The following is a 57,671-nucleotide window of genomic DNA, read 5'->3' as shown; positions in this document are numbered from 1 at the left end:
AACTTCGACGTCTGGCCGCTGCTGCTTAACAATTCGATAGAATTCTTCGCCATCGAGACGACAGAACCATGGATAATTCGATCGGATACCGTGCTCGCAAATATTTCCGTCTTAGATAAAATAGCAGCAAACTCGGCACGAGTAGCCGTCTGCTTAGGTTTAAAAGTATTATTAGGGAAACCCGAAATGACATTACGGTTTACTGCAGCATTAATGTAGCCTGCTGCCCAGTCCGATGCATCTGACGCATCCGAAAAACCGATGTTGCTATCCTTAAACTCTATCGCCTCAGATTCCTTGCCTGCCGCACGAATAATTAGACGTGTTATCCACTCACGACTTGCTTGCTCTTTTCCCCAGATGACGGTGTTTGTTCTCTCTTCCTCACTTGGGATTATTAGGCCGATATCAATGGCTTGCTGTATCCATACAGTTGCCCATGAATCCACAGTGAAGGGCAGGCTCGCGCCATTTGCCTTTGGTTGCTCATATCCCATGAACCTAAGCACCATAACTACCGCTTCCTGATTCGTGACTGGACGGTTCGGGTTGAAGTTGCCTGAACCATCTCCTTCAATTACCCCTAGTGCGGACGCTTTGGTAATATACTGGTACGCCCATGAAGAAGAATTAACATCGCTGTAAGCCGCTGCGCTTGCCCGGGGTAGAATACCACTAAAGGCAGGGCTCAATGGTGCAATTAACTGACTCATTAGAATAAATGCCATTGAGCTCTTGTAGGCTAATTGATTCCCATTCTTCTTGCCACTTGCCTTCGCTCTCTTTAGTCTTGCCATTAACAATATCCCCCTCAAGTATATAAAGTTACGTATTGCTTTAAATAATCGCGATTTGCCATGACGCTCGGATGCTTCGGTACATAACCCCTAGCTAATTCATTGTGATAGTTAGCTTCTTCGTGTTGACCTAAGCGATCATAACAAACACATAATTGCAGATGTGGCAGCCACGTCCATGCCGAATTGTCTATTCTAGCGTTAGGCTCAGTCGGCTTAGGAACTTCTGTGGCTAGCTTGTACCAAAAAACAGCATTCTCGAACCGTTGTTCAACTAGCTCATAAGACCCTAATTGGCAACAAGCTTCTGCTCGGGGAGGTGACAATGCAAAGGCTTGAAGTGCTTTAAGCTTAGCTTCTTGAAAGCGGCTTAATTGCGCCAATGCATCCGCGGCACGCCGACTCGCTAGCAGCTTGTCCTCCATCCAGCCATCCGGCATTGTAATGAAGGTATCATATTGGTCTATTGCTCGCTGCCATTGGCCGTGATCATACAACTCATTAGCATAATAAAATAAATCCCGCGGAGTGAAGCTCGCCTGCGCTTCTATCATCCCCTCATAGATAAGCAGATTACGCGAAGACTGCGTATGCTTTCTATCATGCGTTATGCCTAACTCGGCATAGAGTACTTTGCCTTCGACCTCCAGGTACTCATGAACGATTCCAATCCAACGGAAACCACAACTTCGTCTAACCAGACGATTCCGTCTTAAACTCGAAGTTACGCTTCCGTCCTTATCTCGGTCGAGATAATAATGAATCGATACGGCATCGATATCCCATGGTAATCCGGATACAATGGACCCTAGAGCCTCTGCATCCTCTGATTGCAGATAATCATCCGCATCCAACCACAGCAGATACTCTTGAGTGGCGAGACTGAAGGCATAATTTCTTGCTTTGGAGAAATCGTTCACCCATTCGAAATCATACACCCGAGCTCCATAAGAAGCCGCGAGCTCTTTGGTTCCATCACTCGAACCCGTATCCACAATAATGATCTCATCGACTAGCTCCCGCACGCTGGATAAACAACGTCCTAAGGTTTGCTCTTCATTCTTCACGATCATGCATAAGCTGACCGTGACCTTTCGCGTACTGCAATGCAATGACGAAGTTAAATCGAATCCCCATTTACTTATGGCCATAGCACGATTCAAGATTAATCTGTTATTGTACCAATCGGGATCATTGGGATTGACTGAAGGAGGTTCCTTCCGGAAGACTACGCATCCTTCCGCTATGTAAATATCCAGATTCATAGATAATGCGCGATAACACAGATCATCGTCCTCATAGGATTCAACCTCAAACCTCTCATCGAAGGACCCCATCTGCTCAAAATAGCGACGCGGTATCATCATTAGCAAACTGACAAGCCTAGGAACCCGGGTCCAAGACATCGATTCCCAATGGCAAGCATTGACGCCGACTGATAGAGTTGCTCCATGTTCTGATAAACAATCGGAATCCTTTGGCCGCCGCTAACGTCATTCATCCTCGGACCCACGATCGCAGCATTCGGATGATGGTCCAGACAGCCCGACAACTGCTCAAGCCACCCCTCATTTACCATGATCTGATCGCGGATAAATACAAGACGATCACCCGAAGCGGACCGCGCGCCCAGATTAAATGAAGCTGCAACCCCTTTACTCCTGCTATGAATGACATGAACACCGTATTCATAAGCAAGGAAATTCGATACTTCGGCAGATTCATTATCCGAGACAACAATAAGTTCATAGGGCATAGACGTATATTGCTTAATTCGATCCAGACATTGTACGGTTACGTTAAAGTGCTGAGCCAGCATTATAATGCTAATATTCATTCGCTTTGTACCATCCATTATGATTTAGTTGTAGATCGCTTCCAAATACGATTAATTCCCTAAAGCCCCATATTTCCTCCAGCATTCGACAATTCACGCAAAACCTACCATTCTACCCGTGGTTCAATCAAGACAACTAAAGTTGCTATTTAAAACTCACCCGTACATCAAGAAAATTATCGATTATCTCATCTTTTTTCATACCACTACCTGCATCTTGAACATGTCATTCCAACAATATATATAAAAAAAGAGCATTTAAATAGTGTTCGTTGTCATCACTTTTGTCATATGACAATATGTTATTTAATGGATTTTTTATAATTAAATGTGCGATGAACAGGAGAATTTAGGATCATTAATCCAATCCTCTGAAAACAAAAAAGCTACCTCTAAGGGTAGCCTTTGTCATAAAATAACGTTATTTGGAGAACGTTGAGGTTCACTCCCTCAAATTCCACTTCATATTTGATCTAAACTATCCATTAGATAACCATGGCCTGCAAGATTCTCCGAACTTCTTTGAATTGATCTCCTACTCCACAGCCAAAGCATTAAATTCTTGCAGATCCTTGGCTAAATCTTCTTCCGTGTATTTCCCTTGGCCGAATCCAATCAGTGCCCGCAGCGGCATATATTTCATCATCGCCATGAACATTTCTGGATTATCGCCCATCGCATCGCCTAACCCAAAAACACTGCTGAATTTCTTCACTTTATCTGCCGTCCGTGGATTGTCTAGCAAATCACCGACGGTACTGTTGCGATGATATCGTAACGCAAGCGGAACTGTCGATTCCACTTCAATAGAAGCAGTCAGACGAATATCCCTTGAAGAGGAACCGATAGCAATGTCAAAAATGCCACTTTCCACATGCCAATCCCCAATGTTGACGTTGTAATAAGCAAAGGAACGTTTATCCAGTTCAAAAGCAACCTCTTGCTCTTCCCCAGGCTGAAGCGCTAGCTTCTGGAAGCCCTTAAGCTCCTTAAGTGGGCGAATTACGCTGCTCTCCACATCACTAACATAGAGCTGAACGATTTCTTTTCCAGCACGAGTACCTGTATTTTTGACGGTAGCGGTAACTTTTACGGACTCGTTATCTTTTATGCTGCTCTTGGAAATTGTTAAATTACTGTATTGAAATTCTGTGTAGCTTAGGCCAAAGCCGAAAGGAAACAGCGGTTCAAGCTCTTTTTTATCATAATAACGATAGCCTACAAACAAACCTTCTTTATACTCTACTGTATCCCCTTCACCCGGAAAATTAAGAAAGGATGGATTGTCACTCAGCTTCATCGGGAAGGTCTCTGCCAGTTTACCGCTTGGACTAACCTCTCCAAACAATAGATCTGCAACTGCACCGCCAAAAGCCTGCCCACCTAGATAACCTTCAAGAATCCCCTTCGTTTTATGGATCCAAGGCATTTCTATGGGTGAACCATTGCTGAGCACGACAACGATATTGGTTTGCACCTCAGCCACTGCATCGATCAGTGCTTTATGGCTCTCTGGAAGTGACAAGTGACTGCGATCATACCCCTCTGATTCATAGTTATCCGGAAGTCCAAGGAACAATACGGCTATATCCCCTTTTGCCGCTGTATCCCGCGCCTCTTGCAGCAAGGCTTCATTAATTCCGTCATGATTCAGTTCATAACCTTGTGCATACAGCAGTTCGGCAGAACCTGCGAGAGCCTTCATCTCTTCAAAAGCGTCATCTAATTTCGTCGGATTCACATGTGAGCTACCCCCGCCCTGATATCGTGGGTTTCTAGCAAACTCACCTATGACCGCAATCGTTCCTTGTTTAGCTATCGGTAAAATATGATCCTCATTTCTAAGGAGCACCATGCTCTCCCGTGCCACTTCACGAGCCAGTTGATGATGTTCTTCCGCATTAAATGATGCATTATCTTTACGGTTCTCCACCGCCTTAAAAACAAAGGCAAGTAACCGTTCCACTGCAAGATCTAACGTTTCTTCAGCCAGCTCGCCGCTTTGTACTGCTGCGACAATCTTAGCATCACCAATTCCTCCGGTTGAAGGCATTTCCAGCTCCAGCCCTGCTTGCAGCGCCTTCACCCGTTCATTGACCGCACCCCAGTCGGAAACGACGAATCCCTCGTAGCCCCATTCTTCTCTAAGAATCTTAGTCAGAAGAAATTCACTCTCGGAAGCATACTCACCGTTCACTCGATTGTAAGAGCACATCACGCTCCATGGCTGACTATTCTTAACTGCGCCTTCAAAGCTAGCCAGATAAATCTCCCGCAGCGACCGCTCATCAACAACGGCATCAACAGACATTCTCCGGTGCTCCTGATTATTAGCGGCAAAATGCTTGAGTGAGGTTCCTACTCCTTCACTTTGCACACCTTTGATATGATTCCCGCCCATCTCCGAAGAAAGGTATGGGTCTTCCGAGAAATATTCAAAGTTACGGCCGTTCAATGGAGAGCGCTTAATATTTGTTCCCGGTCCAAGCAGAACAGCAACGTTCTCTGCTTGACACTCTTTCCCGAGTGCTTTACCCACACGCCCGATTAAATCCCGATCCCAAGAAGAAGCCATCCCTGCTGCTGAGGGAAAACAAGTCGCAGGTACACTATTATGGAGTCCGAGATGATCGGCGCTCTCTTTTTGCTTGCGTAAACCATGGGGTCCGTCCGTTACCATTAAAGAGGGGATTCCGAGTCGTTCAATGCCCTTCGTATGCCAGAAATCAAGCCCTGAGCAGAGTCCTGCTTTCTCCTCAAGGGTCATTTTTGATATGAGTTCTTGAATGTTGGTTTTCATAAAAATACCTCCTCTGAATGTATCTATCCCCATTTTAATCGACTTCATATTAGATTTATGGCATTATTATTGTATTTTTGGTATTCTGGTTGGGCGAGGAGGCTGAAAATATTGAATCATTTAGATGATCATGAAGGAGCGCAATATATCTGTAAAGTGTTGTATGAATCGCTGCATATTCCTGTGTTTCTGCTAGACGCCAATCGGAGAATTGAGCTAGCGCTGCCTTCCTCAACGGAAGGCGCCCCATGGGTTTATGACATTAATGAATTCCTTTCGGAAATTGCAGATTCTACTAAAAGAGAGAACAATTCTATTCTGGATCACTCCAATGCCTCCATACCGATCATTCGCACTACTAGTTTCCTAGAGAATTACATCCTTCTCCATCTGCCCTCTGGCAGCAGTAACGGGGGAAGTATTGTGATCGGTCCTACACTGTATACTCAACTTTCAGAGAATAATATGACAAGTCTGATGCGTGACCATGAGGTTCCACTCAGACTGCACGAGCAATGGATGAAATACTACCGCAGTTTAGCTGTGCTTAATAGAATGAGACTCAACCATACTGCTATGCTGCTATACTCGCTCGTCACTGGAAAGACGCTATCCCTTAGCGAACTGTTATTGAACACTCGAACTTTTGAACATAAACAGCCTCTCTCAGACAGTTTAGACTTGGACGTTTCCTACCGACGTGAGAATACATGGCTGCACCACGAACCCATGCTGGAAAAAGCATTATTTCACCATATCAAAAATGGGAATAAGGCTGAGCTGCTTCGTGTCCAGGCAACCTTCTCTGAAGAGAATTACGGAGTACTCTCCAAGAAGAGCCATTTACGCAACAAAAAGAATCTGGCGATCTCCTGCATTACGCTTGCTACACGTGCCGCTATTGATGGAGGACTGTATTGGGAGATTTCTTATACCCTAAGTGACTTTCACATCCAGCATATCGAAGAACTAAAGGATATTCCTGCCGTAGATCATGCTATTCTTAATGCGCTTTGCGATTTCGCTGACCATGTCAAAGAGAGCCGAATGGCGAAATTCTCGCGCACCGTGGCCCTCTGTCAAAACTATATTTTCAACCACCTATATGAGGAACTCTCTTTAGATAAGCTAGCTGAAGTCGCAGGATTAAACAGGAGCTATCTCTCCCAATTATTTAAGAAGGAAACAGGATTCACGGTCAGTGATTTTATTCAATTCGAGCGGATTGTAGAAGCCAAACGATTAATCGAATTACCGGGCATTAGCTTATCGGATATCGCTACGAGGCTACATTTCAATGACCAGAGCTATTTTACCAAAGTGTTTAAGAAGTATACCGGAACCACCCCTAAACAATTCAGAAAAAACTGGGAAAGTACGCTATAGGCATAGGAGACACGACTAAAAATCTAAAAGGATAATTAAAGATCAGTGATGGCTGCCAGAACAGTATTATTGAAGTAATCCACATACATATTTTTAAATGGCTTCTGGTGATCTAGCTCTACGGATAAATGTACTGTAACTGTCTGATAAACCGGATCCACACAGAGAAATGGACCTGCCGCACCCCAGTGTGAATAAGCTTCTGGAGAGAACAAATCTCCACCGTCACGCTTCGTGCCGTTAATCGCCCATCCGTAACCCCAATAGGCTTCAGGAAAAACCTCGTCTCTATATTGTGAGGATACGCCTGGAATTTGATTACGGGTCATTTCTCTCACTGTTACCGGACTAAGGAATCGTATTCCGTTATAAATCCCACCGTTAAGAAACATCTGACCAAAGACAGCCAAATCCATCGCCGTTGAATAAGCGCCGCCCCCCGCAGAGACAGAATTCAGATTGTACTCACTGTCTACCCATTCCGCGCACGCTGCTTCTGGTGCACGTCTAACTACTTGGTCCCGTACTTCCATCGGCACACGATAATATGTATTTTCCATGCCAAGCGGTTTAAAGATATTTTCATTTACGAATACATCATAAGCTTGTCCACTCACTCGCCGGATGATTTCACCCAACAGCTCATAACCATATCCACAGTAAGACATGACTGTACCAGGCTCATTACTAAGCGGTGCATCATAACCGCCATATAAGTATTTATGTTGATCTGGGTCTTGATTAGGTTCGTGCGGAGGGTACTCCCCTTGCTCCTGTTTCACTTGCCCATTCTGCCAAATGACCTCACCCTCCAGACCAGAGGTATGTGTTAACAAGTGATGTACGCATACCTTAGTTTTGCCTTCACCTGTAAATTCGGGGATGTAATCGGAAACAGGTCTGTTTAGACCTACTTTCCCTTGTTCCATTAACATCATAATAGCGGTTGCCGTAAACAGCTTTGTTATGGAGCATAGTGGATATATAGCATCCACAGTTAATTCCGCTGCGCCTGGCTCTGGACCGAATTTACCGTTCGCTTGATGGACTAGTAGTCCCCCCTTTCTCGCAGCAAGTATCACTTGTGCCGGTGTGATGTTGTCTTCAACCATTTGTGCAGCTGCTGTACGTATTCGCTCCACGCCGTAAGCCGACATCCCCGCCTGTTCTAGCCCATTAAATGATAGTCCTTTCATAGGTAGCCCTCCTAAATAATTTTATTCAATACATATATAAACTATTATACAAATATATTAAATAATCCTGCTTACTTGCTATTTTCCTGTTTGCCGATTATTAATAAAAAAGCTGATCTCGGATTTTTCCCGAAAATCAGCTCCAACAACGTTCTTTTTCTTCACTAAGTGACCGCTACCTTAAATGCGTCGACGTTTAATACCGATCCATTGATGGTCAATGTGGCATTATAATAGCCTCGGTTCCCATTTGGCGTACATTTATAATCACCAGAACATCCGCACACGAAGAATTTAGTTTTCGTATAGCCAGGATAAATATTGGTAAGCTTCCGGTAAAACTTGTGCCCATGATGCGTAAAAATGGCAAGTATCTTATCTCTCACCTTCGCAGGAATAGCCCCAAAAAACTTAGCAGTTTCCGCCGCGCTCAATACATGGCTTGGATCAACCGTGATCCCGCTCACCTTTAAAGGCCAATGAAAATCAATAATATAAAAATGCTGATCATCTAAATTTTTCAATATATTAATACTGCCCGGAGTGAACTGCCCCATAGCACAATTAAGCCACACGTACTTCACCATACCCTGTGTCCCCGGAAAATTCATTTGCCCTTCCACTGCACCTAAATATTGCGTGAACAAGGACTGTGTACTAGCCTCCCAATTCCCTATAGATGCTTTATAAGGGATGCTCCCCAGCGTGGTTGTTACCGTATCTTTAAAATCCTTGTAGTAAGCATTTGCGTTATTTCCATGATTCGCTCCCGCCTGCGTGTTATCTCCTCCAAAAATAACAAATCTCTTATTCCCGCTGCTTACTGCTTTTGGCAAAAGATTCTTAAAAATGCTAGCGCTATTCCCATATCCCACATGGCTGTCTCCAATAACCGCGAAGTTAATGGTCTGGGCTGTTGCTTTAGGATTTAGATTAGATTTGGGTTTAGGTCTGGAGAAAAGCTTGCGCTTCTTGGCGGAGGCTAACTGCTTTTTCATCTTAATCACCTCTTTAAAATGGATAAAGAATACCTGGTAGTATGTATATTCGATCCAATATGCTTTCTCTTGGACAGACGAATCTTTTAAAAAGGGAAGATGTTATAATTAGTTCCACAGAAGTCAATAATACTGTTCAATCCATAGATTTATAGTTTGAAAATATATTCAACTAACGGAGGCCTTATTTTGAATAACGTTATCCCGGAATGGGCCGAATCTCATTTTCCTTTATATAGCGCTGGCAGCATTCAATCGATGTATGGAACCTCAAATCTACCAAGAGCTCAGATCCATGAGAATCTAACCGTGCTGCTGGCCGTTGCCGCTGGTAAAGGGAGCCTTGAGGTCAATAATCTAACTTATGAGCTTACAGAAGGAAGCGTAATTCTACTCCCCGCTAATACTCATGCCGCTTTAATTACAAATCTTCAGCAGCCGCTTCATGTGTATAAGCTCACCATCTGGATTCAGGAGCAGACACAGGCCATACCTGGCGGTGCAATGATCCGAAAAAGCGAGATTGCTTCGGGTTCAAATATGCTGTTGTTTCCCTATGAGCCTGCGATTGTATCGAGTATCAGGGAGTTGTATCTCCACCGACTGCCAGATCGAGAAACACGCCATATACAGAATCAAATGCTCTTTCATCAAATTATTCTGCAATTATTAGAACAGCAGGAAGCCAGATATACAGTCAATGAGCAACCTTCGATGGAACGGAGCATTTCTTACCTGGAGAATCACTTTAGCGAAAAAATAACACGTGAGTACTTGGCCGCCATTGCGGGTGTAAGCAGCTCGCATTATTCAACGCTGTTCAAGCAGGTGGCAGGCTTCAGCCAAAGCGAATATCTGTCACGGCTACGGGTTCATAGTGCCAAGGAGCTTTTGCTTAACGGTTCAGGCACACTTAGGGAAATTGCGCTGAAGGTAGGCTACAAGGATGAATTTTATCTCAGTCGTCGCTTTAAGCTGCAGACAGGCGCATCTCCATCCGGTTACAGCCGAAGCTCGTTCCAGCGAGTTGCCGTAATGCTTACCCCTTATGCCAGTCATCTACTGTTACTTGGCTTAGAACCTGCGGTTACCATCTCTGAAAGCAGTGAATATCTGAATCTTTCGGATCAGGAACCACCGCAGTCGATGAAATTTATCAATACAAACAGCTCTGCTGAACAGATCAGGTCGCTATTACTTGAGGCCAACGTCGAATTGATTATTGCGGCGAAAGAACATCTGGAGGAATACGGATTGAAGGCTGGGCAACTGCGTGCTGTAGCACCGATTATGGAGATCTCTTGGAACGAAATCGGATGGAAAGATCAGCTGCGATTAATCGGCCGAGCCATTCAGCGGAGTGAACGGGCGGAGCAGTGGCTGAACGATTTTGAACAAGAAGAGCTAGAAGCCCGTGAAATAGTACAGCACAGCACAGTCGCTAATGATATCATCACCATTCTGGTAATCAAGCCTGAGGAGCTACTCGTTTACGGAGCAAGGAATGTAGGTTATGTGATGTACCAATCCCTTGGACTTAGAGCACCGACCTTGATTGACAACGAGATAAAAAGATTGGGAGATCAGTTCCATTCGATTTCGATCGGGGTTTCAGATCTTGCAGATTATGCAGGAGACCGAATTTTAGTCATTGTTTTTCCCGATGCCAAAGGATCTACTGCGCATACTGAAGCAATCTTTCAATCCCCTTATTGGAACCAGCTTCCCGCAGTGCAGCAGAAGAAAGTCCATTTACTTGATCTGGATGATTGGGTGCCTTATAACCCGGCTTCGATTCGTTTACAACTGGGACGTGCTGTAGCTTTATTCGGAGGCAAATAATAGTCCAAGCCTTTTTTCCAACAAAAAGGCATGGCTAGGCACATAAGTGATCCCTCTAATGATTACAAATGCGAATGATTCTCATAATCACTCTGAGGTATAGCTGAAGATTGATTTACACTTCTGGAATTGTTCCAAGAAACACTGTCATACAAAAAAGGGGAGACTTATTTAATGAGAAAGATATTTATTCCGTTTGTACTTATTATGGGGCTTGCACTCAGTGCTTGTGGGGGAAATCAGGCAAAAAATGAGGCTAGTCCTACAAACAACCCATCTTCTGCTCCTGCTGCAGAGTCAGAAAGTGCAACTTTTACTTATCAATCCGAAGACGGGCCTGTTGAGGTTCCAACACATCCTCAGCGTTCGTTGTACTCACCCGTTTTTTAACAGGTAATGTTATGGCACTGGGTGTGCCTGTTGTAGGCGTAGATGAAATGTCCAAAACCAACCCACGCTTTGAAGAACAGCTGAAAGACGTAGAAGCGGTTAGCGATGAAAGTCTGGAGAAAATCATTGAACTGCAACCCGATCTGATCATCGGGCTCTCCGATATTAAGAATATCGATAAATTCAAGCAAATCGCACCAACCGTTACTTATACTTATAATAAAGTGGATTATTTAACCCAACAGCTGGAAGTCGGCAAATTGGTGAACAAAGAAAAAGAAGCTCAAGCTTGGGTCGATGACTTTAGCGCCCGCACTAAAAAAGCTGGTGAAGAAATCAGAGCGAAGATCGGCGATAATGCAACTGTGTCTGTTATTGAGACCTTCAATAAACAATTATATGTTTACGGATATAACTTTGGCCGCGGAACTGAACTCCTCTATGGGGACTTCAAGCTTGGCATGCCAGAAACAGTAAAAGAAAGCACCAAAACGGATGGATTCTTTGCTGTCTCGACAGAAGTACTGAAGGATTATCTGGGCGATTACGTGATTTTCAGCAAGAACGCGGATGAGGATAATTCCTTCCAGAATACAGAAATCTACAAGAGTATTCCTGCCGTCAAAAATAATCATGTTTTCGAGGCTGATGCAAAAGCATTCTACTTTAACGATCCACTCAGCCTAGAGTACCAGTTGGAATTCTTTGAACAACAATTTCTTGGAAAATAAAGATCATGACTACGAAGCAAACTTCCATTCCATTTTTATATAAGCTGCTTGGTAGCGTGCTGGTAATGGTGATATGCCTCGTGATTGCTATGCTATTCGGGGCTAAAGAAACCACTTTCAATGACCTATGGCTTGCCATCACCTCAAATTCAAAAGCAGACAATGTCCTTATTCTGCGTGAAATCCGGCTGCCTCGCGAACTGGCCGCCATGCTAATCGGTGCCGCCTTTGCCGTATCCGGTGCTATCATGCAGGGGGTTACACGCAATCCGTTAGCCGACCCAGGCCTGCTCGGTCTGACCTCCGGCGCGAATATGGCGCTGGCTCTTACGTTTGTATTTCTGCCGGGACTGAATTATTTTGGTACCATGATTGCTTGTTTCTTTGGCGCTGCCCTAGGAGCCGTGCTAGTGCTTGTTCTCGGTTCTGTGCGCCAAGGTGGCTTCTCTCCGATTCGAATCGTACTCGCCGGTGCAGCGGTATCTGCCTTCCTGTATGCTATCTCAAGTGGCATAAGCATTGCCTTCAAAATATCCAAGGATGTATCCATGTGGACAGCGGGTGGATTGATCGGTACAACCTGGGGCCAGCTTCAGGCTATCGCACCCGTTATTCTCATCGGCATTGTGGTGGCATTAATATTTTCAAACCAGTTAACCATTCTTAGCTTAAGTGACGAGGTAGCCATCGGATTAGGACAAAATCTCGCTATGGTTAAAGGGATTCTATTTACTCTTATTATTCTGCTAACCGGAGCATCGGTCGCTCTAATTGGCGACATGGCTTTTGTAGGGCTGATGATTCCGCATATTGTCCGTAAGATTGTCGGTACCGATTACCGGTATATTTTGCCGATTTCGATCTTTACGGGTGCATCTTTCATGCTTCTCGCGGATACAATTGGACGGACAATTCATGCACCTTATGAGACGCCAGTGGTCGCCGTCGTAGCTATGCTTGGGCTACCTTTCTTCTTGTTTGTTGTTCGGAAAGGAGGTAAAACACTCTCATGATTTCCTCTGCACCCGTACGAAAGCAACGGATTATCCTATATGTATGCACCGGATTGATTCTGCTAACAGCAATCGTCAGCATGGGAATCGGATACTCCTCCCTATCTTTTGACAGACTGCTTCCGGTTCTGTTCGGGCATGGAACCTTTAAAGAGGACTTTGTATTATTCTCTGTAAGATTGCCGAGGATTCTGATTACACTGCTGGCAGGCATGGCCTTGGCGTTATCCGGTTCCATTCTGCAAAGCGTTACACGAAACGATCTAGCCGACCCCGGTATTATTGGTATCAACTCTGGCGCGGGTGTGGCTGTCGCTGTTTTCTTTCTTTTTTTCCCGGTTAGCGCTGGATCGTTCATTTATGCGCTGCCGCTGGTTGCTTTTATAGGGGCATTACTTACGGCAGCGTTAATCTATCTATTTTCATATAGTCGGACTAAGGGGCTTGATCCTGTTCGGTTGGTGCTAGTTGGGGTAGGGTTCTCCCTAGCGTTGTCTGGTGTTATGATCGTGATCATTTCGTCCGCGGATCGTGCCAAGGTAGATTTTATTGCAAAATGGATTGCAGGGAATATATGGGGTACAGATTGGCCGTTCATCTGGGCTTTACTGCCTTGGTTGATCCTGCTAGTTCCCTTTACCCTGTACAAATCACAGCGACTCAACCTGCTCAGTCTTAGTGAAATATCCGCCATTGGTGTCGGCCTGAATCTGGAACGTGAACGTATCGTCCTGATTCTCACGGCTGTCGCAGCTTCCGCCTCAGCAGTATCCGTCACAGGCGGGATCGCCTTTATCGGGCTGATGGCTCCGCATATTGCAAAATCGCTAGTGGGCCCGCGCAATCAGATGTTTATTCCCGTCGCTGTATTGCTTGGCGGCTGGTTGCTTCTGATCGCAGACACTGTTGGCCGTAATCTCGTCGATCCTGACGGTATCCCGGCAGGGATCATGGTGTCGCTAATCGGCGTACCTTATTTCGCTTATTTATTGCTTAGGAAATAAGCAGTTCTCTTTACTTACAACTCCTATTTATATAAGTTGAACTTAAAAACATTCTAAAAAGGAAAAGTGAAGGAGGGGAAGTTTGGAACTGTAGGAGCGCTAGCGACCGCCTTTGCCACCGGATTTCCACCGCGAAGAGTGGTATCTAATCAAGAAATCTGGTGACAACAGCGGCCGAAAGTCCAAACATTCACCGCAGTCACGCACTTACCTTAATAGAATAAATTTTAATTTCAACTGATATACTCAAATCTTCATATCCTTACCCGTATAATCCACAAACATGAAATGACCTTCAGGTGTAGTCCGCTTCTCGATCAGGTTAAGGATCCCTTCGGCACTTTGATTTGGATTTGTCGGTGCCTCTGCCCCGCCCATATCTGTATGCATCCAGCCGGGATGCACGCTAAGCACTTGAATTCCGCGTTCTTTTACATAAACATGCAGCTGCTGTGAGAACATATTGAGCGCTGTTTTGGAAATGCCATATGGATAGTCGTTTGGATATGCATTAGTGATGCTGCCTGCTTCCGACGATACATTGATGATCGAGCATTCAGATTCCGTAAGTAGCGGCAGGAAATGCTTAACCACTCGCATTGGTCCATACAGATTAATATCCATTGTTGTAAGCATATCTTGGAAATCCAACGTTTCAATCGATGTATCCCGGGCACTGAGCACCGCCGCATTATTAATAATGGCACCCAGCGTCCGCCCTTGTTTTTGTAGACTAGCAGCCAGTGCTGCGATTCCCGCTTCATCCGTCACATCCAACGCTGCGACAGTTAGCTTATCTCCGTAGGTTTCAGCAAGCTGGGATAACGCTGTTTGATCCTGATCAGGACGGCGAACCCCAGCGATCACTCCATGACCACGCTTTAATGCCTCAGCCGTCAGTTCATACCCCAATCCGCGTCCGGCACCGGTAATTATAATATTCATAATGAGTCCTCTCCTTTATCCTTGTCGTTCTCTAGCAGCTCTACGATTACCTTTAACTCCTTGAACGTATCCATATAAGCATAACGCCCTCCGGTATACTCACCCTTTTGCTGGAGCGGGAAGCCTTTGCCTTCGAGCAGCATAATCTTCTCCTTCATCCCTTCAACCACAAAAGCAATATGATGAGGCCCTTCCCCATGCTCATTCAAGTAATCACGCCATGTGCTCGGCTCATGATCCGGCTCAATCAGTTCCAACTGCAAGGAACCCATATCAAAAAAAGCTAGCTTTGCCCGTGCTTGCGTCGCCACGCCATTATGACGGGTCTGCGCAATATCTTCTGTATCTGTAACGATAATTTCCGGCTTTTTCAGTCCAAAAAACTCCGCATATGCCGTACTTACCTTCTCAACATCATTCACCAAGATTCCAATCTGCGTAACAAAATTGCTAAGCAATCCTGACATCTGTTCAACCTCCTATTTGTCTGACAAGTCCACCATACCGATTCTTTGAAAGGGCTGTCAAGCCTGAGAAGAAATCATTCTGAAGCAGTGCGGATTTCTAGCCTGCTTGTTTCGGTTAATCACCAATCCGGTTATAGAATGAAAAGTTTACATTAACAAAAAGGGGTGAGGAACGATGGACCATAGAAAAAGATCACGCCTGATGCAGCAGTTTGTTTTTGTCGGGCCAACTTCCCTGTTTTTCTTTATTATTGTGCTGATTCCTTTCTTTCTGGGACTCTATTATTCATTTACCAGCTGGAACGGAATCTCGCGTCATGTGGAGTGGACCGGGCTCCGGAATTATCTACATATCTTCACTAAAGATCCTTCCTTTCTTAATTCTTTCTGGTTCACAGCGAAGTTCACTTTCTTTGGTTTAGTACTGACCAATCTGCTCGGCTTTGCACTCGCTTATGTACTGACCCGCAAGCTGTTTACGCGCAATGTTCTAAGAACGGTATTTTTTGTCCCTCATGTCATCGGCGGACTATTGCTCGGGTTCATTTGGCAGTTTATTTTTGTTAGAGGATTCTCTTCTATCGGACAAGCTACCGGTTGGTCCTTCTTCAATCTTCCATGGCTGGGCACCGGAGGGACGGCCTTCTGGGCGATTGTGATCGTATTTGTCTGGCAAAATGCAGGGTACCTGATGGTCATCTACATCTCCGCAATCAACAACGTTCCCAAAAGCCTGATTGAAGCCTCGAAGGTGGATGGCGCTGGACGATTTCAGGCTTTACGCCATGTCACCTTCCCGCTCGTTATGCCAGCTGTAACCGTCTGCCTATTCCTGTCGATCTCCTGGTCGTTTAAGCTGTTCGACCTTAACCTATCGCTGACCAAGGGCGGCCCCTTCAAAGCTACCGAATCTGTAGCGTTGAATATTTATAATGAGGCCTACACGATCAGCAGGTTCGGTATGGGCTCGGCCAAAGCAATGATTTTCTTCGTCATCGTAGCTGTGATCAGCCTGCTGCAGGTTAGAGCAACCAAGAAAAGAGAGGTGGAGCTGTAATGGAGACTACTGCCAAAAAATTCAATGTGCCTCTGCTTCTCGTCGAAGTGATTGTGATCCTGCTAGGTCTTCTATTCCTGGTGCCATTTTACTTTTTACTAGCGAACTCAGTAAAAAGCTATAGTGAGATTCTTTCAGATTCTGCTGCGCTGCCTACCGCGTTCCAGTGGAGCAACTACGCCGAAGCTTGGAAAGCTACCAATTTCCCTCGTGCCTTCCTGAACTCTTTTATCATCACGGTGGTTAGTAATATTCTGCTAGCGTTCCTCTGCTCTATGTGTGCCTATAAAATGGTCCGCAATAACAGCTTGTACAACCGCATGCTTTATATTGCATTAGTAGCCGCTATGGTTATCCCGTTTCAGTCGATCATGATTCCGCTGGTGCAGGTCGTCAGCGGAATCGGGGTTATGGATTCAACCGCTGGTTTGATCTTAGCCTATCTTGGATTTGGCGCCCCGATGACTGTGTTTCTGTTCCATGGCTTCGTCAAATCGGTACCTCTTGATATTGAAGAGGCTTCAAGGGTGGATGGCAGCAGTCCTTACGGCACTTTTTTCCGAATTGTACTTCCGCTCATGCAGCCGATTATTATCACCGTCATCATTCTAAATACCCTGTGGATCTGGAACGATTACCTGATGCCTTCACTTATTCTGCAGGACCCGGGGCTTCGCACCATTCCCATCGCCACTTATAGCTTTTTTGGACAATATACGAAGCAGTGGGATTTGGCACTTCCGGGACTCGTGCTCGGGATTACGCCCGTGGTCATCTTTTTCCTAGTCATGCAAAAATATATTATTGAAGGCATTGCCCAAGGCTCCGTAAAGGGCTAACGATACACGTTACTTTCAGCCAGAGAGGATGAATGAATATGAGAATACAACGTGGAATTCTCCTCGCATGCTCCCTGCTGCTGGCTACCCTGACAGCCGGCTGCGGACGCAGCAGCGACAATGCAAATGGAGTCAAAACCGTGCATATCTACCAGTTCAAGGTTGAAATATCCGAAGCGCTGGCTTCGCTTAAGACTGAATTCGAGAAGGAACACCCCGATATTAAACTGGAGATTCAGAGCGTGGGTGGCGGTACCGATTACGGTGCTTCCCTACGCGCCAAATTCTCTTCCGGAGATGAACCGGATATCTTCACCATCGGCGGCAACAATGAAAGAGATATGTGGCTCGAATATCTTGAGGATCTGAGCGGTGAAGCTTGGGCTAAGGATGTAAAGCCGCTTGCAGCAGAACAAATGACCATAGATGGAAAGCTCTATGGCATGCCGATGAATCTGGAAGGCTACGGCTTCATCTATAATAAGGATCTGTTTAAGAAGGCCGGCATCACAGAGAAGCCATTGACCCTAACCGCACTACGTGAAGCCTCCGAGAAGTTAAAGTCGGCAGGGATCACACCTTTTGCCAATGGGTACCAGGAATGGTTCGTGCTCGGCAATCATAATGTGAACGTAGCTTTCGCTCAGCAACCAGATCCCGAAGCGTTTATCGCCGGACTTACAGACGGCTCCAAGACCTTTGCCGGAGATCCTATTTTCTCCAAGTGGATCGATCTACTCGACCTTACTGTTGAATATGGCAACAAGAACCCGCTCTCGACCGACTATAATACCCAAGTCACTATGGTAGCGAGCGGCGAAGCCGCAATGATGCAGCAGGGCAACTGGACACAAGGACAGATCGACGGCATTGATTCCAATCTTAATCTGGGCATCCTGCCGATGCCCATTGATGACACACCCGAAGATAACGACAAGCTGTATGTAGGCGTGCCAAGCAATTGGGTGATCAATAAGAACTCCCCCGTCAAAGAGGAGGCCAAGGTCTTCCTGAATTGGCTCGTCACCTCCGAGACGGGGAAAAAATATATCACCAAGGAATTCCAGTTCATCCCTGCGCTCGACAACATTAAGGGAACCGAAGAAGATCTTGGAGCACTAGGTGCTGAGGTGCTGGCCTATACCGATAATGATCAAGCGCTGACCTGGAACTGGACCCGCCTGCCGAACGGGATGCCGCAGGAATTATCCAGCAGCATTCAAGGCTATCTCGGTGGCAAGCTGACCAAAGAAGGCATGCTGAAGGAATTCCAAGTCAACTGGGATAATCTCAGTGTGCAGTGATTTACCCGCTCTGTACACATCAAAAGCCGCGCAACGTTGCGCGGCTTTTTCTTTTGAGCGTATTCATTTGGCTAGTTAGCGCGCAGCATACTGATTTGTCTGGCTAGATATACCGGAGTATAAGGCATGTCATCTCGAAGCCAAGAAATAACCGTGCCAATTAGGGCGGCTGAACCGTACCAAACGGCAATGTCCTTCTGTATGGGCATCTTGGAATGATCAGCGGCGCCCTCCTTTTTCTCCTGATGTGCAGAAATGATTTCCGCCATCAAGTCAAACAGGCGATCTGTAAAAATCGGGCTTCGTTTCGATGTGAGTATTACTTTGTAGAATTTTGCATTTTCCGCAATATGCTTTAGCAGACTCTCTAATATCCTTAAATTCTCTTCCTCAACCGACTCGTTATGGTTGTCATCGTTGTTCACTACTTGTAGAATGTCCTCCACCATCTCATCCGCCATCTTTTCCAACATATCCGGGAGATCGCGATAATGCAGATAAAAAGTAACACGATTGATTTTAGCCCGCTCTGCAATACGGTTTACTGATATTTTCTCAATATCCATTTCCTCCAGCAATTCAATCACAGCATCTCTAAGCAATTGACGTGTACGAAGTACCCGGGGATCTGTACGTTGCGTTGTGTTATTCATCTTACTCTCTCCAATCTTTAACTAACTTATCGTAAACTACATTTTTTTAAAAATTGTTGTTTTTTTATGAGAAAACACTACAAATTTAAAATGAATGTAAACTATTTTACATTTTTTCGCAAATCGTTGCTTGATTACTTGAAAATTTCATTTATAATCTAATTCATGCATTGTAAACTATACAACACACTGTAAATTTAGTCCATGATCGACGATTTGAAAGGATGGAGTGGAGTGAGTACAAAGACAGAAGTAACAAGCAGTTCCGTAAAAAAGGGACCCATCTTATTCATCATGATATTGGGCGCCTTTCTTGCGACACTGAATCATACGGTAATGAGCGTAGCCGTTCCCGAATTTATGCATGATTTCAATATTTCGGCTGCAACCGCTCAGTGGCTAACAACAGGCTATATGCTGGTGAACGGGGTTCTAATCCCAATTACCGCTTATTTGATGCAACGGTTTACGACGCGAGAACTTTTTCAAGCTTCTATGTTTATATTTCTGGCCGGAACGATCGTCTCGGCAATCGCGACAAACTTCCCTATTCTGCTGACCGGGCGTATGATTCAGGCTGCCGGGGCCGGGATTATCATGCCACTGCTCACGAATGTCATCTTGACCCTGTTCCCTCCTGCAAAAAGAGGGGCTGCCATGGGAATGGTAGGGTTAGCTATTATTTTTGCACCTGCCATTGGACCTACTCTGAAACGCTGACCGTATCCAACGAGGCGAATCATACGGATGGTTCATACGGTTAACCATGCCGAAGGTGTATGGAAGACTATGACAAAGGCGGAAGCTTCCGCAGAATTAGCTGAGGCCAATAATTATCTTAAACAAATCACGAATAAAGTGCTGTCGTATCAGGTGCAGGTCCACCAATCCAATTCGCAATGTCGGATAATGTTGTCCCCATTTGTACACTCATTGCAGAAACATCTTTTCTTGGTATTAATCGCCTCCATTCTGTGAACGCTTACATATATACTCACATTATTTTACCTTCCGATTCTATCCACTACTATACTGATACTAAAGGCGTTACCCCATAATCATAGGAAAACACACGCAGGATCCAGGAATTCCTTATGTCTTCCCATGTAATAAGACTTCTTCATAGGTAATCCAATACTATTCATTAAAAAGATTTCACAATATAGACGATTACGAATGATCTTTTTTTAGATATGCGCATACTAAGCTCCATATTTTGAAACTTGCGCCAAGTTAAATCGTAAGTTTGAAGATAGGTCCTGAAGTCTACTGATTTGACGAACTGATATACCATACTTGTGTAGAACACGCAGTTATGTGCACTTATGCAGTAAATCGAAGCTTATGAGACCTAAACAAAGACACAGCACAGCGGAGAGGAGCTATCATTAGTGGAGTATTACCGCAAGAATGTAACAGACAGTTTACAGGAAGTGCAGAGTACAACTAACGGGCTTACGTCGGCAGAAGTCAGCAAACGACTGGAACGTGATGGTTACAATGAATTAAAAGGAAAGAAAAAAGATCCCCTCTGGAAGCTTTTTCTTGAAAATTTCAAGGACCCTATGGTGGTCGTACTGCTTATTGCGGCCATTGTCCAGATTGTTATGGGCCAAGTTATGGAGTCGCTTATCATTTTCCTCGTGTTGATTCTCAATGCAGTTATAAGTGTCATCCAAACACGTAAAGCGGAGAGTTCACTTGATGCCCTGCAGCAGATGTCGGCACCCGAGGCTAAAGTGTTACGGGATGGAGCCTTAAAAACCGTCCCTGCCAGAGAGCTTGTTCGCGGTGATATCGTATTACTGGAGGCTGGAGATTTTGTACCTGCCGACGGCCGTATCATAGAATCGGGAAGCTTGAAGATCAATGAAGGCATGCTGACCGGAGAATCCGAAGCTGTAGAGAAGCATACGGATACCATCGCGAAGGAATCTCCACTCGGGGACCGTCGTAATATGGCGTTTAGCGGTTCTTTGGTTGTATATGGCCGTGGAACGCTTGTAGTAACAGGAACTGCACTGACAACCGAAATCGGCAAAATCGCTGAACTCATTGAGAGCGCCGAAGCCAAGCAGACGCCACTACAGCGTAAGCTCGAAACCTTTAGCAAGCAGTTGGGTGTAGCGATTATCGTGCTGTCCGTTTTGATCTTTGCCATCCAAGCCGGACGTGTTTGGCTGTCGAATGATACAGTGGATACCACGGAAGCCATTCTGAATGCCCTAATGTTTGCAGTCGCTGTGGCAGTCGCCGCTATCCCTGAAGCTCTCTCCTCGATCGTAACGATTGTCTTATCCGTAGGTACGAATAAAATGGCTAAGCAACATGCGATTATTCGTAAGCTGCCTGCCGTCGAAGCACTTGGATCAACCAGTGTCATCTGTACGGACAAAACCGGCACCCTGACCCAGAATAAAATGACGGTTGTAGATTACTTTTTACCGGAAGGTGACCGTGATCAATTCAATCGAGAGCCCGAAGAATGGTCTGAGGAAGCCCGGCGCCTCCTACACATTGCCGTGCTCTGTAACGACTCTAACATTAATGAGGATGGTAAAGAACTGGGCGATCCAACTGAGGTGGCACTTATTGCCTTCAGTAACAGCATGAACAAAGATTACAAGGAAATACGCGACAATTTCCCTCGCGAAGCCGAACTTCCTTTTGACTCGGATCGCAAGCTGATGACGACCTTACACACTTTTAACGGACAAAAAGCAATGATCACCAAAGGCGGACCGGATGTACTCTTTAGTCTTTGTACGCATGTACTACTAAGTGGACAAGAAGTGCCGATGACTCCGGAAGTTCTTGATCGTTTCATTGAAGCCAATGAGGAATTCTCCAGCAGAGCACTACGTGTACTTGCCTATGCTTACAAAACTGTACCCAATACGGTCACTGAAGTCGGGCTGGAGGATGAACAAAACCTGGTACTCGTAGGTTTAACAGCTATGATTGATCCCCCTCGGGAAGCTGTCTATGGTGCGATCGAAGAATCTAAGAAGGCTGGAATTCGGACCATCATGATTACTGGTGATCATAAGACAACCGCACAAGCGATTGGACGCGATATCGGCCTGATGACCGAAAAAGAAATTGCCGTAACCGGTCAAGAGCTCGATGCCATGTCTGACGAAGAACTGGATAATAAGCTTGAGCAGATTGGTGTATACGCCCGAGTCTCCCCGGAGAACAAGATCAGAATTGTCCGTGCGTGGCAGCGAAAAGGCAAAATTACAGCCATGACCGGTGATGGCGTAAATGACGCACCTGCCTTGAAGCAAGCAGATATCGGTGTTGCTATGGGCAGTGGAACCGACGTTGCTAAAGATGCGGCTGCCATGATTTTGACCGATGATAATTTTGTATCGATTGTTAATGCTGTATCTGTGGGCAGAACGGTATTCGACAATATCAAAAAAGCGATCGCCTATTTATTTTCAGGTAACCTGGGTGCGATTATCGCCATTCTCTTTGCCCTAATTTTCGACTGGATTAATCCCTTCACGGCGATTCAGCTTCTATTTATCAACCTGGCGAATGATTCTCTCCCAGCCATTGCTCTTGGTATGGAGAAACCCGAACCTAATGTGATGAGCAGAAATCCAAGAGAACTCAAGGAAGGTATATTTGCCGGAGGAATGATGCAGGCTATTATTACCCGTGGTCTACTTATAGGTATAGCCGTAATTATATCCCTGTATATTGGACTCCAGCATTCCCCTGATATGGGCGTGGCCATGGCATTCACAACCCTGATCCTGTCTCGTACACTTCAGACCTTTGCTGCTCGCTCGAACAGTCAAACAGCTATTGAAGCTGGCTTTTTCAGCAACAAATACGTCATCGGAGCCGTTCTAGTCTGCTTTGCCTTTTATGGCATTGCGGTTCTGCCAGGAGTTAGAGAAATCTTCTCGATTCCGGCTTCGTTCGGAATGTCCGATTGGCTGGTTGCAAGCGGTCTGGCACTCTGTGCCGTTATCCTAATGGAATTGACGAAGGTTGTACGTAGAGCGTTTACGCCTAAATCAGCTTCTTGATCAACAATTGACTGAAAAGACAGAACAGCGATTCTCCAAGGATGGAGGATCGCTGTTCTTCTGTTGTTTATAACTTATCCTTTCACCGCACCAGCGACAACACCGTCGATGATGCTCTTCTGCATAATCAGGAAGAAGATAACCAAAGGCAGAGTGGCCAACACTAGCATTGGGAAAAAGGAGGTCCAATCCGTAGAAAACGGACCGACGTTTTTATATACCTCTTGCAGCAGTACCGCTTTGTTCGGATCTTGGAGGAACAGAAGCGGCGTCAGAAAGTCATTCCAGATTGCCAAGGCATCTAAAATTGCCACAGTGGAAACGATGGGTTTTAGTAATGGAAATATAATGCTCCAGAACGTACGGAAAGTTCCATATCCATCAATAGCCGCTGCTTCCTCCAGTTCTATCGGTACGGTATAAATAAAACCCCTGAACAAAAAGATGGATAATGGCAAGTTGATGCAGAAAACATCAATTAGAATGATGCCGGGAAAAGTATTCATGAGATTCATTCCCGAAATGATTTTATACAGAGGGATAATCGCAATTTGAAAAGGAATAATCAACCCGACCATAAATATCGAAAACATCCATTTAAAAATTTTCCGGTCACTTCTAGCGATTACATAAGCGGCCATAGAAGAGATTAAAATAATAATAATGACAGAACACACGGTAATTAACAGATTGTTTGATACTGCTCTCGGATAATCCATAGCGCTGTATGCCTTACTATAATTGCTAAAATTCAGTGACTTGGGAAGCCCAAGCGGGCTTGCTGTGGCTTCTGCCGGTGTCTTAAACGTAGTGATCAGCAAATAATAAATCGGAAGAAATACAACCGCTCCAGCCAACAGATACATTATATTAGTAAACGAAGATCGTAATTTTCTATTCTTGATTTTCATGAAATTCTCTCCTCCCATTTATTCAAGAAGAAGGTAACCAGTTTGGATAGGGTAAATACAATGACAAAGAATACAACAGCAAATGCCGAAGCGTACGCAGTTCGTCCTGAACTGAACCCTTCCCGAATCAATGTTGTCATGATGGTCTCCGTAGCAGAACCGGGTCCCCCTTTAGTCATAGCAAATACAACATCAAATACCTTCACTCCTCCGATCAGACTCATCAAAATATTAAATGAGGCAGCAGGATACAGCAGAGGAAGCGTAATTGTTCTAAAGGTTTGAAGCTTGCTGGCGCCGTCGATATTGGCCGCTTCATAAAGGGAAGAATCAATGCTTTTCAAATTGGCGATATAAATAACCATACTCCAACCTGTCCATTGCCATACCTGAGTCGACAGTACAGAATAAAGTGCAATTTTACCGTTTCCTAGCCAATTGACAGGATGACCTCCAAAAAACTGAATAATATTGTTTAACAATCCGTAATCTGCCGAGGTCATTATGTATTGGAACAAAAACCCTACGACCAATACACTTAACACTGCCGGAAAAAAGAAAATAGATTTGATGAGATTGGTGACAAATCCTGTTTTATTAAGCAGCGTTGCGAATAGAATCGCCAGGGTATTCTGGATGATCGTGATCACTAACGCATAATTTACAGAGTTTTTGATCGCTGTCATATTTTTGGTATCATGAAATAATTTCACATAATTATCTAGGCCAATAAAACTGAAATTGGGCTTATACACCGACCAATTCGTTACACTATACCCAAAGCTCATGAGTGTCGGCACAATAAAAAGTATTGTAAAACCAATAAAGGCAGGAAGGATCATCATAAGAAAAACCCGATCTCTATGTTTGATATTCAAGCGGTGTCTCTCCTTTCTATGTCTACCCTAGAGAAAAGGCCGGTGAGCTATATAGCAGCCGGCTTTATCCCCTGTAGCTTTCTCTTGTTATTTCAACGAATCACGCATCGTCTGATTCACTTGATCCGCATCCTCAAGCGCCTGCTTCACAGTTTTGGTCCCAGCAAGTACTTCTTGTAGCGATTTCCCGTAAGCTTCTACAATCGGATTTCCTGAATCCCATGCCGCTGTCCAAGGAGCGTATACGTTTCCTGCCTTAAAAGCCTCTTTAGCGTCCGCATAAATCTCTCCGAGATCCACATCTACTCCCTTAAGGAAAGAGCTCCCGGCATTATCTTTGATTAATGCTTGCTGCGCCTCTGGTGTTGCAGTAAGTTCCAGAATCTGAAGCGCTTCGGCTTTATGCTTCGTGTTCGCGTTAATGGCAAAAGCTGATCCAGGTCCACCCACTAACCAGCCTGGACCTTCATTAGAGCCTGGGATGGGGAACATGCCAAGTTCAAAATCCGGGCTTTTTTCCAGAATGGTGCTCACTGCCCACGGACCGCTTTCCCACATAGCCGCTTTACCTGTAGCGAACTCATCCAGTGCCTGATCATAGCTCAGTCCTAACATATCCGGCTTAAGAATGCCTTCTTTGATCATACGCGACCAGTTTTCTACATAAGGTTCCCATGTCTCCGCAAGGCTCGCTTCCCCTTTATTAAATTTCTCGTCGAAGCCCTTATTACTCGGATTTGAATAATAATCATTATTTACAAGACCAATGCTTTGCTTCATCATTGGCTCCCAAGATTGAGCTCCCATGGTTTGAGGCTTAATTCCCTTAGCCGCTAAATCCTTTTGAATTTCAATGAACTGGTCGAAGTTTTTTGGAATTTGAATCCCGTTATCGTTAAATATTTTCTTATTGTAGAAAATCCCTTCGTACCAGCTTTGTAACGGGGTCGCATAAACTTTACCTTCAACAGAATAAGGAGTCAGACCCGCGTCTGCATATTTAGATACAAAGCTTTCGCTCGTCAAATCCATCAAATAACCTGCTTTGGCAAGCAATCGGGCTTCTCCGCCCAATTCAATAATATCTGGGCCTTCACCTGCTTGCAGTTGAGTGTTTAAAACATTATTAAAATTATCGAGCGCGACAAATTGAAATTCTACTTTGATGTTGGGAAGCTTTTCTTGCAGCATCTTCAAATAGGTTGCTCTTGATGCTTCCGAGTTGTAGCCCATAATCCGGATCGAAACTTGCCCCTCTGTTTTAATTCCCTGGTCTGAGGATGCAGTCGCATTTTCTGTTTGATTGCTTTTGCTGCAGCCTGCCACCATAGCCATCGGCATTGCAAAAGCCAGCAGCAGAGGCATCCATTTCTTGTTCATTATTGTGTTTCCCCCTTTAATTTGATTGAAAGTGTTTACATGATTATGATAAAACGTTCTCTCTTCGCATAAAAGAAAGCGTATTCCGTACTTATGGCAATAAATTAAGGAGTTTGATTTTTAGTTGAGCGAATTCCGCCCCTACTTGTAAACGATTGCAAATATATTACGATTAAAGAAATAAATTATGTAATTTATTAAGATCGGCTTCCTAAATCACAAAAGCCTACCCCCATCTGCACTACCGGAGGGTAAGCCTTTTATCAATGTTTTATAGGTTTCAACAGACAGACTCTTTATGACTTAATTGCCGCACGATATTCATTCGGTGTCTGACCGGTGGATTTCTTAAATAATTTGGAAAAATAGCTTGGGTTATCATACCCGACCATATACGCGATTTCGTAGCTCTTATACGCTGTCGTTCGCAATAGTTCCTTGGATTTACTAACCCGAATATCCGTCAAATAAGCCCATAAATTTTTCCCTGTTTTTTGTTTAAATAAATAACTAAAGTAGTTTTTACTAACTGCCAGTTCAGTACATATTTCTTCCAAAGACAAATTGCGGTTGTAGTTTTCACTCAAATAGCGGATAGCTGTTTCAACCAATTGACCGTATTGAGATCTCGCTGGTTGAAGATGATTTCCCTGGAGAAGCTGAATGATCCGATTCAAAAAGCGGCTTATTTCGTTCGCAGTGGACATATCGGATATATCCTTATAACTCAAGTTGAGGATTTCATGATGCTCTTCAGATAGCTTGTTTTCTTCGACTAATTTTTCTCGTATCGCACAGAAAACCGTATAGTAGAAATCAATAAACAAGTGCAGATATTCCGGATTGGATTTGCATGATAACATCAGTACTTCTTCAACGATACATGCCGCGTCCTCCGATTCGTTATTGTTTAAGGCATCGGTCAGCTGCTTAATATAGACCAAAAAATCCGTTTGCTGTATATATTCTTCTATTATATTGTAGCCGTAACCCAGGATTGGCTCATCCCTGACGTAGGCACTGTAACGGATAAGAGAAGTAAGGTGTCGATATAGCTGTGGCAATTCATCAAACCGGGTTCCTTGCGGACTAAAGCAGACATTAATGTCTCTGTGAATTTCATTTTTAAATAAAGTGATCATTTTCAAAGCGCACTTCTGCAGATCCTCCTGCGAGCAGTTCCCACTGAGAATGGCTGTCCAGGAATAGTCGCTATAAGGGAACAGCATACATTGCCCAAACTCTTTAATCACCGAGGACATCCGTTCCATAATAAAAGGCATTTGTGCGTCCAATTGCATGCCGCCTTCAATATAATCATTAATAGATTGATCCTTTAGAATAAAGTTAAATAAGCAGTAACTTTCGAAATTGACCTCCAGCTTTCCAGCACTTTTTCCTGCGGCTAGCGGATTAGCACCCGAATTCATATAATGGTAAATCGCCAATTTATGATGCTCCATTTGCTTTTTCAGCGCATCTTTTTCAGCTGCTTTTTTATCTTCTATCTTGGCAACGATTTTTTTCAGTGTCTGCTCCAGCTCATATTCATCTACCGGCTTTAAAATATAATTGCAACAACCGAGTTCCATCGCTTTTTTAACATAATCAAAATCAGCAAAAGCACTGATTAAAATAAATTCAGCCTCCGGATTCATAAGCTTCGCTTTTTTAATAAAATCGAGTCCATTCAATCCTGGCATTCTTATATCTGTAATGATGATATTGGGATTCACACAGTAAAAAAGTTCCAAAGCTTCAATACCGTTCTCTGCTGTTCCACTGATGCTAATGCCAAGCCCATGCCAATCCAAAATACTTTCCATCATTTTAACGGACAAATTCTCATCATCTACAATAATTGCTGTCAGCATATTCATCCTCTTCCTGCTTTGGGTATCGTAATAACAATGGTTGTATTTATGCCGCCCTTCGATAACATTTTCACTTCTGCTTGTGATCCAAAACAGCTTTTCAGCCTTTGATTTAGATTTAATAGTCCGATACTTTTGCTTTGTGTATAGGTATCCCGGCTGGATAGCATCTCATTAATACGCTCCATGTCCGCAATCTCAATAGAATTGCCGTTATTTGTAACGGATATATAAATTTCATCTCCATCATCTTCTGCCGATACGAAAATGGAGCCTTCCTTCCGGTTCTCAAAACCATGCTCGATTGCATTTTCAACCAGAGGCTGAATCATCAGTTTAGGCACCAAGAAATGTTCCAGCTGTTCATCACAATGTGCATCAAAAATAATCAGATCGTTAAAGCGTATATTTTGCAGGGCGATATAATTTTCGGTGTATTCAAACTCCTGCTTTAGCCCTACCATTTCATAAGGGTTATAAACCGAATACGACAAGATTTTACCGAGCAGCGTCGTTGCACGAGAGATGGAATGATTATCGCCCGTTACTGCCATTGCTTTTATCGACTGAAGCACGTTATTCAAGAAATGAGGATTGATCTGATGCTGAAGCGCTTTAAGCTGCTCACCCGCTAATCTTGTTTGCTCTTCTACAATCTCATCCGTTAAATGGTTGATACTTTTGAGCATATAGTCAGCCGTTTCAGCAATCAAATTCACTTCTTTGCTCTTGGAATATTTAAAAGTAATATCTCTGCGCCCCGATGCAATTTGATTAAATCGTTGCAACAAGCTCTGCATAGGGTTTAGGATGGATCGCGAAATCATCACAGACAAAATAATGACGCCTATGCAAGCGGTTACGATAATCGTTATAACCACTTTGGAAGTATTCGATTTCATTTCCTCCATTTCCGTAAGCGGCATGATCCCAAGAATGGACCAACCCGAAACAAGAGATGGCTCATTGATAATGAGGTATGATACGGAATCACTGCCGGATTTAGAAATAATAAATGATTTTTCATTCTTTTTTAGATGCTTGGCAACTTCATTCTTTTGAAGCGTAGAAAGATTGCTGTTGTTAGCAAATTGAATAGGTGTAGTCCCATCATAAATAGCGATTTCCACATTATCTTCGCCGCTCTTATCAGAGATAATCGGATTATGATTAAAGTCTGTCATTAAAAAGGTATGGGTTGCACTGTATTGATTACCGTTGATAATTGGCATAATCACCGACACGGTTTGATGGTTTGCATGATCCAGCAGATAGTCGGATGAATGAAAGTTGGTAAAATGAATGGGTTTGTCTACATTTAATGCGGATTTGACGAACCATTCCTGTTGGTCAAAGCGATATCCCCTGACCGGAGAGCTGCCATAGTAATACAAATATTCATAATCATCGCCAATCACCAAGGCATTCGTAATCGTGCCAAGAACATCGAGCTGTTTGATTTTGGAGTCGACATTACGTTGATTATAGAGCTCAACCGAGTAATCAATTTCATCGATACTGTTGCGATAAGTAACAGCCTTAATAATATCCGGATCACTGGCTACAATTTTGGACACGGAAATAATCTGTGTTAAATAATTATCAATTAATAAGATATTTGCCTTGACCACTTTATTCATAGAATCATAGCTTTGCTTCTGATAACTGGATAAGTTGTATCTTAGAATCAAACTGCCAAAGACGACGATCAGAACACTAAAAACAACTGAAAAGGAAATGATCATCTGCTGGCGCAAGGAGAATTTCACTTATTTAGCCTCCACTGCTGTAAGTTGAGTACTTATCTTTGAATCGAATAAATTATAACAACATTTAATAAAGGTTGCCTATATATTTAAAAAGCCGCAAATAATGCGGCTTTTGAAGGAACGATATTAACGCTTTCTGTAGTAAGGCAGTCTGCTGAGAGGCACATCAATTTGCTTAGTCGAAGGACCTTCCACAATGCTGCCGTCATCACCATCCCAAGTGCCTGCCGGGAACGCCACAACGCGCGTTCGCATTCCTTTTGTAATAACAGGGGCGACGAGTAAGAAGCTTCCGAGCATAAATTGATCCTGTATCGTCTCAAAGCTTGCTTCAGGGAATTCATAAGCCATATGGCGTACGATAGGTTCACCCGTTAAGGAGGATTGTCTGGCCAGCTCTAGAATCTCCTGACCAAACTGCGAATGAAGTTGTGCGGCCTCAACACAGTATCGTAAATGATCTTCATCCAAAATACGCCAAGGCGCAGCCGAAAACTGCATCATCGGGAATAATGCCGAGCACTGGGCTGAGCGTACCACTAACTCCTGATCTAATTCAGCCGAAGTAAAGCTCAGGAATTCACCTCCACCGATCATATCAGGACAAGTATAGGCATAGCCTAGCAGCCCTTGCGCTAAGCCGTCCGGAATTAACGTGTCCAGTCCGTTCCCCTGCCAGTCATGAATCTTATCCTTCAACCTCTGTACAAGCGGCTGACCTGCGAGCTTCCAGCAGGCGCGGTATTCATTCAGTTCGTATTTCAATCCGACCCTGGCCCATGCTTCACTTTGACCGCTGCGGCTTGTCGGCACATAACAACAATCATCCGATTCATAGAACTCTACATCACCGGCATCCAGCTTGAAGCCATCAATTCCATACTCGTGCTGAAGATTATCCAACTGATCTTGTATCCAGATGACGGCTTGGGGGTTGGTGCAGTCGAGCACCGCACTGTTCCCGTTCCACCATTTTCGAATGGCATTTTGCCCCTCGCGATCCTTCAACAGGTAGCCCGTAAATTCAAGTTCACGGAAAGTAAGAGAATCAGGACTAATAAAGGGACATACCCAGAGCATCACTTTAAAGCCCATAGCGTGAAGCTCCTCCACCATCCCCTTCGGATCAGGAAAGCGACCGGAATGAAAAGTCCAGGTACCATACGGCTCATGCCAGTTATCATCGATCATGATCACACCCGGAGGCATACCATGGTTTATAACCTCCTTGGCATATTGTAATACTTTGTCCTGTGTAGGCTCGTAGAGGAGTTCAATCCAAAGATTGTACTGCGGAGCCGTAAATAGCAATTTCTCCGGGATGCTAGGTACAGGCGGGAAGAAGGTACGGGAGACATATTGGAATACTTCTTTCAAGGCTCCATGACCCTCCCCCGTAATGAATTCTCCTTTCCCTTCCACCAAAAGACTTCCTTGTTCAAATCGAAATGCAAACGGCTCTTCACTCCAAATGAACCTTCCCTTGTTAGAGATCAATAGTGGAGAAGCTTGATTGGCTTTATGACTGGTAGTCAGATCTGCACTAAATAGTGCCGTACCGTATGGCATATTTGTCCCGTCTGCCACCCGTCCGCCCCACCAGTGCTCATCCAAAAGCAAATTGAGTATGAGATTATGATTTGACATATGTATTCACTCCTTTATCTAACCTGATCTTACCGTTCAAGGATTCGCAAGACAATCTAAATGTTGTGCGCTACAATATAACAAAATTGACTTTTTTAATAAGGAAGGAAACGCTAATGATTGAGCCTTTATCTTATGCATTTCGAAATGACGATACATCGATCTTGACACTAGATTCTATAGGATGGCAGAAGATCAGGAGCCCCGACTACAGCTTTTCAGGTGATACACGCCCCGATTCCGGCCATGTCATTTTTCAATACACACTCAGTGGTCAGGGATATATTGAATTAGAACAGCACTCAATTCCTTTGCCCAAAGGTTCGGGATTTCTAGTCAAAATTCCAAGCAAGCACCGATATTACTATGTAGAACAGGCAGAGCCTTGGGAGATTCTATGGCTTAATATTCGCGGAGCAGAAGCTAATCGAATCTGGGATTTAGTAATAGAACAAGAAGGCCACATCCTTCAAAGAGATTCTAACTCCCCTCTAATACAAGGATTATGGGAACTGTTGAGGAGAATTTCGGAAGAGAAAGTAACAGACAAGTTTTTGTTATCTGCCGAAGTGTATAACTGGATGCTTACATTAGTAAAAACGAGCGGGGAAATGCGTAAGGAGATAAGCGCAAATTCAATCACGCTGATTCAGCGGGCTAAAACCTATCTGAAAGAGAATTATGCATTACCTGTAACCTTGGATATGCTTTCCGACTATTGCGGAGTAAACAAATATCACTTATGCAGGTTGTTTCAAAAATCGGAGCAGACCTCTCCTCTCGCTTATCTTAGAGATCGCCGGATGGAGTCTGCCATAGCATTGCTACGGACTACAGATTTACCTGTGCAGGAGGTTGGGCAACGCTGCGGCTTTGAAAGTCCAAGTTATTTTGGTAAAGTCTTTCGGGAATACATGTCGATGACACCAAAGGAATATCGGATGAAGAAGCTAGAGTTTCCTTATGATGCTATTTATTATGAATAGAATATTCAACAGGCTCTTGCCTACGTAGCAGAGGATACATGCATCATTTTATATTCTGACACTTGACTGTTAGCGCTTCATCTACGATAATTACAACCTCACCAAAAAACCAAAAAAACTATAATTAGGAAGAACATTGATTTGAAAAGGGGCGGTCGTCATTAGCTGGTTAAGTGATCTCTATAAATTACAGAAGCAGGAGCTAAAAAAGGATATCGAGCCCTCTTTAGTCAATGCCATCTTTCGAATGTATGATAGATTTCCCAGGATTGGACTTAAAGAGCGAATCGGCCAGCAGGATATGTCTCTAGATATCGCTGATGCCTATATTCATGGTCGAAACGCGATGATTGAAGCTGGAGTCGGCATCGGTAAGTCCTTTGCATACCTCATTCCCAGCTTGCTTATTAACCAAATCTCAAGGCAACCGATCATTATTGCAACATCCTCCATACAGCTTTCAGAACAGATACATAAGGATCTGAGATTCATCGGAAGCCGGCTCGGATTTACTTCGGTTCGCTCCGTAGTCGGAAAAGGCATGGGGCAATATGCTTGTCGGTACAGAGCTGCAGAATTGTTCAAGACTGATGATTCAAGCTCCCCTCTATCTACACTTGCCCAGCGTATTTTGAATTACGAAATTGATGAGAGAGCAGATATTAAAGGCGGGGTTAGGGATGCAGTATGGTCTAACGTTTGTGTGAATGATTGCAAATTTGAACGTTGCCATTATAAAAGTACATGTTCGTTCTATGAGATGAGAGCGAAGATTAACGCTAACGCCAGCGACATGGATTTTATTATCGTCAACCAGGACCTGCTCATCCGTGATTTGATCAAGAAAAAAGAGGGAACAAAGGGTTTAATCACTGAACGGCCAGCTCTGATCGTAATTGATGAAGCTCATAATCTGGAAGCAAAGGTTAGAGATGCAAGAACGCTTGAGTTTACATTCCGGGGAACCTGCCGCATGCTGGATGACGCCTTACAAATTCTCTTCAAGCAATCCGCAGATACGGATCTAATGTCACAATTCAAATTTTTAAAAAGATGTGTTGGTCATATTTTCAAACAAGTTGAGGCGGATTTGCTGCAAACAGCCAAGCAAGACAATGACCGCATAAAAGTGTCGGAGATAACAGGAATTTCCTTACGACGAGCGGCACAGGTTCTAAAAGAGGTTAATCTCAGCGTTTCCGTCTTAACTTCCAAGCATGAGCGGGAGATCGACAATATTTTCGAAGCCATAAACGGACTTATAGATCTCTTTGACGTCCTCGCCGGAGTGGAGGATAACTATCTGATCTGGGCAAGTAATACCCAGCGGGAAGCTACCATTAGTATCTGTCCTAAAGGTATAAGCAAGTTTCTGAGATATACCTTATTTAACGGAAAGACATCTGTTATCTTAACATCAGCAACGATGTGCCAGACCGGCGAAACACTAGAGGAGCAATATGCATATCTGACGCAATCCCTCGGTTACAAAGGAGATTATATGGATCGTCAGGCTTCACCTTTTGACTATGACAACCACACCATGATGTATATTGCCAAGGACATCCCATACTATAACCATCAGAACCGGGAAAGTTATCTTGAAGCGGCATACAAGGAAATGCTAAGACTCTGTAATTTAACGGACGGGCGAACATTGGTCCTTTTTTCAGCTAAAGAGGATATGAAGTACATTCATAATAAATTAAACTCCGAGAAGCTTGCATGGGCGGTGCATGTTCAAAGAGAAGGATCGTCCCAGGACGGGGTGATCGCTGAATTCCGGGGAAGTAAGGGCGTCCTTCTAAGTACCGGTGTATTCTGGGAAGGCGTGAATATCGAAGGTTCCGATTTGTCGCAGTTAATTATTTTCCGACTGCCCTTCCCGGTTCCTTCCGATCCTGTCTATGAACATAAGGCATCTTTAGCAGAGAATCCCTTAAAAGATGTTTTTGTACCGGACATGCTGCTTCGCTTAAGACAAGGAACCGGGCGTCTGATCCGTAGTGAAACTGACCTCGGAGTACTCAGCATACTTGACTCCCGTCTGTCCACTGCCGCCAAAAAGGATTACCGGGAAAAGGTACTGGGATCTTTGCCATTTAAAAAAGTTACCGAGGACTTTGGGGTGCTAGAGAAGTTTGTAAAGGAAAAAGGGATACAACTTAGTGACAAGTAGAACCGCCTGTACCGTTTTCCAAGGGACGCGTATGCTTTGGAATTAGCGATAAATATAAGGAATAAGCCTGACGGGCTTCTGTGCCAGGCTTGTTTCTGTTCGTAATCTCAAATGTGATAATCATTTACCCAAGGCAAAATAACCATCACGCTGGTACCTACCTGAACCTCTGAATCCACCTTAATTTGCCCCCCGTACATTTCTATTAATTGCTTGCAGATCGATAATCCAATTCCTGTCCCTTTTTGCTTGGTTGTAAAGAAAGGGTCAAATATTCGGTTTAATTTATCCTGTGGAATTCCTTCTCCATTGTCTTTAAAAATAAGAATAATTTCGTTAGTCTCAGAATCGGTCGTAACTGTAATGTCTATTCTGCCTCTAAACGCTGTGAATGAATCTATACTATTTTTTAAAATATTCAGGATTACCTGCTCAAGTTGGGAGGCGTTTCCATACGTTAGAACTTTTTCAAGAGAATAATCCACTGAAAGAATGATATCATCACTAAGTATGAGTTGATTTACGATGTTATTAACTCTATGTATAACCTCCATAATATTAAATACCACGACGTTATTCTTCGCACTATCACCTTTTCGAGCCAGTACTAGGAAGTCCGTTACTAATCCATTCAGAGCATCAATCTCATTGATGGTTATATCCAGATACGCACGCAATTCATCCGCCTTGATCTCCGGTTCATATAGCCTGTTATTTACAAGCTGAGCAAAACCTTTAATTGAAGCAAGCGGATTCCGTATTTCATGTGCCATCCCTGCTGCCATTTGTCCCATCAGAGCAATTTTTTGTTCATGTAAGTTGTCGATCTGTTGATTTTTATTAGACAGATAACCCTGTGCAAAGCCAGTAAACCGGATCCAGTTACATTCCATTAAACGATTATAAAAAACCAATCGAATCGTAGAATCATCTTCCATTTCTTCAATGATTTTAAACATAATACCCTGAGCGGTTAAGTTTAAATCCTTGCTCATTTCAAGTAGGATATCAAAATGATCACCGAATATTTCTGCAGTATAAACGCCTTGCTCAAACCCCTCTTTTTCTAGTAGGTTTAGGTACTGGCCATAATCAAAGGAATCCAAGAACAGTGCTTCTACCATACTCATTAATATCATACTAAATGTCGAATCTAACATTTCCTTTTGTGTCTCTACAAACCAGGCGGATTCGATATTTTTCATAGTTATAGAATGATAATGCCTGTCTAAAATGATTGGAACAGCTAGGGTTAATGACGAACGTAAATCCTTTTCTCTGTATGACATTTTCATCCTCCCTCTTTGTTGTTTTGTATTCAATACATATGTATATTTTCCTGCTTCAAAAAACACAGTAAATCATTATGGCTCACTTAATCATCATTTTAATTCAAATTTAAAATATATATTCTATAAAAATGTAAAACACCCCAAACCATTCCGCCTATTAAGAAAAGGGAACCGCTCAGGCGGCTCCCTTTTTGGATAACAAGACATGGGACAACAAATTTATGGCATGATGTTTCTGGAAGAGTCGACATCTATTTAAGAATTAAGAGTAGAATCTATGTGCTATCAAAAAAAAAGCATTTGATCATAGATCAAGTGCTTTTAGCATTGTTCTTAAATTATTCAAATAGATCATCCATAGAACGGATAGGCTTCACATCCATCGATTCCTTCGATGCGGCTAGATTGAAATACACGCCTACCCAGATGATTGCACATAAAACGATATAAACCATCTCTTTATCCCCTTCCTTGCGTAGATTTGAACAGCAGTCTATTAACCGTCTCAGCTCTCAAAACATCATTGACAGCAGTGCAAACACAACAACCGGATAAATAGGAGCCAGGAAGTCCGAGACTGATAAAAGCCAGATAGATAATCATCAAAAACCAGGCAGACAAGATGCGCCCCCTTTTGATAAATTGATTCGTTGCACGGATAAAAAAATACATCCGCCACCTTTATTAATACACTTTATAAAGTGCATATATTAAGTATGTGATATAAGCAATTCTTTGTCAAGCAGCCGATTCACTGATCTGGAGCTGTCTCCGGAAAGTGGGGAATTAATGATTGGAATAAATCTCATATTGATCACCTAAAAAAGAAGGTTGTCCCCTAAGTCATTCCTCTCATGACTTAGGGGACAACCTCTTAACGTAGCTCGACTAAACTCGGCTCCAATGACTTCAATGTCAGCCAGCGCAAGCCGGCCTCGAAATCTTCTTGAAATGTATTTTGCATAATGATCTGTGGATAAACTGGCATTGGATGTCTAAGCTGATAAGCTTCCCAAGCGGATGTCCAGGTCTCTAAATCCACCTTGTCCTGATATATTACAATTTTGTCCGGAGCAAGCACGGCATTCAGGATTTGGATGATCCGGCTGGTAGTATCGATGAACGTATCCTTAGCCATCTCGAGACTCCAGTCAGGCATGTCAGGAAGGAATTTTATTTCCCCTGACATGCCCTGATTTCCTTTAAGGATCGTTCCATTCAGATAGATACCCATGCCAGGTGGGTACCTGCTTGGGAAGTAAAGACCAAGCAAGTACTGTTTCTCTTCTCCCCCCTGCTTCATGCAATATCCGCTGATAGCCGCATTAATGTCATTCTCAACCAAGATAGGCAGCCCGAATTGTTCCTCAATCTCTTGAATCATCCGTGAGCCGGTCAGTTCATGATGGCTACTGACTTTAATTTCGCCGTTGACAACCTGTCCCGGAATGCCTATACCAATAACCTTGATAGAAGGATACAAAGCTATAGATTGTCCAATAATATCACAAAAAAATTGTCTTTCGAAAACTGGAATGATATGTTCATCCTTCGCCAGAATCTCGTTCTCCAAATTCACGACGGTAGCGGAAATCAGCACCTGTCCCTCTTTATCCTTCAGGTACATGACCAGCCCGAGGCTGAAGTTGTAATTGTAGCGATAAGTTTGTGCTGGCCTACCGCCGTTTGATGGCACAGTCATGTCTTCAAAAAGCTCACCTAACTCATGCAGCTCCTTGACTAAGGAATTTACTGTTACGACGCTCAGTTTGGTTAGTGCTGCCAGCTGGGGTTTAGTGGCTGTGTTTATACGTTTCATCACTTGACGAACGTTGTTAAGGTTAATTTCCTTCATTAAGTTAGCATTTGCTGTCCTCATAAGCCCCCCTGCTCGATGAACATATGGATCAATTCATCAGGTATTCCTTTTAAGTATGATTGTACCGTAATGTCGCCTAGTTTTCATCTTCATGCGTCTCTGTAGCCGAACAGCTATTATATTAGTACATGCTCTTTTTACGAAACGAGAGCTAAACTCCATGGTGCCAGCGCCACGGAGTTCAGCTCTCGTAAACCAGGACCTGCTCCTTTATTACCACCTCTTTGACTAAACAAAAAGGCAACTTCCTGTTGCCTGCCAAGTTTTCTTCTACCTAGCATTAAGCTAATTTTTAAGTCCTGTCAGTGTGATGCCTTCTACGAAATATTTTTGTCCAATCAAATAAAAAATAACGCCCGGCGCAAAGGACATACATGTGGCCGCCATCGTCAGTGACCAGTCCTGCTTTAATTGGCCTCTAAAGGCGGTTAGTCCCAAGGCTATTGTATACTTATCACTCGAGTTAATGTAAATCATCTGTTGAAGCAAGTCATTCCATAACCCTATGAAGATAAATAATGCGACAACGATCATTGCAGATTTAATCGCCGGCATAATAATGCTGAACAAGATACGAAAGTATCCAGCGCCATCGATCGTTGCTGCTTGATCAAGCTCTCTCGGAATAGACATGATAAACTGCCTTATTAAAAAGATATTAAAAGCACCGCCACCACAGAAATAAGGCAAGATCAACGGCAGATAGCTGTCATTGATCCCCAATCCACGCGTCCACCCAATATATAACGGAATGAGTGTAACCATGGCAGGAAGAAGCATCGAACCGACACAAAGAGCCCAAATCAATTTCTTGCCCCAAAAGCGCAGCCTTGCAAAGGCATAGCCGCATAAGGTGGCCGTGAAGGTTCCTGCCAAACAAGCGGGTACAATAATAATCATGGTATTCCATAAGTATTTCCAAAATTTAAATATTTCCAGTGTTTTTCCATAGTTTGAAAATAACCAATTACCTGGAAACAATGAAGGCGGATATTTATATATCTCGGCATTAGACATAAGCGACGTGCGAAATATCCACCAGATCGGAAATAACACGAGTATAGTAAAGAAAATGACAACGACAAACGAGAGAAGGTTCATCCATTGGTTATTGCGTTTCTTGCTCTTTAGTCTTCCGTATGTAGCTACACTCATTTGTCGTCGCCTCCTTCATTAAATATCCATAGATTAGAAGTCTTGAATAATACACCCGTAAAGGCTGCGAGAATAACAAAAATAACGGCCGTAGTTGCACAAGCATACCCTAACCTGTAATTTACAAAGGCTTGATCATACATCAGATAAGTCAAAAATCGTGAAGAATTACCCGGGCCGCCATTCGTTAATGAAAGAGCCGGTGTAACGATTTGGAGATTGGCAATCAAGCTCATTAACAAGTTGTAAAAAATAATTGGCGACATGCATGGTAATGTGATGTGTAAGAATCGTTTCCAACCGTTGGCACCATCCATTTCAGCCGCTTCATGGTAGACGGAAGGAACATTTTGAAGCCCAGCTAAGAAAATTACAATTAAATTACCTGACAGCCAGACCGAAATCAAGGAAAGTGAAGGAACAACATAGCTAGAATCAGCAATAAAGGAAACCTTGTTCAAACCAACCTCAGAGAGAAGAAAGTTGAAAAAGCCAAAATTAGCTTCATATAACCAAGACCATCCTACATATATTGCGGCTGCCGGCAAAACGTACGGTACATAAAAAACAGCTCTGAAAAAACCTCTTGCCGGAATTTTACGATTCAGAAGCATTGCAATAAAAAGTGAATAAATCATACCTCCAACTACCGATAAGATCGCAAAGTAAACTGTAGCAATAATAGAGTCTTTAATATAAGGATCAGTGGTAAATAAATTAATGTAATTCTCGAAGCCAACGAACTTGGGATCTGCCAATCCTGTCCAATTGGTCAAGCTAATCCCGAGCACCCCAATAAGGGGTAGATACGTTAGAAAGATCAGCCCAATGAAGGCAGGGATCAATAATATATACGCAGTTCGTGCCTCGCCTGAATGAATACGTGAACGACGTTTCGGAGAATTATTAATCGTTTCCATCTCTATCTCCCCACCCGATAATCAAAATATGGCCGCCGCGTGTATGAGCTTGGCAGCGGCCATTCTTCCTATCTTTAGTTGCTACCTTTATTAGCTGCTTTCAAGGCATCGAGGTTTTTCGTAATAGCGTCCTTAGCGGTCGTCTTCCCAGTCCAAACATCCCCTAGAATCGATCCAAGCAAGGTGTTAAACTCTGTCGTATGATTCGTATAGAACCACGATGCCGGTTTTACAGCAGAAGATTGCGCATAATCAACTACTGCAGATTTATATTCTTCATAAGGGGGGAAGTTCGGATTTTCAACCCACTTACGGGTAAGGGTTTCATCTGTATACCACTTCTCCAGCGTCGGCATCCAGATTCCCGAGCTAATAAGTCCCCAGTTATTTTCTTCAGAGTTGTACCACTTGAGCCATTCCATTGCTTCTTTTGGATGCTTGGTCTGGGAGAACACAACATTGGCACCACCCGTATTGAGGGTAATCTTATCTTTCATGTAAGGCAACACAGCAACACCATAGTTCAGGCCTTCATTCTTGGCCGCATTCAAGCTAGTTCCCACGTTCCACGCACCGTTAGTAGCCATGGCAACAGTTCCCGCGATGATGGTTCGTTGAATGCCGTCATCAGTCTGTCCGACAGACAGCGGAGCAACATGATCTTTTAAATAAAGATCTGCGACTTTCTGAATCCCTTCAATGCTGGCGTCTTCTCCTATTCTGACCTCAGTTCCATCAGCCGAATAGAATCCTCCGCCATTACCAAGCGCCCAGGTCTCCAACTGCCATGGTAGGTTCTCAACGGATGCACCGAATTGCACGATACTTTGCTCATTAAAGCCACTCTCATCAGGATGTTTACCATTTTTATCAATCGTCAGCTTCTTCGCTGTTTCAACAAATTCGTCCCATGTCCATGCTTTATCCAGTGCAGATGGAGGGTATGCAACTTTGGCTTTGTCGAACATGTCTTTGTTATAATAAAGGAGGAGAATTTCATTGGCAGCCGCATAGGCTACGGTTTTTCCTTGATATTTGTAGGCTAAGCTATCCAGTGGTTTGCTATCGCTTCCTTCGTACATTGCGTTTACATCATTCAGCATCCCTTGGGTAGACCACTGAACGACGCCATCTTCCCTGAGCATCCCTGTATCGGGCAATTGCTTTGCAGTTGCCATTGTATTCAGCTTGGTCATATAATTTTCCCAAGGAATCGCTTCTACCTTTACTTCAATTCTGTCTTGGGAAGCATTAAACTTATCTGCTACGGACTGAGTTACGTTTCCCTCTTCCGCACTTCCCCACATCGAATAGGTAATCTTGACTTTCTCTTCAGGCTTAGACGTTGCGTTCTCTGATGCTTTGGGTGCATCAGTTGCCTTAGTTGCTGTGTTTGTCTCGTTTTTTGCACAGCCAATGACACTCGATGCCAGTACAACTGAAAGAGTACCTACCCCGAATAATTTACCCACTTTCATTTTCAGCTCTCCCTTCAGAATTGCATTGATATGTCTAACCGTTTGACCCCCTAAGTTATTGAGTTAAACGTTCAGTACCAAATTTCACAAGATCAATGTGACATTATTTATAGCCACTCAAATTAAGAAAGCGCTTTATTGGTTTATTGTGTCATGATTTACCATTTAGGAAAATAGTATTTTCCAACCTGATTTTTAGAAATTACAACCTTTAAAGGGGTAAGAATGAGCCAATTGAAAGCGCGCTTCATTTATGAGCTTTTACACTAATCCATGTGCTTTCACTTGTCTTACGAGTTATAAAAAAATTAATCAATGAGACAAAAAAACTGCCTCGGTTTTTTAAATTACCCGAGACAGTTTCGTTTGTTAAAAAATATTATTCCCTTCGACTTCAAATCGCTAAATAAACACGACCCCAGGTGGGTCCTCTCCCGGTCTAAAGCCCATAGATTAATCACCTAGCGAGTGCATTCAACTTTATACGATGCAGAGAAATTCCATTAACATGATTCATTCAAAATTGTTTACATTTTTTGATATAAGACTAAGCAACCTTCGCAAAACGATGAATATAAAAAAAGTCCCGATAAATCAAGGTTCTCTTGATTCTCAGGACAGCAGATACAGTCCCGGGGGACTGCCTTTTCGTCTACTTCAAGCGCACCATGGAGAGAATAAATTCCAGACAAAGGGATATATCTTAAATAGGAACAAGCCTGATGCAGTTTCGCATCAGGCTTGTTGGGTTTTTGGCGGCTTCAGTTAATTGATAAACAAAGAGTTATCAATTAAATAATAAAGGTTTCCCTGATCATCATAAAATATGTTGGTCGCACCAGCCAATTTAATAGTTTGAACCTTCTCGAAGGATGTAAGATCATAAATCCCGCGTTTCCCTAATGCCGTATTATTCACTATATCCACAGCATAGATCGGTTCTGGGAACGTCCCTATCACTTCCTGCAGGTTATTCATATTAAAAGCTTTGTTCTTCGCTATAATCATTCCCTGACTTTCCACTAATAAAATTGGTGTATCCAGCGGGTCTCTATCCATATTCGGGTACCCCAACATAGACTGGTCCACTTTGACAATACTGCCATCCCCATAAATGGAGTAGGCGTAGACATCTGAACCGGCAAATCCGGCATCCCATCCATATTGACTCCAGTAATAGAACTTGCTGTTATCACTGGAGAACACCATATCCCCGATACCATTAATTTCTGCATTGCCGGAGCTTGGCTGGAAATTCGCTTCATCAAAAATTAACAGCGTCGGAGACCAGTTACCTAATACAACATACAGACGGCCTGACTTGTTGTAAATATGGCGATCTGAGAAGTCCCGGGAATCTGCCGGATTGGGATACGTCAAGCTCCGAGTAACTGAATAGTCATTTAAGCTTACCTCAGTAACCAGATTGTTAGCATCCTTATTCACAATAAACAATTTTGTTCTATCTTCTGATAAAGTCAGTCCTGCTGGTTTATAGGGCAGAGGTACTTTTTTAATAACAGATTGGCTTGCGGTATCAACTACAATTAGATTCTTGAATGCTTGATCAATAGCGTAAACCTTATTGTCAGCAGAATCATATACAGCATCTACAACCGTTCCGCCCAAATAAATTCCTGGGGCATCTACCGGTGGTACTTCCTCCGAAGAAGGTTTATCAACAAACTCAAGAATCGTCTTTCCTTCTAAGCTGGTCAAGGCGAGCAACTGATTGGTTGCATCGAAAATCCGCTGGCCGGCACCATCTACCGGTATAGTTTTAACTTTACTGAAATTACTGTAGTCATAAGAGTTGATTAAATGATCTTTAACGGTATAGAACCTTCCGTGCTTCAAATCAAATGCCATATCATCATACATTCCATCCATTTTATATACAAAGCTCATGTCGCCAAATATATCATACTCGGTTGAAAATACTGTTCCTGCGCCATTGAAAAGATACTTTCCGTCCGGTGATAAATTAATCTTTGTCGTCATTGGGTAATCTCCGTGATAAGGAGAATCGTAGCTGCTTAGAAATTCGCCATTCTTAATTACAAATGTTCCAATATCTCTTGGAGATAAAGTCGTATTAACGGTATATATCTTATTCATAGTTGGATGTATAAGAATATGAGTTGCATGACTGATTGTATAAGATCCAATAGGTGTAAAAGAATCACCAGAATAAGACCGAATTTTCGTCCATTGTCCTGAACCGGATGAAATATATACATAGCCTTCGCGGTCCACTGCAATACTGTAAGGGTCTTGATTAATATTATAAACATGATCAATGGTAAGCGTTGCCGCATCAACAACTGCGACAGCACCCTTTTGCTGTTCATCAAAAATGTACGGTGAATGCTCCGCTTTCAAGAGAGCCACATACAGCTTCCCATTCGCGTAAGTTATACTTTCTGGGGGAAGTTCAAACGGAACTACGCTTGTCTTGTGGGTCTCATAGTTAATGACTACGAGTTTTTTATTTTGTTTGTCTGTTGCATAAATTATTGGCTTGCTTGGGTCTTGAACGCTGTCCGTAACATTGAAGTCCAATTGCAAATGCTCATTGACAAACGTAGTAGCTGAAACAGAATTGCTGAGTGCAGATGCAGTGCCATTTGCCATGGCTAATACTTTATAGTAAACCGTTGTATTCGGCTCATACCCACTATCCGTATAAGAGGCTTCGGTTACCTGTATGTTGGCCCCCGAACTATCCTTAATAGGACTATAAGTTCCATCTACTGAGCTGCTTGTGAAAACATTGTAGTACTCTGCTCCAGGCACTGCATTCCACTTAATCTTGATATCCGATCTGGAGGATGGTTTTGCCGAAACATGCTCCGGGTTCGGCAATCTCTTCACAATGCCCTGATAAATCCACTTCTTGCCTGCACCATCCCACTTCGCTTTTATAATCAGATACTCCCCGTAGAATACTGAAATCAAATCACCATCTGCCAAAGGAGCAGTAACACCAGCAGAAGATTGATTTGCATCTACGATCATATCGTTCTTATTAATTTGGAACCCGATATCGAGCACACCTGTGTAATAAACAGCAGGATAATAGGAGCCTTTGATAAGCGATTTGCTGAGCAAAAGACTCGGCAAATCAGCATAATAATCTTCATTGGAAATTGTGGCAATATATTCAGCTGGAGGAAGAGCGCCTTCTTTTACCGTATAAATTCCAACCTGCCCCGCTGTATTCTTATATGCTGTCTCGTAACTTGTTTCAGTGCTTAGATTATACAGATCCCATTGCACTTTACTATAATTTCCAAGTTCATCAAACCAGGTGTAGAGCTGATCTTCAACCATGAACACTCCTAGAACTTCTGGAAGTTCAACCGGTTCTGGCTCCGGTTTAGGAGAGGTTCCCGGACTTGACCCCCCACCGCCACCGCCACCGCCGCCTGCAACTGGAGAGGTTGGCAACTGTACACTTGGGGCAAGCTGCTGTGCCTCATTCGGTTCCGCGCCGATTTCTTTGCCGTTCATAACAACTGATACGCCTTTAGCCAACGTATAATCTTTAATTACCTGTTCGAATGTAGAACCGCTGACATTAATGAATGTCTTTGTAATCGTGCCTTTTCCCTTGATTATGGCAGCCGCATTCAAATTTAATTGTCTCAGGACGCTGTTATCTGCTAAATTCACTGCACTGGTCGCTGCTCCTTTGGCTACTTCTAGCGAACCGATTTCAGACTTTTCAAGAACATTAACTATCGTTTTATTCTTGATTGTTATTGCCTTGAAGAGACCGCTTAAATCAACATATCCATCTGCCTTTGAGAGATCAATTACAATGGAGCCGAAGCCCGCTTCTGTATTGGTTCCCTCCAGCTTAGCTCCTGTATGTATAATCGTTGCATTAATCCTGGTACTACCCTGAGCTACTACCCGGACTCTCCCCGGCTGCTTATTCACAAGTAGCTCATTTAATTGGGAATCTATCAGATGGATACTATTCTCCCCACCGCCTGCGACAATCGTTCTTCCCGACACAGTCACCTGATCAAGGTTCACTTCACCTGCACCAATACCCGCAGTTAACAGTAAATCCCCCGCAATTTTAGTGTTTTTCAAGGTGACCCCTGGTGTGTTAATCGTTACATTTCCCTGTATCGTGGTTAATTCTGTTCCTCCAATCGTTCCCTTATCCATGACAAGGGTACCCATTACTTTATCCAGTATGACAACAGCTTCTGCTCTCGTAATCGTCTGGAGGGGTCTTAACGTATGATCGGGATAACCATTTATGTATCCATTACTCACAATTTCATTTAAGTAGGTTTTACTCCAAGCCGGTACTACACTGTAATCCTTAAACGTCTTTATTGCAGAATCATCATTAGAACCGTTCAGCTGCAACAGCATGTACAACATTTTTGCGGCTTCCTGCCTGCTTATTGCTGCCTCGGGCCGGAATGTGTTATCCCCAAATCCGGAAATATATCCGGCTGACTTCGCTATTCCAATCTCGGAATAATACCATTTATCTGAATTCACATCTGTAAAACCATCCTGTGATTGGTCCTTGAAACCAAAAACTTTGTTAACAACCGAAGCAAACTCAGCCCGTGAAATGCTTGCGTTGGGTTTAAACGTATGATCTGCATAGCCCGAAATCAAACCCTTATCTAACCATTTAGAAATTTGGCTGCTTGCCCAGCTGCTATGAATATCCGTCATGTTGTCAGTTGGCTGTGCTGAAGCTGCTAGGGCAATTCCTTGACCTCCAAAAATTAAATTTACTAGAACGATCAACCCTAGTACAATACTCAAAATTCTTTTCCTCATAATTCCCCCCTGTGATTACGATAGACTAGATAATTTCAAATTAGGTCCATCGATCCAAGAGAATCATATAATAAACAAATATCCAAGTCTATACAATAATTCCATATCATACGATACATATTTGTAGTGATCGAAAAAATGAATACTTCCGTAAAAGAGGACAAAAACAAGCGGCCGCCCTTTGCTTTAAAGGGTCTAGCCGCTCATTTTGTACCGATTTTACTGTCCTTTGATTTCCACCATCCCACGCGCTTCATCCCCCCCTCTTTGAAACTCCTCATCACCACCTATAACAAAACGATTCTAAAAAGGATTCATTTTGTAAGAGCCGGTTTCGGATTCTCCGAGTACGTTAGCATTACTAGGATTAGGGACATGAATGCGTTTGCAGAAAACCTGCAGTAAGAGTATTCCCTGCTTATTCCCTTGCTCCGCCTAGCACCAAGCGAAGGTGCTGTCTCCACTTATAATTTATGAAATACATCTATCCTGATGTTACCCTGCCACACTTCATTATATTAAGTCAGCGAAACTGAATCGTTATTCGCTTTTGGACCCTTTTTCGCCAGAAGCTTTTCCGTAAAATGCACATCAAAAAAATGAATGATGGGCCCTAGACCTAACATGGAGACTAGAGTTCCCAAACCTATAACGCCTCCTGACAGGAAACAAATCAAAGCACAAAGAGCATCTGTAAACATCCGATGCCAAAAATAAGAGATTTTCGGTAATTTAGTTTTCATTATCAGGGACAAGCTGTCAAAGGGAGCTACTCCCACATCCGATTTCTGATACATGGATACCCCAAAACTACATACCACTACGCCAATGGCCACAGTGATTACCCTCTGCCAAAACAGCTGAGGTTCGCCCAACAGATGTAGCCAGGTACTATGAAAGAATGTAGCTATGTAGCCCAGAAAAATTGCATTTACGAAAGTACCGGCTCCGATAAGCTTTCGTCCTGTGATAAATTGTATTACAAACAATACCAGGTTCAGTAAGATTAGAAAATTTGCATATACGATACCGCTGGACTCTGCAAGTGCCATCACCATCCCACTGAAGGGATCGTTTCCCATACCTGACAGCTTAAAAATACTGATTCCCATGCCCAGAAATACATTGCCCATAACCATAATGATCAATCGTTTTGTATCTACTTTATTAATATTCCACTTCATATGGTCCATCCTATTTTCATATTATAGATCTATTTTCCACACAACAACGACAATTCAACAGCTAGAGCTTACTCCTTCCTTCTGTATTCACCAATATACTATCATACCCGTGTATGAAATAGCATTGAGGTAGTTAATTTTTACCACACTGATTCTCTAGGTTGAAATCTATACGTTTCATACTGGAGACAACCTCTTGGCTCTGGAATAGATCGGCTTTCTGCTGCATGAACTCACATCTGTCTGGGCTGCTTCGGCTATAAAAAAGAAGAGCCGCCAATCTTAACAGCTCTTCCATTACTTCTATCATACTCATGTTAATTCGTAATTACCCATTTTTGTCGATCAAGGGTAGGATCTAGCTCACTTAGAGACAGTCTCGTTCCATCCGCTGATACTTCCAGCGCTTTTTTATGATGAGCAGAAATAATACTTATGGTACCATCATCATTCTTTTGAAGAATCCAACGCTGATTGTTATATCCGAGATAATGGTACAACTGAATTTTATTTTGCCCTGTGTCCAGATCAAGGGCCTGACCGGCCGTTGTACGAATGGAATAGGATCCTAAATCGTCCCCCGTCGGCACGAATACCCACTTCTGATCCGTAGAATCATTCGCATCCTTCAGAGCAACAGCTTCACCATTTACAAGATTTGCTGTATAGAGAGATTTCTGTAGTTCTGCATTTACTAGACTGGATGTGGTCAGATTGGCAGGTGCTTCTCCGCTCACGTTAACGTTTTGATATGAAACCGATCCGCCAAATACATGTAGTCCAAAGCGTCCTTCTGCAAATGTGCCATCCTGCAGGTCGATCACTTTCTGTCCGTCCATATATACCACAATATGTGGGCCATTTGCTTCGATTTTCACTTTATAGGTTCGACCCGGCTGAATGAACGTCGGAACTTTCGCCAGAACTTGACGCTCTTCAAAACGGCCGTCAATTTTATAAAACAGTCGAATGGACTTCATATTCGGATCTAGATTTAAGTAGTATCCGCTGCGTCCATCTTCGCTGGCACGGAACAACACAGAGCCTGCTCCCCCGGATTTTCCTAACATCATCTCTGCTTCATAAGTAAAGTTCCCTACCTGCTTCTCTGCGATATAATTCGCGTCACTAAAGTAATTTCCACGAATTCCATTTTCACTAATGACCCAGGAGGCTGCTGATAGATCTTTAATCCACCCACTTAAGTTCGTATGGAATTCACCGCCAGATACCTTAACTAATACGCTGGCTGATGTCTTCCCATTTGGAGTAGAAACAGTAATGATAGACTCGCCTTCTTTTTTGCCTAGAATGGTTGCCTGTAAGTTATCTGCCATGTTTAGTTCAACTACATCTTTGTTACTGGAATTCCATTTCAGCGGCTGTGTACCATTGCCTGTTCCATTCTCTACCATTGCAAAGAGTGTGTCGCTTTGCCCCTTGCTCAGTTCACGATCATTTGTATCCATCATTATCTTGGTAGCGGAATTGGACTCCTGATTCCATACAGAGCCTAACCGATTCACCTTCAGAGATACGACCTTTACGTTGCCTCCATTGGTGTAAAAGCTCAAAGCTCTGCTGGCTGGATCCGGAAAAATGACATCAGAGAAAACGACTTTACCGTTGTTGCCAAAAACCTCAACAGAAGACTCGTCTACAAGGATACGCATCTTAACACGCTTATTCTCCGTTTGCATTGGCACTTCATGTCTTGTACTAAATAAACTCGAAAAATCCGTCAAACCAGATGCAGACCGATCCACGAAAATCTGACTCTCACTAGGTTTATATCCAACTACCGTTTTCTGACTTCCACCTACACGAACGTTAAAACCAAATTCACTTACCTGACTGCCTGCAGGAATTTCTACTTCAGCTTCAATCTCGTATGCACCAGAGGTAACCCCTTTCAATAGATTCTGAGAAGAAGGACTCACCTCTTTGTTAACAGTAGAATACAGCTGACTACGCAGCAATTCCAACTCCTTGATCGGACTTTGAGCGAGCTGAATCCCATCTTTTGTCGTCACTAATGAGACTTCTCTTGGGATTGACAGTACGCCCTTCCAATGGGTCGTTGGGAAAGCAAACGGATAGTCCCAGTTTGTCATCCACGCCATCATTACGCTGCGATGATCCGGCATGTTAGAAAAAGACATTGATGCGTAGAATTCTTTTCCAAAATCAGTTCGCAATACTTTCCCTGCCGGATTATCATTAACGAATTTACCTTCCGCTGTTAAATGACCCACAAAATATTCAGCATCTGATCCGCCTGTTTTTGAATTCGCTCCTGTACTAATCATCAGGACCCACTTCTTCTGTGATGTTCCGTCTACCGAAAGCTGAAGCAAATCTGGACATTCCCATACACCGCCGCGAACATAGTCCCCGTATCCCCAACTATCTGTCAGAGTCCAATCAAGTAGATTCGTTGAAGTAAAGAAACGAATATGATCTCCACCGGATACAACCATTACCCACCTGCTATTGTCGTTATCACGAATCACTTTCGGATCACGGAAATCCCAACCTCCAGGCTCATCTCCATTATCGCCGGGATTTCCGATAACAATTGGACGTTCCTTGGAATATTCCCAAGTACGGCCTTGGTCCTTGCTGTATGCAAGGCCGATACGCTGATTCCCATTCGGGCCATCGGGATTAAAGGAAGTGTAGTAGGCAATTAGCCCCTTACCTCCTGAATCCCCGAACAAACCTGATGCATTCGTCAAATCTGCCACAGCCGATCCAGACCAGACATGCCCATGATCATTCCACGGTAGCGCAATCGGAAGCCGCTTCCAGTTCAGCATATCTTTGCTGACGGAATGTGCCCATGTGCCTCCGTCCTGATGGAATAGATGATATTCTCCTTCGAAGTAGACCAGTCCATTCGGATCACTGGCAGAACCACGAATTGGCGTATAGTGATATTGAGGACGATATTTTTCATTATAATAACTGCTAGCCTCCGTCACATAGGTATCCTGGAAGTAAGCCGTTCCCTGTTTAACGACGATTCCTGCATATCCATCGGTGTAGGTTTTATCTGTTAGATCGATTGCAGCCGGGGTGTATCCGTCTAGGAAGACCTGAATTCTGTTTCCATTTGCCTTTATCTCTACGTGATGTTTTGCTCCCGTCTGACTTGGATAGGTATGCTGCGAACTTGCAATGGTTGTTCCATTAGCTTTCGTCAAACTTACACGAACCTGATTTCCTTCCTTTATAAGGGTAGCTTCATATCCCTTTGATCCATCAGCGGATGAACGAAAGGCGAGCGATGCAACAGAATCAGGATGAAGAGATATATTTCCTTCATATACAAAATCAGCAGCTTGTTTGTTATACACTTGCTGTGACTTACTTTGGTTTATTGCCGTTCCTTTTTTGCCGCTGATATTAGGCTCCCATTGTCCTTTATTTGTAACCATGGCGCCAAGATTTCCTCTCAGATCACTCACGATAATGTTTTGGAACAAAACAGAACCATCCCATACATTGAGTCCTAGCTTACCAGTACGATACGCATAATCCTGAACCTCAATCACAGGTTTATATGCATTGTCCCAATACACTTTCAGCGATGAACCCTGTGCTTTCACTTTGAGATGATAGATCTCTCCTTCCCTCACAGTAACCTTCCGCTCTTCTTTTAATTTGCCTTCACCATCCCTTGCATCTCGTAAGCGAATCATACCTGCATTCGGTACGATTTGGAGCATATAGGAACCCCAGCCATCTTCATTAGAACGGAACAATAAGGTCGCGTCAGCTTTCATATCCTTGATCATGACATCAGCTTCATAGATAAAATCCTCTGACACCGTTTCGGAGATTGCCATTACATTTTCTTTTGGATCGGAAGTCAGTAACATCCCTTCAACCGTATCTGCCAACTTCCCTTTTCCTTTTATTTGCCAACCTGTCAAATTCATATTGGCATTGGTTACGCTTTCAAAAATAGAAAGTCCCTCCTTAGCTCGTTTGCTTACCTCCTGTTCAGCGAGCGCAGCCCACCCAGTGCCGGGATTTGCTACATAAATGCCTGCTGAAGTCATAACAAGCCCTGTTGCTATAAGAAAGCCTAATGCGACTTTTCCTTTATTTTTCATCTTCTTTGCCCTCATTTTCTATCATTAATATTGAAAAACAAGAAGGAGGCCAATTCATTACTGCACTGACCTCCTCTCTATATTCTTTTACAATTGAGCAGAAATCTGACTTTCCAGTGCTGTGAGTCCAAGAGCCAAAGCACCGCATAATCCCGCTTGTTGGCCTAGACCTGGTGGAACGATATACTCATCGATGTGTTCCAAAATAGTACTTGAGCTGACATAGCCGTTCAGATTCTGAAGCACAGCCTGACGGATCAATGGAAACAATTGTGACTGCTGCATAACACCGCCACCCAGAATGATTTTCTGAGGTGAGTTAAGCAATATAGCACCCGTAATCGACTGCGCAATATAAAATGCTTCCATTTCCCATGCCATATGATCCATAGGAAGTTCATGTCCCTTCTTCCCCCACCTTGCTTCAATAGCAGGACCTGCCGCCATCCCTTCTAGGCAGTCCCCATGATAGGGGCATCCCCCCGGGAATACATCGCCAGGATGGCGTCTCGTAAGAACATGACCCCCTTCGGGATGCACAAGACCATGAATGAGTTTACCTTCTGAATACACTCCCACACCAACACCCGTGCCAATTGTATAGTACAAACAACTGGATAACCCTTGGGCAGCGCCCCATTTGGCTTCACCAAATGCTGCTGCATTGACATCCGTGTCCCATCCAAAGGGAACCGAAAAGTTACTTTTCAAAGTACCCAGCATATCGTAATTTCCCCAACCTGGTTTTGGTGTTGTTGTAACGTAACCATACGTCGGGCTATCTGGGCGTATATCGATTGGACCGAACGATCCAATTCCGATAGCTTCTACTGGTTTGTCTTGAAAATATTGAATAACTTTGGGCAACGTCAACTCAGGATGTTCTGTTGGGAAACTAATCTGATCTTCAACTACCCCGTTTTCATTCCCGATGCCACATATAAACTTTGTCCCGCCAGCTTCAATCGCTCCAATACGCATATACAAGACTCCTCTCGGTGACTAATTCTTGTCTTGCTTAGCAGAGAGAGTAAGCTCATAGATATCCAGGGAAATCAGCAAGTCATTCTCATTATCTGCAAACACAGCAATACCTTTAGATTCTAGTCCAGGGAATATAAGATCCGTGATCACTGCCTGACCTCCATTACTGAACACCTCAACGGAAGTGTGATCCACATAAATGCGGAGATCATTTGATTCACCAAGTGCTTCGAGTTTGGCTGAATGATGTCCTGCGAAATATTCGTGGAAATCATGCTGACCTGAAGCCATCCGATCTACATAAAGCTCCTCTGTCTCACCGTTAATACCGATCACTGTTTGTTCATCCGCACCAATTCTTACTTTGAAACCTACAGATTTACCCCGAGTGAACTCAGCCATAATCTCATAAGATTCCAAGTGAATCTCTTTAAGAAGAGTATTGATTTCTTGCACGGTTGCATCTTTTATAGAAAGGACTTGTACACGAGCTGATTCCAACTCTTGTACCGGCTTCTGCACAAGAAGGGTTCCCCCTTGTCTTGATTCGAGCTGAAGTTCTCTTGCAATTGTCATCGCGCCACGGAATTCTTCTGCTGGCGTCTTGTTAGCATACATCCAGTTGCTCATCCAGCCGATAAATAGTCTTCTTCCATCTTCAGCCGGTATATCAGACCAGCTTACACCTGCGTAATTATCTCTTCCATAATCAATCCAGCGAACTTTTAGCGAATCTTCATCTGGCGTGAACACTTCTCCATCAAAATGGCCTGTGAAATACTGCGTTCTTGATCCTTCTACAAAAGCGGGATCCGCACCGATGCTCACGAGCATCACCCATTTCGTGTTCGAATGATCGCCATCAATGGCCAGCGGGAACAAGTCTGGGCATTCCCATACCCCGTCATGAGAACCGATTCCTTCTCCGAATTCACTGGCAAATGTCCAATTAATCAGATCAGGAGAATGATATAGACACACCGTTTGACCACAAGCTACAATCATCACCCATTTATTCGTATCTTTATTCCAAAATACTTTCGGGTCACGGAAATCAATAAATGTATCATGTTCAAGTACCGGGTTTCCATCATATTTCGTCCAGGTTCTTCCGTTATCTTTACTGTAGGCCAAGCTTTGACGCTGAATGGCTGGCTTGCCTTCTGGCATATCCAAATGGTGTGTAAAGATCGCTACCAGACCAGGTTTACCTTCAAAAAATCCAGTCGTATTATTCCAGTCAACTACAGCACTGCCGGAAAAAATCATCCCTAATTCATCTGGAGCGAGAGCGATAGGCAGCTCCTCCCATGTAACAAGATCCTTGCTGACCGCATGGCCCCAGTGCATAGCTCCCATGGTCATTCCACCCGGATGGTGCTGAAAGAACAAATGATATTCACCCTCAAAATAGACCATTCCGTTTGGATCATTCATCCACTTTTCCTTAGGGGAAAAATGGTACACACCTCGGTAATTTTGTTTCGCAATCGTAGACATTATTGTTTTCTCCTTTACTCCCGAACACGGCCTTCACCGCACATTATTTATAGTTTGTTATTGGGTTGCTCTATCATATCCGCCTTGTTTAATTTGAAGCCATTCTTGCAAGCCCAGACGATCCAATTCTTTCAGGTATTCATCCCATTGCGCTTCGACTTTACCGTTTTGGTACCATTCCGTGCGCATTCTAAGCACGTAGGCAAAAAGATCCGTTTCAATTGTCGTAAGGCGATCAAGCTCTTGAATAGAGTGGAATACACTTGGCATTACGTTTTCTGCTTTCATATTTGGCGCCATGATATTCTTGATAATATCCATTCTGCTTTTGGCATCATCCGGCATGGTTGTGTATTTTCCATAATAGGAATCAAGGATAGCTAAGGGTCCACCCACACTTGTTTTCTCACGTAGTTCTACAGGAGCTGCACCCTCCAATGGCAAATGTTTCAGCATTCCTTTTTCTTTATCAAATTCGAAAATATTCTGCTGCTTATCATCTCCATACGTCCCCCAGTTGTTCTGAACAGATTGAATCGGATCGAAGAGTTGATCAACCCACTTCGCTGTCGTTTCCAAGTTCTTATTGGCGCTTGTGACAACCATCTTCCCTCTTCCCAAACCAAGCGCGTTCGTTCTTGTTACGTTAACTTCTCCATCAGGTCCAGCAAGTGGAGGCATAACTTCGTAGCTGTCATTATCTCCGGTGATGTTTGCCTTATCCCATGAGAAGTAAAGTCCGTATTTCTGATCCTTTCCTTTTGCAAGGTAAGTACTCCAGTCTTGTGTGTAGGCTTCAATATCAATGAGTCCTTCTTTATACAACTCGTTAATAAAAGAAACTGCTTCCTTGTAGTCTTCTTGTGCCGCCGTAAATATCACTTTCCCATCATTGCTCACAACCGCATGGTCAGGGTTCTCACCCATTCCAAACGAAGCAAATAGGAATGCCAGATCTTCTGCTCCCGGCTTGTTAATAAAGGACAATGGAATTTCGTCAGCCTTACCGTTGCCATTTGGATCTTTTGTCTTGAATGCAATTAATACTTCCTTTAATTCTTCTGTTGTTTTAGGCATATCAAGGCCAAGCTTCTTAAGCCATTCCACATTGATCCAAGGCATACTATCTACCGCTTGGATTCTTTCTTTACCGCTACCCAGCTCTTCAATCCATGGAAACGCATAAATATTGCCATCTGGTGCCGTAATCATAGACTTATATTCCGGTGCTTCTTCCAGCACCTTTTTGAAATTTGGCATATTATTCTCGATGAGATCATTCAGCGGGACGATGGCACCATCTTTAGCAAGTTTGAGCAGCTCATAGTCACTGTAGTCCGCATTAAAAATAGCATCAGGAAGATCACCACTTGCCACAGCCAAGTTTCTTTTTTCAACAAATACGTCTTTCGTGAAATTCTTCCAATTAATATGAACATTCGTCTTTTCTTCAAGACGTTTATTAATCAGTTTTTCATTTGGATCAGTTGGGGCAAGCGGAGAGCTTTGCGTAATAAAGTTCAAAGTTACTTTACCGCTGGCATCCTGTTCTTTACTAGCTGCACTCCCCCCTCCTCCACCACCGCATGCAGTAAGGAACATAAAAGAAGCAAGTACAGTGGCAGAAGCCGCTTTCGTCGAAACTCTTGATTTCACAATTCTTTTCATAGGGTATGACCTCCAAATTAGATATGAATGAATTAATCTTTATCTATGTGCAGCCTGTTTCCTACTTAAGGGAACCGACCATAACACCTTTTTCAAAGTACTTCTGGAAGAACGGATACATAACAATGAGTGGCAAACTGGAAACAACAATGGCAGCATACTTGATGATTTCAGACAATCGCTTCATTTCCGCCATGGCGAGTTGGTCGCTGATCATGCCCGGATCTACCTGATTCTGGATCAAGATGGAACGCAACACGAGCTGCAGTGGATGAAGATTCGGATTATCTAAATAGATCATAGCGTCAAAGTAGGAATTCCACTGGCCAACAAAGGCATAAAGAGCGAGCACAAAAACAATCGGTTTGGAGAGCGGTAATACGACACTGAAGAAAATCCGCATCTCCGAAGCTCCGTCTACATTAGCGGCTTCCTTCATTTCATTCGGAACTCCTTTGAAGAAAGTTCTAGAGAGGATGATATTCCAAACATTGACCGCCCCTGGAATGATCACCGCCCATACTGTATCAAGCAGACCAAGGTTCTTAACGAGTAGATATGTAGGTATGAGTCCACCCCCAAAGAACATGGTGATAATAAACAAGGTCATGAAAAACCCTTTTCCTTTGAGCCTGTCATCGGACAGTGCGTAACCGGCACAGATTGAGACGAGAACGGTAATCATAGCAAATGAAACAGAGTATAAAACAGAGTTTCCAAAACCTCGGATCATGGCCGGATTAGAAAGAATTTTTTTATACCCTTCTAATGACCAGTCCGAAAGATTGAATGATAATCCTTTACTGAGCAGCACAGATGGATCCATAAAAGAAGCAATCACTACATAAATCAAAGGAAGTACGATGATAAGTACAGCCAGTGTCAGGAAGATCGCGTTCAGCACGACGATAAAGCGATCTAATCCGGAATGTTTAATAGGCATAGCTTGTTGCTCCTTTCTTAGTAAAGACCGTCACCCTCATTCAGTTTCTTCACGGTGAAGTTAACTGTGAGGAGCAAGACGATGTTGATGATAGAGTTAAACAATCCTACTGCGGCTGAATAGGCATAATCGCCCGACTGCAAACCAATTTTATAAACGTAAGTCGGAATGATTTCTGAGGTTGGCAAGTTCATCGCCGTTTGCATGAGGTAGGCTTTTTCGAAGCCAATTGACATAATCCCACCAGCTGCAAGGATAAATACGATAGCCATAATTGGACGAATGGTTGGCAGATCGATATGGCGTATTCTTTGTAGAAGATTAGCGCCATCGAGATTGGCTGCATTATGTAACTCAGGATCGACATTAGCAAGCGCTGCTACATAAATAATGGATGCCCAACCGGCTCCGGTCCAAATATCGGATAAAATGTAGATCGAACGGAAGTACTCAGGACGAGACATAAACATAATTGGTTCACCGGTAAGCCAGGTAAAAAACTGGTTAATCGGTCCCGTTGGGGACAAGAAGATAAACAACATCCCGACCACAACGACAACAGAAATAAAGTTAGGTGCATACAAGAACAATTGAATGTTCTTTTTGACGCCTGCACGGCGAATTTGATTCAACATCAAGGCAAGCAGAATCGGAATTGGAAAACTCAGAATTAATCCGAAGAAACTTAATTTAAGCGTATTCATAAAGATCACTTCGAAATTGGGGGAAGAAAGGAATTTCTCGAAGTTGTACAAACCTACCCATTCACTCCCCATAATACCTTTGATTGGGCTGAAATC

At 43.4% G+C, this 57,671-nt stretch carries 40 protein-coding genes and 2 pseudogenes (2 of these 42 only partly in view); 13 read left to right on the top strand and 29 right to left on the bottom strand.

The annotated features are described in order from the left end of the window. The 4 genes from ACDZ28_RS16305 to ACDZ28_RS16290 all read right to left on the bottom strand — a co-directional run. Positions 1-797, bottom strand: partial view of an S-layer homology domain-containing protein gene (locus ACDZ28_RS16305; protein ID WP_375105210.1) — the 5' portion only. 424 nt of this gene lie to the left of the window's left edge; 797 of the gene's 1,221 nt are visible here — the first part of the coding sequence; it begins with the start codon at positions 795-797; its stop codon lies beyond the left edge, outside the window. 14 nt (positions 798-811) lie between these two features. Further along, positions 812-2,164: a glycosyltransferase gene (locus ACDZ28_RS16300; protein ID WP_375105209.1), complete on the bottom strand. Its 1,353-nt coding sequence runs from the start codon at positions 2,162-2,164 to the stop codon at positions 812-814. Further along, a complete protein-coding gene (locus ACDZ28_RS16295) occupies positions 2,164-2,634 on the bottom strand; it encodes a glycosyltransferase family 2 protein (protein WP_375105208.1) in 471 nt (156 codons plus the stop codon). The genes ACDZ28_RS16300 and ACDZ28_RS16295 overlap by 1 nt, the downstream gene beginning before the upstream one ends. Before the next feature lie 535 nt (positions 2,635-3,169). After that, positions 3,170-5,434, bottom strand: coding sequence for a beta-glucosidase (locus ACDZ28_RS16290; RefSeq protein ID WP_375105207.1), 2,265 nt, complete (start codon positions 5,432-5,434; stop codon positions 3,170-3,172). A gap of 111 nt (positions 5,435-5,545) precedes the next feature. Here ACDZ28_RS16290 and ACDZ28_RS16285 point away from each other — a divergent pair, with 111 nt between their 5' ends. Further along, positions 5,546-6,820, top strand: a complete 1,275-nt coding sequence (locus ACDZ28_RS16285; RefSeq protein ID WP_042125335.1) for a helix-turn-helix domain-containing protein — start codon at positions 5,546-5,548, stop codon at positions 6,818-6,820. A gap of 35 nt (positions 6,821-6,855) precedes the next feature. Here the strand turns inward: ACDZ28_RS16285 and ACDZ28_RS16280 are convergent, their stop codons facing one another. Further along, entirely contained in the window at positions 6,856-8,016 is a 1,161-nt protein-coding gene (locus ACDZ28_RS16280; protein WP_375105206.1) for a serine hydrolase domain-containing protein, read from the bottom strand. A gap of 164 nt (positions 8,017-8,180) precedes the next feature. Then, positions 8,181-9,014, bottom strand: coding sequence for a metallophosphoesterase (locus ACDZ28_RS16275; protein WP_375105205.1), 834 nt, complete (start codon positions 9,012-9,014; stop codon positions 8,181-8,183). A 189-nt stretch (positions 9,015-9,203) separates the two neighbouring features. Here ACDZ28_RS16275 and ACDZ28_RS16270 point away from each other — a divergent pair, with 189 nt between their 5' ends. From ACDZ28_RS16270 to ACDZ28_RS16255, 4 genes and pseudogenes are all read left to right on the top strand, one after another. Next, positions 9,204-10,856 carry a helix-turn-helix domain-containing protein gene (locus tag ACDZ28_RS16270; protein WP_339289808.1) on the top strand — a complete coding sequence of 551 codons (1,653 nt, stop codon included), beginning with the start codon at positions 9,204-9,206 and terminating at the stop codon, positions 10,854-10,856. A gap of 174 nt (positions 10,857-11,030) precedes the next feature. Further along, a pseudogene (locus ACDZ28_RS16265) lies at positions 11,031-11,977 on the top strand (iron-hydroxamate ABC transporter substrate-binding protein). Positions 11,978-11,982: 5 nt separating this feature from the next. Beyond that, a complete protein-coding gene (locus ACDZ28_RS16260; protein WP_076119367.1) occupies positions 11,983-12,990 on the top strand; it encodes an iron ABC transporter permease in 1,008 nt (335 codons plus the stop codon). Next, positions 12,987-13,994, top strand: a complete 1,008-nt coding sequence (locus ACDZ28_RS16255; RefSeq protein ID WP_339289807.1) for an iron ABC transporter permease — start codon at positions 12,987-12,989, stop codon at positions 13,992-13,994. Before ACDZ28_RS16260 ends, ACDZ28_RS16255 begins: the two co-directional genes overlap by 4 nt. 246 nt (positions 13,995-14,240) lie before the next feature. Here ACDZ28_RS16255 and ACDZ28_RS16250 read toward each other — a convergent pair whose 3' ends face one another. Further along, positions 14,241-14,939 carry an SDR family oxidoreductase gene (locus ACDZ28_RS16250; RefSeq protein ID WP_076119363.1) on the bottom strand — a complete coding sequence of 233 codons (699 nt, stop codon included), beginning with the start codon at positions 14,937-14,939 and terminating at the stop codon, positions 14,241-14,243. Then, positions 14,936-15,406 (bottom strand): VOC family protein, encoded by a 471-nt coding sequence (locus ACDZ28_RS16245; protein ID WP_375105204.1) that lies wholly within the window; start codon positions 15,404-15,406, stop codon positions 14,936-14,938. The genes ACDZ28_RS16250 and ACDZ28_RS16245 overlap by 4 nt, the downstream gene beginning before the upstream one ends. Positions 15,407-15,581: 175 nt before the next feature. Between ACDZ28_RS16245 and ACDZ28_RS16240 the strand changes: the two genes are divergently transcribed. Genes ACDZ28_RS16240 through ACDZ28_RS16230 form a run of 3 tightly spaced genes read left to right on the top strand, consistent with a single transcriptional unit; the run spans position 15,582 to position 18,606 of the window. After that, on the top strand, positions 15,582-16,463 hold the full coding sequence (locus ACDZ28_RS16240) for a carbohydrate ABC transporter permease (protein WP_375105203.1): 882 nt from the start codon (positions 15,582-15,584) through the stop codon (positions 16,461-16,463). After that, positions 16,463-17,302 carry a carbohydrate ABC transporter permease gene (locus ACDZ28_RS16235; RefSeq protein WP_042125319.1) on the top strand — a complete coding sequence of 280 codons (840 nt, stop codon included), beginning with the start codon at positions 16,463-16,465 and terminating at the stop codon, positions 17,300-17,302. Before ACDZ28_RS16240 ends, ACDZ28_RS16235 begins: the two co-directional genes overlap by 1 nt. A 38-nt stretch (positions 17,303-17,340) precedes the next feature. Next, on the top strand, positions 17,341-18,606 hold the full coding sequence (locus ACDZ28_RS16230; protein ID WP_375105202.1) for an ABC transporter substrate-binding protein: 1,266 nt from the start codon (positions 17,341-17,343) through the stop codon (positions 18,604-18,606). Between the two features lie 71 nt (positions 18,607-18,677). Here ACDZ28_RS16230 and ACDZ28_RS16225 read toward each other — a convergent pair whose 3' ends face one another. Further along, a complete protein-coding gene (locus ACDZ28_RS16225; RefSeq protein ID WP_339289804.1) occupies positions 18,678-19,259 on the bottom strand; it encodes a TetR/AcrR family transcriptional regulator C-terminal domain-containing protein in 582 nt (193 codons plus the stop codon). A gap of 204 nt (positions 19,260-19,463) precedes the next feature. Here ACDZ28_RS16225 and ACDZ28_RS16220 point away from each other — a divergent pair. The 3 genes and pseudogenes from ACDZ28_RS16220 to ACDZ28_RS16210 form a co-directional block, all read left to right on the top strand. Beyond that, a pseudogene (locus tag ACDZ28_RS16220) lies at positions 19,464-19,970 on the top strand (MFS transporter); the annotation flags it as partial. A gap of 36 nt (positions 19,971-20,006) precedes the next feature. Then, complete coding sequence (locus ACDZ28_RS16215; protein ID WP_339289803.1) at positions 20,007-20,237, top strand: hypothetical protein; 231 nt, start codon at positions 20,007-20,009, stop codon at positions 20,235-20,237. Between the two features lie 413 nt (positions 20,238-20,650). Continuing rightward, positions 20,651-23,305 carry a cation-translocating P-type ATPase gene (locus tag ACDZ28_RS16210; protein WP_375105201.1) on the top strand — a complete coding sequence of 885 codons (2,655 nt, stop codon included), beginning with the start codon at positions 20,651-20,653 and terminating at the stop codon, positions 23,303-23,305. A 74-nt stretch (positions 23,306-23,379) separates the two neighbouring features. On the opposite strand, the gene ACDZ28_RS16205 is transcribed toward ACDZ28_RS16210, so the two are convergent. The 6 genes from ACDZ28_RS16205 to ACDZ28_RS16180 form a co-directional block, all read right to left on the bottom strand. Beyond that, entirely contained in the window at positions 23,380-24,216 is an 837-nt protein-coding gene (locus tag ACDZ28_RS16205) for a carbohydrate ABC transporter permease (protein ID WP_375105200.1), read from the bottom strand. Next, complete coding sequence (locus tag ACDZ28_RS16200) at positions 24,213-25,094, bottom strand: carbohydrate ABC transporter permease (RefSeq protein ID WP_375105199.1); 882 nt, start codon at positions 25,092-25,094, stop codon at positions 24,213-24,215. The genes ACDZ28_RS16205 and ACDZ28_RS16200 overlap by 4 nt, the downstream gene beginning before the upstream one ends. An 87-nt stretch (positions 25,095-25,181) precedes the next feature. Beyond that, positions 25,182-26,474, bottom strand: coding sequence for an ABC transporter substrate-binding protein (locus ACDZ28_RS16195; protein WP_375105198.1), 1,293 nt, complete (start codon positions 26,472-26,474; stop codon positions 25,182-25,184). A 296-nt stretch (positions 26,475-26,770) separates the two neighbouring features. Beyond that, entirely contained in the window at positions 26,771-28,348 is a 1,578-nt protein-coding gene (locus ACDZ28_RS16190) for a response regulator (protein ID WP_375105197.1), read from the bottom strand. Positions 28,349-28,350: 2 nt separating this feature from the next. Then, positions 28,351-30,117 (bottom strand): sensor histidine kinase, encoded by a 1,767-nt coding sequence (locus ACDZ28_RS16185; RefSeq protein ID WP_375105196.1) that lies wholly within the window; start codon positions 30,115-30,117, stop codon positions 28,351-28,353. Between the two features lie 126 nt (positions 30,118-30,243). Next, positions 30,244-31,764 (bottom strand): glycoside hydrolase family 31 protein, encoded by a 1,521-nt coding sequence (locus tag ACDZ28_RS16180; protein ID WP_375105195.1) that lies wholly within the window; start codon positions 31,762-31,764, stop codon positions 30,244-30,246. A 116-nt stretch (positions 31,765-31,880) separates the two neighbouring features. Between ACDZ28_RS16180 and ACDZ28_RS16175 the strand changes: the two genes are divergently transcribed. Continuing rightward, a complete protein-coding gene (locus tag ACDZ28_RS16175) occupies positions 31,881-32,750 on the top strand; it encodes an AraC family transcriptional regulator (RefSeq protein ID WP_375105194.1) in 870 nt (289 codons plus the stop codon). 247 nt (positions 32,751-32,997) lie between these two features. Next, a complete protein-coding gene (locus ACDZ28_RS16170; RefSeq protein ID WP_375105193.1) occupies positions 32,998-34,929 on the top strand; it encodes an ATP-dependent DNA helicase in 1,932 nt (643 codons plus the stop codon). A 107-nt stretch (positions 34,930-35,036) separates the two neighbouring features. Here ACDZ28_RS16170 and ACDZ28_RS16165 read toward each other — a convergent pair whose 3' ends face one another. From ACDZ28_RS16165 to ACDZ28_RS16100, 14 genes are all read right to left on the bottom strand, one after another. Beyond that, on the bottom strand, positions 35,037-36,218 hold the full coding sequence (locus ACDZ28_RS16165; RefSeq protein ID WP_375105192.1) for a sensor histidine kinase: 1,182 nt from the start codon (positions 36,216-36,218) through the stop codon (positions 35,037-35,039). A gap of 877 nt (positions 36,219-37,095) precedes the next feature. Continuing rightward, entirely contained in the window at positions 37,096-38,076 is a 981-nt protein-coding gene (locus ACDZ28_RS16160) for an ROK family protein (protein WP_375105366.1), read from the bottom strand. Positions 38,077-38,385: 309 nt separating this feature from the next. After that, positions 38,386-39,255: a carbohydrate ABC transporter permease gene (locus ACDZ28_RS16155; protein ID WP_375105191.1), complete on the bottom strand. Its 870-nt coding sequence runs from the start codon at positions 39,253-39,255 to the stop codon at positions 38,386-38,388. Next, complete coding sequence (locus tag ACDZ28_RS16150) at positions 39,252-40,175, bottom strand: carbohydrate ABC transporter permease (protein ID WP_375105190.1); 924 nt, start codon at positions 40,173-40,175, stop codon at positions 39,252-39,254. The genes ACDZ28_RS16155 and ACDZ28_RS16150 overlap by 4 nt, the downstream gene beginning before the upstream one ends. Positions 40,176-40,249: 74 nt before the next feature. Further along, the gene (locus tag ACDZ28_RS16145; RefSeq protein WP_375105189.1) at positions 40,250-41,653 is read right to left on the bottom strand and encodes an ABC transporter substrate-binding protein; all 1,404 of its coding nucleotides are present in this window, start codon (positions 41,651-41,653) and stop codon (positions 40,250-40,252) included. 765 nt (positions 41,654-42,418) lie between these two features. Continuing rightward, complete coding sequence (locus ACDZ28_RS16140) at positions 42,419-46,471, bottom strand: S-layer homology domain-containing protein (RefSeq protein WP_375105188.1); 4,053 nt, start codon at positions 46,469-46,471, stop codon at positions 42,419-42,421. 518 nt (positions 46,472-46,989) lie between these two features. Then, positions 46,990-47,655 carry a YitT family protein gene (locus ACDZ28_RS16135; protein WP_042125297.1) on the bottom strand — a complete coding sequence of 222 codons (666 nt, stop codon included), beginning with the start codon at positions 47,653-47,655 and terminating at the stop codon, positions 46,990-46,992. Positions 47,656-47,788: 133 nt separating this feature from the next. Next, on the bottom strand, positions 47,789-47,971 hold the full coding sequence (locus tag ACDZ28_RS16130; protein ID WP_042125295.1) for a hypothetical protein: 183 nt from the start codon (positions 47,969-47,971) through the stop codon (positions 47,789-47,791). A gap of 1 nt (position 47,972) precedes the next feature. After that, on the bottom strand, positions 47,973-51,776 hold the full coding sequence (locus ACDZ28_RS16125; protein ID WP_375105187.1) for a GH32 C-terminal domain-containing protein: 3,804 nt from the start codon (positions 51,774-51,776) through the stop codon (positions 47,973-47,975). A gap of 87 nt (positions 51,777-51,863) precedes the next feature. Continuing rightward, positions 51,864-52,757 carry an ROK family protein gene (locus tag ACDZ28_RS16120; RefSeq protein ID WP_375105186.1) on the bottom strand — a complete coding sequence of 298 codons (894 nt, stop codon included), beginning with the start codon at positions 52,755-52,757 and terminating at the stop codon, positions 51,864-51,866. Between the two features lie 21 nt (positions 52,758-52,778). After that, positions 52,779-54,260, bottom strand: a complete 1,482-nt coding sequence (locus ACDZ28_RS16115; protein ID WP_375105185.1) for a glycoside hydrolase family 32 protein — start codon at positions 54,258-54,260, stop codon at positions 52,779-52,781. Positions 54,261-54,317: 57 nt separating this feature from the next. Further along, positions 54,318-55,928, bottom strand: coding sequence for an ABC transporter substrate-binding protein (locus ACDZ28_RS16110; RefSeq protein ID WP_375105184.1), 1,611 nt, complete (start codon positions 55,926-55,928; stop codon positions 54,318-54,320). Between the two features lie 61 nt (positions 55,929-55,989). Continuing rightward, positions 55,990-56,871 carry a carbohydrate ABC transporter permease gene (locus tag ACDZ28_RS16105; protein ID WP_042125286.1) on the bottom strand — a complete coding sequence of 294 codons (882 nt, stop codon included), beginning with the start codon at positions 56,869-56,871 and terminating at the stop codon, positions 55,990-55,992. Positions 56,872-56,888: 17 nt separating this feature from the next. Beyond that, a protein-coding gene (locus ACDZ28_RS16100; RefSeq protein WP_081389848.1) for a sugar ABC transporter permease crosses the window boundary here: on the bottom strand, positions 56,889-57,671 show its 3' portion. 111 nt of this gene lie beyond the right edge of the window; only the last 783 of its 894 coding nucleotides appear in the window; the start codon falls outside the window, past its right edge — the gene reads right to left on this strand; it ends in the stop codon at positions 56,889-56,891.

The organism is Paenibacillus sp. RS8 (assembly GCF_041956825.1).
Lineage (GTDB): Bacteria > Bacillota > Bacilli > Paenibacillales > Paenibacillaceae > Paenibacillus_AQ.
The sequence above is the reverse complement of the archived record's forward strand: the minus strand, read 5'-3'. Positions and strand labels throughout refer to the sequence as shown.

What these genes read in the sequence shown, in the direction of transcription:
- ACDZ28_RS16300 (WP_375105209.1), bottom strand. Translation starts at nt 2,164, where the DNA reads ATGATGATACCGCGTCGCTATTTTGAGCAGATGGGGTCCTTCGATGAG.
- ACDZ28_RS16295 (WP_375105208.1), bottom strand. Translation starts at nt 2,634, where the DNA reads ATGAATATTAGCATTATAATGCTGGCTCAGCACTTTAACGTAACCGTA.
- ACDZ28_RS16290 (WP_375105207.1), bottom strand. Translation starts at nt 5,434, where the DNA reads ATGAAAACCAACATTCAAGAACTCATATCAAAAATGACCCTTGAGGAG.
- ACDZ28_RS16280 (WP_375105206.1), bottom strand. Translation starts at nt 8,016, where the DNA reads ATGAAAGGACTATCATTTAATGGGCTAGAACAGGCGGGGATGTCGGCT.
- ACDZ28_RS16275 (WP_375105205.1), bottom strand. Translation starts at nt 9,014, where the DNA reads ATGAAAAAGCAGTTAGCCTCCGCCAAGAAGCGCAAGCTTTTCTCCAGA.
- ACDZ28_RS16260 (WP_076119367.1), top strand. Translation starts at nt 11,983, where the DNA reads ATGACTACGAAGCAAACTTCCATTCCATTTTTATATAAGCTGCTTGGT.
- ACDZ28_RS16255 (WP_339289807.1), top strand. Translation starts at nt 12,987, where the DNA reads ATGATTTCCTCTGCACCCGTACGAAAGCAACGGATTATCCTATATGTA.
- ACDZ28_RS16250 (WP_076119363.1), bottom strand. Translation starts at nt 14,939, where the DNA reads ATGAATATTATAATTACCGGTGCCGGACGCGGATTGGGGTATGAACTG.
- ACDZ28_RS16245 (WP_375105204.1), bottom strand. Translation starts at nt 15,406, where the DNA reads ATGTCAGGATTGCTTAGCAATTTTGTTACGCAGATTGGAATCTTGGTG.
- ACDZ28_RS16240 (WP_375105203.1), top strand. Translation starts at nt 15,582, where the DNA reads ATGGACCATAGAAAAAGATCACGCCTGATGCAGCAGTTTGTTTTTGTC.
- ACDZ28_RS16235 (WP_042125319.1), top strand. Translation starts at nt 16,463, where the DNA reads ATGGAGACTACTGCCAAAAAATTCAATGTGCCTCTGCTTCTCGTCGAA.
- ACDZ28_RS16230 (WP_375105202.1), top strand. Translation starts at nt 17,341, where the DNA reads ATGAGAATACAACGTGGAATTCTCCTCGCATGCTCCCTGCTGCTGGCT.
- ACDZ28_RS16225 (WP_339289804.1), bottom strand. Translation starts at nt 19,259, where the DNA reads ATGAATAACACAACGCAACGTACAGATCCCCGGGTACTTCGTACACGT.
- ACDZ28_RS16215 (WP_339289803.1), top strand. Translation starts at nt 20,007, where the DNA reads ATGGTTCATACGGTTAACCATGCCGAAGGTGTATGGAAGACTATGACA.
- ACDZ28_RS16205 (WP_375105200.1), bottom strand. Translation starts at nt 24,216, where the DNA reads ATGAAAATCAAGAATAGAAAATTACGATCTTCGTTTACTAATATAATG.
- ACDZ28_RS16195 (WP_375105198.1), bottom strand. Translation starts at nt 26,474, where the DNA reads ATGAACAAGAAATGGATGCCTCTGCTGCTGGCTTTTGCAATGCCGATG.
- ACDZ28_RS16190 (WP_375105197.1), bottom strand. Translation starts at nt 28,348, where the DNA reads ATGCTGACAGCAATTATTGTAGATGATGAGAATTTGTCCGTTAAAATG.
- ACDZ28_RS16180 (WP_375105195.1), bottom strand. Translation starts at nt 31,764, where the DNA reads ATGTCAAATCATAATCTCATACTCAATTTGCTTTTGGATGAGCACTGG.
- ACDZ28_RS16175 (WP_375105194.1), top strand. Translation starts at nt 31,881, where the DNA reads ATGATTGAGCCTTTATCTTATGCATTTCGAAATGACGATACATCGATC.
- ACDZ28_RS16170 (WP_375105193.1), top strand. Translation starts at nt 32,998, where the DNA reads ATGTATGATAGATTTCCCAGGATTGGACTTAAAGAGCGAATCGGCCAG.
- ACDZ28_RS16165 (WP_375105192.1), bottom strand. Translation starts at nt 36,218, where the DNA reads ATGTCATACAGAGAAAAGGATTTACGTTCGTCATTAACCCTAGCTGTT.
- ACDZ28_RS16160 (WP_375105366.1), bottom strand. Translation starts at nt 38,076, where the DNA reads ATGAAGGAAATTAACCTTAACAACGTTCGTCAAGTGATGAAACGTATA.
- ACDZ28_RS16155 (WP_375105191.1), bottom strand. Translation starts at nt 39,255, where the DNA reads ATGAGTGTAGCTACATACGGAAGACTAAAGAGCAAGAAACGCAATAAC.
- ACDZ28_RS16150 (WP_375105190.1), bottom strand. Translation starts at nt 40,175, where the DNA reads ATGGAAACGATTAATAATTCTCCGAAACGTCGTTCACGTATTCATTCA.
- ACDZ28_RS16145 (WP_375105189.1), bottom strand. Translation starts at nt 41,653, where the DNA reads ATGAAAGTGGGTAAATTATTCGGGGTAGGTACTCTTTCAGTTGTACTG.
- ACDZ28_RS16140 (WP_375105188.1), bottom strand. Translation starts at nt 46,471, where the DNA reads ATGAGGAAAAGAATTTTGAGTATTGTACTAGGGTTGATCGTTCTAGTA.
- ACDZ28_RS16135 (WP_042125297.1), bottom strand. Translation starts at nt 47,655, where the DNA reads ATGAAGTGGAATATTAATAAAGTAGATACAAAACGATTGATCATTATG.
- ACDZ28_RS16130 (WP_042125295.1), bottom strand. Translation starts at nt 47,971, where the DNA reads ATGAGTATGATAGAAGTAATGGAAGAGCTGTTAAGATTGGCGGCTCTT.
- ACDZ28_RS16125 (WP_375105187.1), bottom strand. Translation starts at nt 51,776, where the DNA reads ATGAAAAATAAAGGAAAAGTCGCATTAGGCTTTCTTATAGCAACAGGG.
- ACDZ28_RS16120 (WP_375105186.1), bottom strand. Translation starts at nt 52,757, where the DNA reads ATGCGTATTGGAGCGATTGAAGCTGGCGGGACAAAGTTTATATGTGGC.
- ACDZ28_RS16115 (WP_375105185.1), bottom strand. Translation starts at nt 54,260, where the DNA reads ATGTCTACGATTGCGAAACAAAATTACCGAGGTGTGTACCATTTTTCC.
- ACDZ28_RS16110 (WP_375105184.1), bottom strand. Translation starts at nt 55,928, where the DNA reads ATGAAAAGAATTGTGAAATCAAGAGTTTCGACGAAAGCGGCTTCTGCC.
- ACDZ28_RS16105 (WP_042125286.1), bottom strand. Translation starts at nt 56,871, where the DNA reads ATGCCTATTAAACATTCCGGATTAGATCGCTTTATCGTCGTGCTGAAC.